56 protein-coding genes (2 of these 56 cut by a window edge) are annotated in these 56272 nt (G+C 71.9%); 31 read left to right on the top strand and 25 right to left on the bottom strand.

Going from position 1 to position 56272, the window contains the following annotated elements; genetic code table 11:
- On the top strand, positions 1–865 hold the 3' portion of the coding sequence (locus tag AB0K00_RS13185; RefSeq protein WP_363519618.1) for a GNAT family N-acetyltransferase. Its footprint begins 104 nt before the window's first position; 865 of the gene's 969 nt are visible here — the last part of the coding sequence; the start codon falls outside the window, past its left edge; its stop codon occupies positions 863–865.
- A gap of 53 nt (positions 866–918) precedes the next feature.
- Here AB0K00_RS13185 and AB0K00_RS13180 read toward each other — a convergent pair whose 3' ends face one another.
- Positions 919–1374, bottom strand: a complete 456-nt coding sequence (locus AB0K00_RS13180; RefSeq protein ID WP_363519616.1) for a gamma-glutamylcyclotransferase family protein — start codon at positions 1372–1374, stop codon at positions 919–921.
- Between the two features lie 164 nt (positions 1375–1538).
- Here AB0K00_RS13180 and AB0K00_RS13175 point away from each other — a divergent pair, with 164 nt between their 5' ends.
- Positions 1539–2942, top strand: coding sequence for an NAD(P)H-quinone dehydrogenase (locus AB0K00_RS13175; RefSeq protein WP_363519613.1), 1404 nt, complete (start codon positions 1539–1541; stop codon positions 2940–2942).
- On the opposite strand, the gene AB0K00_RS13170 is transcribed toward AB0K00_RS13175, so the two are convergent.
- Positions 2939–3481, bottom strand: a complete 543-nt coding sequence (locus AB0K00_RS13170) for a 2'-5' RNA ligase family protein (protein ID WP_363519610.1) — start codon at positions 3479–3481, stop codon at positions 2939–2941. The two genes, AB0K00_RS13175 and AB0K00_RS13170, sit on opposite strands and share 4 nt — an antisense overlap.
- Positions 3454–4269 (bottom strand): DNA-formamidopyrimidine glycosylase family protein, encoded by an 816-nt coding sequence (locus AB0K00_RS13165; RefSeq protein WP_363519607.1) that lies wholly within the window; start codon positions 4267–4269, stop codon positions 3454–3456. Before AB0K00_RS13165 ends, AB0K00_RS13170 begins: the two co-directional genes overlap by 28 nt.
- Before the next feature lie 196 nt (positions 4270–4465).
- Between AB0K00_RS13165 and thrS the strand changes: the two genes are divergently transcribed.
- From thrS to AB0K00_RS13140, 5 genes are all read left to right on the top strand, one after another.
- Positions 4466–5662, top strand: a complete 1197-nt coding sequence (thrS, locus tag AB0K00_RS13160; protein WP_363519604.1) for a threonine--tRNA ligase — start codon at positions 4466–4468, stop codon at positions 5660–5662.
- Positions 5663–5704: 42 nt separating this feature from the next.
- Complete coding sequence (locus tag AB0K00_RS13155; RefSeq protein ID WP_363519601.1) at positions 5705–6448, top strand: DUF3152 domain-containing protein; 744 nt, start codon at positions 5705–5707, stop codon at positions 6446–6448.
- A 45-nt stretch (positions 6449–6493) separates the two neighbouring features.
- On the top strand, positions 6494–7003 hold the full coding sequence (locus tag AB0K00_RS13150) for a SigE family RNA polymerase sigma factor (RefSeq protein ID WP_363519598.1): 510 nt from the start codon (positions 6494–6496) through the stop codon (positions 7001–7003).
- A 110-nt stretch (positions 7004–7113) separates the two neighbouring features.
- Positions 7114–8088, top strand: coding sequence for a hypothetical protein (locus AB0K00_RS13145; protein ID WP_363519596.1), 975 nt, complete (start codon positions 7114–7116; stop codon positions 8086–8088).
- Positions 8089–8153: 65 nt separating this feature from the next.
- Positions 8154–8516 carry a heavy metal-binding domain-containing protein gene (locus AB0K00_RS13140; protein WP_363519594.1) on the top strand — a complete coding sequence of 121 codons (363 nt, stop codon included), beginning with the start codon at positions 8154–8156 and terminating at the stop codon, positions 8514–8516.
- Here AB0K00_RS13140 and AB0K00_RS13135 read toward each other — a convergent pair.
- Positions 8497–10251 carry a biotin carboxylase N-terminal domain-containing protein gene (locus AB0K00_RS13135; RefSeq protein ID WP_363519591.1) on the bottom strand — a complete coding sequence of 585 codons (1755 nt, stop codon included), beginning with the start codon at positions 10249–10251 and terminating at the stop codon, positions 8497–8499. The genes AB0K00_RS13140 and AB0K00_RS13135 overlap by 20 nt on opposite strands.
- Positions 10252–10366: 115 nt before the next feature.
- Here AB0K00_RS13135 and AB0K00_RS13130 point away from each other — a divergent pair, with 115 nt between their 5' ends.
- The 4 genes from AB0K00_RS13130 to AB0K00_RS13115 all read left to right on the top strand — a co-directional run bounded on the left by AB0K00_RS13130 (position 10367) and on the right by AB0K00_RS13115 (position 14052).
- Complete coding sequence (locus AB0K00_RS13130) at positions 10367–10999, top strand: PadR family transcriptional regulator (protein WP_363519589.1); 633 nt, start codon at positions 10367–10369, stop codon at positions 10997–10999.
- 85 nt (positions 11000–11084) lie between these two features.
- Positions 11085–12041 (top strand): ATP-binding cassette domain-containing protein, encoded by a 957-nt coding sequence (locus tag AB0K00_RS13125; RefSeq protein WP_363519586.1) that lies wholly within the window; start codon positions 11085–11087, stop codon positions 12039–12041.
- Positions 12042–12047: 6 nt separating this feature from the next.
- The gene (locus AB0K00_RS13120; RefSeq protein WP_363519583.1) at positions 12048–12803 is read left to right on the top strand and encodes an ABC transporter permease; all 756 of its coding nucleotides are present in this window, start codon (positions 12048–12050) and stop codon (positions 12801–12803) included.
- A 70-nt stretch (positions 12804–12873) separates the two neighbouring features.
- Positions 12874–14052 carry an MFS transporter gene (locus AB0K00_RS13115; RefSeq protein ID WP_363519580.1) on the top strand — a complete coding sequence of 393 codons (1179 nt, stop codon included), beginning with the start codon at positions 12874–12876 and terminating at the stop codon, positions 14050–14052.
- On the opposite strand, the gene AB0K00_RS13110 is transcribed toward AB0K00_RS13115, so the two are convergent.
- Both AB0K00_RS13110 and AB0K00_RS13105 read right to left on the bottom strand, forming a co-directional pair.
- Complete coding sequence (locus AB0K00_RS13110) at positions 14030–14689, bottom strand: O-methyltransferase (protein ID WP_363519577.1); 660 nt, start codon at positions 14687–14689, stop codon at positions 14030–14032. The genes AB0K00_RS13115 and AB0K00_RS13110 overlap by 23 nt on opposite strands.
- Positions 14686–15300, bottom strand: a complete 615-nt coding sequence (locus AB0K00_RS13105) for a Maf family protein (RefSeq protein WP_363519574.1) — start codon at positions 15298–15300, stop codon at positions 14686–14688. Before AB0K00_RS13105 ends, AB0K00_RS13110 begins: the two co-directional genes overlap by 4 nt.
- A 27-nt stretch (positions 15301–15327) precedes the next feature.
- Between AB0K00_RS13105 and mscL the strand changes: the two genes are divergently transcribed.
- Complete coding sequence (gene mscL, locus AB0K00_RS13100) at positions 15328–15975, top strand: large conductance mechanosensitive channel protein MscL (protein WP_363519572.1); 648 nt, start codon at positions 15328–15330, stop codon at positions 15973–15975.
- On the opposite strand, the gene AB0K00_RS13095 is transcribed toward mscL, so the two are convergent.
- Positions 15884–16099, bottom strand: a complete 216-nt coding sequence (locus AB0K00_RS13095; protein WP_363519698.1) for an acyl-CoA carboxylase subunit epsilon — start codon at positions 16097–16099, stop codon at positions 15884–15886. The two genes, mscL and AB0K00_RS13095, sit on opposite strands and share 92 nt — an antisense overlap.
- Positions 16100–16192: 93 nt before the next feature.
- Here AB0K00_RS13095 and AB0K00_RS13090 point away from each other — a divergent pair, with 93 nt between their 5' ends.
- Positions 16193–18352 carry a hypothetical protein gene (locus AB0K00_RS13090; protein WP_363519569.1) on the top strand — a complete coding sequence of 720 codons (2160 nt, stop codon included), beginning with the start codon at positions 16193–16195 and terminating at the stop codon, positions 18350–18352.
- Positions 18353–18417: 65 nt separating this feature from the next.
- Complete coding sequence (locus AB0K00_RS13085) at positions 18418–20349, top strand: protein kinase (protein ID WP_363519567.1); 1932 nt, start codon at positions 18418–18420, stop codon at positions 20347–20349.
- A gap of 22 nt (positions 20350–20371) precedes the next feature.
- On the opposite strand, the gene AB0K00_RS13080 is transcribed toward AB0K00_RS13085, so the two are convergent.
- On the bottom strand, positions 20372–21952 hold the full coding sequence (locus tag AB0K00_RS13080) for an acyl-CoA carboxylase subunit beta (protein WP_363519696.1): 1581 nt from the start codon (positions 21950–21952) through the stop codon (positions 20372–20374).
- 49 nt (positions 21953–22001) lie between these two features.
- On the opposite strand from AB0K00_RS13080, the gene AB0K00_RS13075 reads away from it, so the two are divergent.
- A complete protein-coding gene (locus tag AB0K00_RS13075) occupies positions 22002–22823 on the top strand; it encodes a biotin--[acetyl-CoA-carboxylase] ligase (protein ID WP_363519694.1) in 822 nt (273 codons plus the stop codon).
- 76 nt (positions 22824–22899) lie between these two features.
- A complete protein-coding gene (locus AB0K00_RS13070; RefSeq protein ID WP_363519564.1) occupies positions 22900–23439 on the top strand; it encodes a PH domain-containing protein in 540 nt (179 codons plus the stop codon).
- Positions 23440–23524: 85 nt separating this feature from the next.
- Here the strand turns inward: AB0K00_RS13070 and AB0K00_RS13065 are convergent, their stop codons facing one another.
- Together AB0K00_RS13065 and AB0K00_RS13060 are read right to left on the bottom strand one after the other, a co-directional pair.
- Complete coding sequence (locus AB0K00_RS13065) at positions 23525–24142, bottom strand: GtrA family protein (protein ID WP_363519562.1); 618 nt, start codon at positions 24140–24142, stop codon at positions 23525–23527.
- A 112-nt stretch (positions 24143–24254) separates the two neighbouring features.
- The gene (locus AB0K00_RS13060; RefSeq protein WP_363519692.1) at positions 24255–24740 is read right to left on the bottom strand and encodes a GtrA family protein; all 486 of its coding nucleotides are present in this window, start codon (positions 24738–24740) and stop codon (positions 24255–24257) included.
- Positions 24741–25062: 322 nt separating this feature from the next.
- Between AB0K00_RS13060 and AB0K00_RS13055 the strand changes: the two genes are divergently transcribed.
- Both AB0K00_RS13055 and AB0K00_RS13050 read left to right on the top strand, forming a co-directional pair.
- The gene (locus tag AB0K00_RS13055; RefSeq protein ID WP_363519689.1) at positions 25063–26889 is read left to right on the top strand and encodes a phosphoenolpyruvate carboxykinase (GTP); all 1827 of its coding nucleotides are present in this window, start codon (positions 25063–25065) and stop codon (positions 26887–26889) included.
- 118 nt (positions 26890–27007) lie between these two features.
- A complete protein-coding gene (locus tag AB0K00_RS13050) occupies positions 27008–27778 on the top strand; it encodes an isoprenyl transferase (protein ID WP_363519559.1) in 771 nt (256 codons plus the stop codon).
- A gap of 526 nt (positions 27779–28304) precedes the next feature.
- On the opposite strand, the gene otsB is transcribed toward AB0K00_RS13050, so the two are convergent.
- Positions 28305–29108: a trehalose-phosphatase gene (gene otsB / locus AB0K00_RS13045; RefSeq protein WP_363519556.1), complete on the bottom strand. Its 804-nt coding sequence runs from the start codon at positions 29106–29108 to the stop codon at positions 28305–28307.
- Between the two features lie 373 nt (positions 29109–29481).
- On the opposite strand from otsB, the gene AB0K00_RS13040 reads away from it, so the two are divergent.
- The 8 genes from AB0K00_RS13040 to AB0K00_RS13005 all read left to right on the top strand — a co-directional run bounded on the left by AB0K00_RS13040 (position 29482) and on the right by AB0K00_RS13005 (position 38678).
- Positions 29482–30828 (top strand): PhoH family protein, encoded by a 1347-nt coding sequence (locus AB0K00_RS13040; RefSeq protein ID WP_363519554.1) that lies wholly within the window; start codon positions 29482–29484, stop codon positions 30826–30828.
- 239 nt (positions 30829–31067) lie between these two features.
- Positions 31068–31733, top strand: coding sequence for a lytic transglycosylase domain-containing protein (locus tag AB0K00_RS13035; protein ID WP_363519553.1), 666 nt, complete (start codon positions 31068–31070; stop codon positions 31731–31733).
- Positions 31734–31735: 2 nt separating this feature from the next.
- Positions 31736–32431: a lytic transglycosylase domain-containing protein gene (locus AB0K00_RS13030; RefSeq protein ID WP_363519550.1), complete on the top strand. Its 696-nt coding sequence runs from the start codon at positions 31736–31738 to the stop codon at positions 32429–32431.
- A gap of 81 nt (positions 32432–32512) precedes the next feature.
- The gene (locus tag AB0K00_RS13025; protein WP_363519547.1) at positions 32513–33166 is read left to right on the top strand and encodes a rhomboid family intramembrane serine protease; all 654 of its coding nucleotides are present in this window, start codon (positions 32513–32515) and stop codon (positions 33164–33166) included.
- A 9-nt stretch (positions 33167–33175) separates the two neighbouring features.
- A complete protein-coding gene (locus AB0K00_RS13020; RefSeq protein ID WP_363519544.1) occupies positions 33176–34144 on the top strand; it encodes an NAD(P)/FAD-dependent oxidoreductase in 969 nt (322 codons plus the stop codon).
- A 45-nt stretch (positions 34145–34189) separates the two neighbouring features.
- Complete coding sequence (locus AB0K00_RS13015) at positions 34190–36745, top strand: PAS domain S-box protein (protein ID WP_363519541.1); 2556 nt, start codon at positions 34190–34192, stop codon at positions 36743–36745.
- Positions 36742–37170 (top strand): response regulator, encoded by a 429-nt coding sequence (locus tag AB0K00_RS13010; protein ID WP_363519538.1) that lies wholly within the window; start codon positions 36742–36744, stop codon positions 37168–37170. Before AB0K00_RS13015 ends, AB0K00_RS13010 begins: the two co-directional genes overlap by 4 nt.
- Positions 37167–38678 carry an ATP-binding protein gene (locus AB0K00_RS13005; protein ID WP_363519535.1) on the top strand — a complete coding sequence of 504 codons (1512 nt, stop codon included), beginning with the start codon at positions 37167–37169 and terminating at the stop codon, positions 38676–38678. Before AB0K00_RS13010 ends, AB0K00_RS13005 begins: the two co-directional genes overlap by 4 nt.
- Before the next feature lie 7 nt (positions 38679–38685).
- Here the strand turns inward: AB0K00_RS13005 and AB0K00_RS13000 are convergent, their stop codons facing one another.
- The 4 genes from AB0K00_RS13000 to AB0K00_RS12985 form a co-directional block, all read right to left on the bottom strand.
- A complete protein-coding gene (locus AB0K00_RS13000; RefSeq protein ID WP_363519532.1) occupies positions 38686–39747 on the bottom strand; it encodes an ABC transporter permease in 1062 nt (353 codons plus the stop codon).
- On the bottom strand, positions 39744–40679 hold the full coding sequence (locus AB0K00_RS12995) for an ABC transporter ATP-binding protein (RefSeq protein ID WP_363519529.1): 936 nt from the start codon (positions 40677–40679) through the stop codon (positions 39744–39746). Before AB0K00_RS12995 ends, AB0K00_RS13000 begins: the two co-directional genes overlap by 4 nt.
- Complete coding sequence (locus tag AB0K00_RS12990) at positions 40676–41080, bottom strand: GntR family transcriptional regulator (protein ID WP_363519526.1); 405 nt, start codon at positions 41078–41080, stop codon at positions 40676–40678. Before AB0K00_RS12990 ends, AB0K00_RS12995 begins: the two co-directional genes overlap by 4 nt.
- 81 nt (positions 41081–41161) lie before the next feature.
- Positions 41162–41848, bottom strand: coding sequence for a TetR/AcrR family transcriptional regulator (locus AB0K00_RS12985; protein ID WP_363519523.1), 687 nt, complete (start codon positions 41846–41848; stop codon positions 41162–41164).
- A 110-nt stretch (positions 41849–41958) separates the two neighbouring features.
- On the opposite strand from AB0K00_RS12985, the gene AB0K00_RS12980 reads away from it, so the two are divergent.
- Entirely contained in the window at positions 41959–42915 is a 957-nt protein-coding gene (locus AB0K00_RS12980; protein ID WP_363519520.1) for an NAD-dependent epimerase, read from the top strand.
- Here AB0K00_RS12980 and glpX read toward each other — a convergent pair.
- A complete protein-coding gene (glpX, locus tag AB0K00_RS12975) occupies positions 42837–43877 on the bottom strand; it encodes a class II fructose-bisphosphatase (protein WP_363519517.1) in 1041 nt (346 codons plus the stop codon). The two genes, AB0K00_RS12980 and glpX, sit on opposite strands and share 79 nt — an antisense overlap.
- Before the next feature lie 128 nt (positions 43878–44005).
- Between glpX and AB0K00_RS12970 the strand changes: the two genes are divergently transcribed.
- Positions 44006–44545, top strand: a complete 540-nt coding sequence (locus AB0K00_RS12970; RefSeq protein ID WP_363519515.1) for a DUF4245 domain-containing protein — start codon at positions 44006–44008, stop codon at positions 44543–44545.
- Positions 44546–44751: 206 nt separating this feature from the next.
- On the opposite strand, the gene AB0K00_RS12965 is transcribed toward AB0K00_RS12970, so the two are convergent.
- Genes AB0K00_RS12965 through AB0K00_RS12945 form a run of 5 tightly spaced genes read right to left on the bottom strand, consistent with a single transcriptional unit; the run spans position 44752 to position 48909 of the window.
- Positions 44752–44934, bottom strand: a complete 183-nt coding sequence (locus tag AB0K00_RS12965; RefSeq protein WP_363519512.1) for an exodeoxyribonuclease VII small subunit — start codon at positions 44932–44934, stop codon at positions 44752–44754.
- The gene (locus tag AB0K00_RS12960) at positions 44931–45677 is read right to left on the bottom strand and encodes a GNAT family N-acetyltransferase (RefSeq protein ID WP_363519509.1); all 747 of its coding nucleotides are present in this window, start codon (positions 45675–45677) and stop codon (positions 44931–44933) included. The genes AB0K00_RS12965 and AB0K00_RS12960 overlap by 4 nt, the downstream gene beginning before the upstream one ends.
- Before the next feature lies 1 nt (position 45678).
- The gene (xseA, locus tag AB0K00_RS12955; protein ID WP_363519507.1) at positions 45679–47034 is read right to left on the bottom strand and encodes an exodeoxyribonuclease VII large subunit; all 1356 of its coding nucleotides are present in this window, start codon (positions 47032–47034) and stop codon (positions 45679–45681) included.
- Positions 47035–47044: 10 nt separating this feature from the next.
- Positions 47045–47686 (bottom strand): response regulator transcription factor, encoded by a 642-nt coding sequence (locus AB0K00_RS12950; RefSeq protein WP_363519504.1) that lies wholly within the window; start codon positions 47684–47686, stop codon positions 47045–47047.
- Positions 47674–48909, bottom strand: a complete 1236-nt coding sequence (locus AB0K00_RS12945; RefSeq protein ID WP_363519501.1) for a sensor domain-containing protein — start codon at positions 48907–48909, stop codon at positions 47674–47676. Before AB0K00_RS12945 ends, AB0K00_RS12950 begins: the two co-directional genes overlap by 13 nt.
- Positions 48910–49019: 110 nt before the next feature.
- Between AB0K00_RS12945 and AB0K00_RS12940 the strand changes: the two genes are divergently transcribed.
- Entirely contained in the window at positions 49020–49763 is a 744-nt protein-coding gene (locus tag AB0K00_RS12940; protein WP_363519498.1) for an ABC transporter ATP-binding protein, read from the top strand.
- Here AB0K00_RS12940 and AB0K00_RS12935 read toward each other — a convergent pair.
- Positions 49758–50102 carry a hypothetical protein gene (locus AB0K00_RS12935; RefSeq protein ID WP_363519495.1) on the bottom strand — a complete coding sequence of 115 codons (345 nt, stop codon included), beginning with the start codon at positions 50100–50102 and terminating at the stop codon, positions 49758–49760. The genes AB0K00_RS12940 and AB0K00_RS12935 overlap by 6 nt on opposite strands.
- A 36-nt stretch (positions 50103–50138) precedes the next feature.
- Positions 50139–50360, bottom strand: a complete 222-nt coding sequence (locus tag AB0K00_RS12930; protein WP_363519492.1) for a hypothetical protein — start codon at positions 50358–50360, stop codon at positions 50139–50141.
- Between the two features lie 146 nt (positions 50361–50506).
- Here AB0K00_RS12930 and AB0K00_RS12925 point away from each other — a divergent pair, with 146 nt between their 5' ends.
- Both AB0K00_RS12925 and AB0K00_RS12920 read left to right on the top strand, forming a co-directional pair.
- Positions 50507–52150, top strand: a complete 1644-nt coding sequence (locus tag AB0K00_RS12925) for an ABC transporter permease (protein ID WP_363519489.1) — start codon at positions 50507–50509, stop codon at positions 52148–52150.
- Positions 52147–53139 (top strand): 4-hydroxy-3-methylbut-2-enyl diphosphate reductase, encoded by a 993-nt coding sequence (locus AB0K00_RS12920; RefSeq protein ID WP_363519486.1) that lies wholly within the window; start codon positions 52147–52149, stop codon positions 53137–53139. Before AB0K00_RS12925 ends, AB0K00_RS12920 begins: the two co-directional genes overlap by 4 nt.
- Before the next feature lie 71 nt (positions 53140–53210).
- On the opposite strand, the gene AB0K00_RS12915 is transcribed toward AB0K00_RS12920, so the two are convergent.
- Together AB0K00_RS12915 and AB0K00_RS12910 are read right to left on the bottom strand one after the other, a co-directional pair.
- Complete coding sequence (locus tag AB0K00_RS12915; protein ID WP_363519483.1) at positions 53211–53600, bottom strand: hypothetical protein; 390 nt, start codon at positions 53598–53600, stop codon at positions 53211–53213.
- A 1571-nt stretch (positions 53601–55171) separates the two neighbouring features.
- On the bottom strand, positions 55172–56272 hold the 3' portion of the coding sequence (locus AB0K00_RS12910) for a DNA recombination protein RmuC (protein ID WP_363519481.1). 96 nt of this gene lie beyond the right edge of the window; only the last 1101 of its 1197 coding nucleotides appear in the window; its start codon lies beyond the right edge, outside the window; it ends in the stop codon at positions 55172–55174.

Here is a 56272-nt window from a genome sequence, read left to right as displayed (position 1 = left end):
CCTCGGTGAGCCCGACTGGTCCGTCGACGAGATCGTGGCCACGCTCACCGCGCCGGCCGAGGACCCCGCCGTGGACTCCTGGCTCGCCGCGGGTCCCGACGGCGAGCCGGTCGCCTGGGCGTATGTCGACAACCCGCAGCGCGGCGTCCGCGACAACGTCGAGGTCTACGGCTGGCCCGGCCGCGGCGAGCCGGCCTACGGCCCGCTGCTGGACCTCGCCATCGCCCGGGCGGGTGAACGCGCCCGCCGCAACGGCTTCGAGCGGGCCGTCCTGCGCGCCGGGACGCTCGCCTCGGAGACGGCGCTGGTGTCGGAGCTGGACCGGCGCGGCTTCTCCTTCGTCAAGCGGCACGCCCGGATGGGCCGCCCGCTGACCGGCGACGAGCGCGCCCCGGCCGGCTTCGACATCCGCCCGGTCCACCCCGACGAGCTGCCCCGCTTCCACGAGGTGCTCGAGTCCGCGTTCGCCGACACCCCGGACTTCCAGCCGACCGGGTATGACGACTGGCGGGCCGCGGTCGACGGGCTGCCGTCGGTCAGCTGGGACGAGTGGTTCGTGGCGCTCGCCGGCGGCGAGATCGTCGGCGTGCTGCAGTCCGCCGACCAGGCGGTCGAGCACGGCGAGGGCTGGATCAAGAACCTGGCCGTCCTGCGCGGGCACCGCAAGTCCGGCATCGGCGGGGCACTGCTGCGCACGGCCTTCGCGGCGTACGCGGCGAAGGGCCGGACCAGCGCCGGGCTCGGGGTCGACCTGACCAACCCGACGGGTGCCTACCGGCTGTACACCGGGGTCGGTATGTCGGTGACGTTCGCGGCGGACGTCTACGAGCGCCCGCTCGACGTGCCGGTCACCGGCGCGGGCTGAACCGGCACAAATCACCCATGCCGCCCCGCGCCTCGGCGAGGGGCCGACGGCGGCTAGGGCATCGCGGTCTTCGTGGGGTGGGCGCGCAGCGCGTCGAGGTAGTCGGCGGGGGCGCCGGCCTTCGCGGCGGCGTTGGCGATCTCGGCGAGATACCAGGCCGTCGGCAGGCCGCCCTCGTACCCGTTGAAGACGTAGACCCACGCGGTCGCGTCACCGTCGAGGGTGGCCACGCGCAGGTGCAGCTTCTGGTACGTGCCCGCGAGCGCGCCCTCGACCTCGTCGAGCTGCTTCTCGTCGTTGGGGTGGACGTCGTAGAGCGCGACGAAGACCCGGTCGCCGGGTGACTCGACGATCGTGGTGACCGAGCCCTCCCAGCCGAGGACATCCTCACCGGCGAACGTCAGCCGCCAACCTTCCAGCCAGCCGGTGCCGATCATCGGCGAATACGGACAGTAGGCCCGCATGCGGGCTGGGTCCAGGTTCGAGCCATACGCGGCGTAATGGCGCACGGCGATGACGATAAACCCGTCAGGGTGCGGGAGAGAATACTGCGGAGCGTGTCGGATTCGGATCCACTCGTCGGCGCGGCGCCGCCGTTCGGCTGGGTCGCTGCTCGGAGGCCCCCGCCGTAGGGGGACAATGAGGCGACAAGGGGCGAGAAGGGGTGGCGTTCGTGGGCCGGATCGTGATCATCGGAGGGGGCCCGGCGGGCTATGAGGCGGCCCTGGTCGCCGCGCAGCTCGGCGCCGAGGTCACCGTGATCGAGGCCGAAGGCGCTGGTGGCGCGTGCGTGCTGCACGACTGCGTGCCGTCCAAGACCTTCATCGCCAGCTCGAGCGTGGTCACCGCGCACCTGGACACCGAGGAGTTCGGGGTCATGGGGCCGCCCGGCGACGACGTGCGGGTCGACGGGCCGGCGGTGCACCGGCGGGTGAAGCGGCTGGCCGCGGCGCAGTCCAGCGACATCCACTCGAAGCTCCTCAAAGCTGGGGTCGAGTTCGTCGCGGGCACAGCCCGCCTCGGAGAGGACACGCTCGGTCACACCCATGCGGTGCAGATCACACCCGCCGGTGGTGACGCTCCGTATGTGATCGCGGCCTCAACGGTGTTGCTGGCCTCCGGCGCGACGCCCAGGGTGCTGCCGACCGCGGCGCCCGACGGCGAGCGGATCCTCGACTGGCGCCAGGTGTATGACCTGCCGCAGCTGCCCGAGCACCTGATCGTCGTCGGGTCCGGCGTGACCGGCGCCGAGTTCGCCTCGGCGTATCTGGCGATGGGCATCGACGTGACCCTCGTGTCCAGCCGCGACCGGGTCATGCCGCACGAGGACCCCGACGCCGCGATGGCGATCGAGCGGGTGTTCCGGGCGCGGGGCATGACGATCCTCAACAACTCCCGCGCCGCCGCCGCCCGCCGGGTCGACGGCGGTGTCGTGGTCGAGCTCGCCGACGGCCGCGCCGTGGAGGGTTCGCACGTGCTGATGGCGGTCGGTTCGGTGCCGCAGACGGCCACGCTGGGGCTCACCGAGTACGGCGTCGAGGTCGCCCCCGGTGGCTACGTCACCGTCGACCGGGTGTCGCGCACCAACGTCCCCGGCATCTACGCCGCGGGCGACTGCACCGGGCTGCTGCCCCTGGCCAGCGTCGCCGCCATGCAGGGCCGGATCGCGATGTGGCACGCGCTCGGCGAGGCCGTCGCGCCGCTGAAGCTGCGCACCGTCGCCGCGAACGTGTTCACCGACCCCGAGCTCGCCTCCGTCGGCATCACCCAGTCCGACATCGACAGCGGCAAGGTCCCGGCGCGGTCGGTCATGCTGCCGCTCGCCGGCAACGCCCGCGCGAAGATGGACGGGCTCGACGACGGGTTCGTGAAGATCTTCTGCCGGCCGGCGTCCGGGCTGGTCGTCGGCGGGGTCGTCGTCGCGCCGAAGGCGAGCGAGCTGATCATGCCGATCGCGATGGCGGTGGAGAACCACCTGAGCGTCGACCAGCTCGCCCACACGATCACGATCTACCCGTCGATCTCCGGCTCGATCGCGGAGGCGGCCCGGCAGCTGATGCTCCATGCTGAGGATTAGGGCAGCTCGCGGTAGATGTCGCGGGCGTAGTCGACGACCGCAGCCTTGGTGACCGTCGCCTCGATCGGCAGGACCTCCAGGCAGCGGCGCAGTGCGTCGGTGAGGATCGGGCGCGGCACCCGCATCGAGACGGTGCAGTGCGGCACCCACTCGCCGGGGTCGTAGAGGGGCAGGCTCTCGATGCCCGCGCCCGTGAGGTGCCGCCACACGTCGGCCTGGTGGCGCATCAGGTCCGGGGTCGGCGCCAGCCCGAGGAACACGACCCGGCCGACGAACACCCCGGCGAACTGGAAGTTGAGCCGCAGCGGCGTGGCGACCCGCACCGGGGCGAGGGCCTCGGCGACCGCGTCCGGGTCGAGGGCGCGGGCGCCGATCAGCGACACGTGCGGCCGGTGCTTGCCGTCGTGCGGGGTGCGCAGCGTCTGCACGCCGAGTTCTTCGAGCAGGTCCCACAGCACGCGGATCCGGCGGGTGGCACGCTCGTCGAGGTGCATCTCCAGGGCGGCGACCATCAGCGCGTCGCCTGGCAGGTCGGGCACCAGTACGCGTTGCGGGCGTTGAGCTCCGCCGTGCGCACCGTGGTGCCGCAGACGAGGCACGGGAGGTTCGCGCGGCGGTACACGTACACCTCGCCGCCGTGCCGGTCGACCCGCGGTGCGCGGCCCATCGCCTCGGGCAGGTGGACACTGTGGACGGTGTCGATGCGGCCGTCCTGCACCCCGGCGCGCATCAGGATCCGCAGGTCCTGCCAGATCCCGTTCCACCGGGGGCGGGTCAGCCGCCGGCCGGGGACCGTGGGGCGCAGCCCGGCCCGGAACAGGGCCTCCGTCACGTAGATCAGGCCGGCGCCGGCCACGATCGACTGGTCCATCAGCAGCGCCATGAGCGGCCGGTCCGACTTCTTGACCGCGGCGAACGCCTTGACGCCGCCGTCGTCCTCCTCGGCCAGGGGATCCGGGCCGAGCCGGGCGTGCAGCGCCTCGACCTGCAGCGGGTCGAGCAGCTCGCACGCCGTCGGGCCGCGCAGGTCGAGCCAGTGCGCGCCGTTGGCCATCCGCAGCCGGACCTCCCCGACGGCCGGCGGCGGGTCCGCGTCGCCGTCGGTGAACTTGCCGTACAGCCCGAGGTGGACGTGCAGCGCCACGTCGCCCTCGTAGTGGTGCAGCAGGTGCTTGCCGTGGGCGGACGTGCCCAGCAGCACCCGCCCGTTGACGCGGGCGGCGCCGTCGGCGAACCGGCCCTGCGGGCTGCTGACCGCGACGGCGCGGCCCGCGAAGAGCGCACGGTGCCGCCCGGCGAGGCGGTGGATGGTGTGACCTTCAGGCACCGAACGTTTATACCCGTCGTACCGCGGCCGTGGCGCGCTATTCTCAGGGGCATGAGTCGCAGCGCACTGTCCACGACGACGCCGGGTCCACCCCGGCGGCGCTGACACTCGCTGTCCAGCAAAGCTCCGGGGCGTGCGCTCCGGAGCTTTTTCGTGCGCGCGCCCCTTTCCATCACCGCGAAAGGGAGCCAGCGAAATGCAGGACCACCGCAAACTCGGCCGCGACCTCGAACTGTTCCACTCCGACCCGCTCGTCGGCGCCGGGCTGCCGCTGTGGCTGCCCGCCGGCGCCGCCGCCCGCCGCGCCGTCGAGGACTACCTTCACGCCCTCGAACGCCGCAGCGGCTACCAGCACGTCTACTCGCCACCCCTGGCCAAACAGGAGATGTACGTCAGGTCCGGGCACCTGCCGCACTTCGCCGACGACATGTTCCCGCCGATGGCCCTGAGCGAGCACGACGCGTTCGTGCTGCGCCCGAGCCTCTGCCCGCACCACGCGGCCGTGTTCAACGCGCGCGGCCGGTCCTACCGTGAGCTGCCGCTGCGCATCGGTGAGATCGGCGGGCAGTACCGCGCCGAACGCTCCGGTGTCCTCGGTGGACTGTCCCGGGTCCGGGCGATATCCCTCAACGACGGGCACGTCTTCTGCACCGAGGAGCAGGTGCACGACGAGGTCGTCGAGTCGCTGCGGCTCATGCGGGTGGCGCACGACGCGCTCGGCTTCAAGCCGTCGTCGTTCCGGCTGTCGCTGCGCGGAGAGGGCGGCAAGTACGTCGACGACCCCGCCATGTGGGACAAGGCGACCTCGGTGCTGCGCAACGCCCTGGACGACGCCGGCGTGTCCTATGTGGAGGCTCCCGGGGAGGCGGCCTTCTACGGCCCGAAGCTCGACGTGCAGCTGCTCGACCACGCCGGCCGGGAGAGCACCCTCGCCACCGTGCAGGTCGACTACTTCCAGCCGGCGCGGTTCGACCTGTCCTATGTGGACGCCGGCGGCGAGCGGCGCCGGCCGGTCATGGTGCACCGCAGCGCGGCCGGCAGCATGGAACGGCTCTTCGCGCACCTGATCGAGGTGCACGACGGGGCGTTCCCGGCCTGGTACGCGCCGCTGCAGGTGGCCGTGCTGCCCGTCTCCGACGCCTGCGCGGGCGGCGACTTCCTGCGCGCCTGCCGCGCCGCGGACCTGCGGGTCGAGGAGTGGCCCGCGGGCAGCCTCGGCGCCCGGATCCGCCAGGCCGCGGCGCGGAAGGTGCCGTTCGTCGCGGTCGTCGGGGAGCGGGAGGCCGCCGCCGGCGCGGTGTCGCTGCGCCCACGCGATGCCGGCGCGCTGTCGGGGGTGCTGCCGATCGGGTCGGCGGTCGCCGCGCTGTCGGAGGTGTGCTCGGCCCCATAAACAGCCGGCCGGTGCCGGCGCGTCAGTCCAGGTGTGCGGATCTTGCGGATCGTCGTGATGCTCGTCCTCGTGGCCGGCTGCTCCACCACACCCTCGTTCTCGGCTCCCGCCTCGCCGGCGCCCACCTCGGCGGCCCCGTCGTCGCCGGCGCCCTCGCGCGGGCCGGCGACGATCGACGTGCCGGTCATCCGGTACCCGGTGCAGGGCGGCGGCACGTTCGACTTCGCCCAGGCCGCCGGGGCCGTCGTCGGGGCCAAGGGCACGCTGCTGAGCTACCGGGTCGGCGTCGAGCGCGGCATCACCGGCGTCGATGCCGCCACGTTCGGCGACGCCGTCGAGCTGATCTACGCCGACCCGCGCAGCTGGCCCGGCACCGGCAACTGGCGGCTGCGCCGGGCCGGCCAGGGGGAGCGGTTCGACTACACCATCTACCTCGCCACCCCCGCGACCCGCGACGTCCTGTGCGGCAACGGCTACGACCGGTACACCTCGTGCAGGAACGGCAACACCGTCGTGGTCAACGTGGCACGCTGGGTGCGCGGCATCCCCGGCTACGGCGCCGACCTCACCGCATACCGGCAGTATGTGGTCAACCACGAGACCGGCCACCGCCTCGGCCGCGGCCACGAGCTGTGCCCCGGGCCCGGGCGCCCGGCGCCCGTCATGCAGCAGCAGACCCTCGGCCTGCACGGCTGCGTCGCCAACCCGTGGCCGATCGTCGACGGCCGGCCCTATGCGGGCCGTTCCGGGCAGTACAACGATCCGACTCCCGAGGACTCGCCATAAACGCCCGGGCACCCCGGCCCCGTCTAGGAGGTGAGGGGGTGCTGTGTGCAGGACTTCGACGACTTCGTGACGGTGCGCAGCGGGTCGCTGCTGCGGTTCGCGTATCTGCTGACCGGGGACCGGCATCTCGCCGAGGACCTGACCCAGGAGGCGCTCGTGCGGGCGCACCGCCGCTGGCACGCGATCACCGGCGAGGACGGTCCCGAGCCCTATGTCCGTCAGGTGATCCTGCGGCAGTACCTGTCGTGGCGGCGCCGGCGCGCGAGCACCGAACGGCCGATCGCGGAGCCACCCGACGGCCCCTCCGGTGCCGACCTCGCCGACCGGGTCGCCGACGCCGATGAGATGTGGACCGCGTTGCACACGCTGCCGCGCTCGCAGCGCGCCGTCGTCGTCCTGCGCTACTACGAGGACCTGCCCGACGCCGAGATCGCCAGGCTGCTCGGCTGCGCCCAGGCGACCGTCCGCGTCCACGCGTTCCACGCACTGCACCGGCTCCGGTCCGTGCTGACCCCCGTGCCGGCCACCGTCCCGTCCCGTGGGGGCACGTCATGAGCTCCCGTAGGGACCTGTCATGAGCTTCCGTGGGCCTGTCATGAGCTTCCGTGGGGACACCGTCATGAGCTTCCGTGTGGACCTGTCATGAGCTTCCGTGGAGACGAGTCATGAGCGACGTCGAGCGCCGCGTCCGCGACCTGCTGCAGCACCACGCCACCGACGCCCCGGCCGGCGCGGCACTGCTCACCGCCGTGCGCACGGAGAGCCGCCGCCGCACCCGCCGCACCCGCGTCCTGCTCGCCGCGGTCGTCACGGTGCTCGCCGGCGCGGGCGCGGCCCTGCCGCTGCGCCTGGCCGTCGCGCCCATGACGGTCGCCGCGCCGTCCACGCTGACCGAGCCGTCCAGCCCCGCGACGGTCACGTTCCCGCTCAGCCTGCCCGAAGACCCTGGCGCGGCACCGCTGGCCGGCCCGGCCGAGATCCGGCTGGCCGCTGGGCTGCCGACGCTCACCCTGCCGCTGCCGGGCGCCGACGGCGTGACCGCCACCGTGACCGCGAGCCCGACCCGCCCGGCGGTGTTCGCCGCCGCGACCCGCGCCACCCCCATGTCGGTGCGCGGCCACCCCGGCCACGCCGTGGAATGGAGCGACGCCGGCGAGCCGGAGCTCTCCCTCGTGTGGCAGGAGAGCGCCGAGCAGTGGTTCGAGGTGCGGGCATTTCCCCGGGTACCGGTGGACCGCCTGGCCGGGTTCGCCAAGATCCTCGTGCCCGTCCCGGTCACTGCGCCCGCGCCGTTCACGTTCGCCCTCGTCCCCGACGGCTACACGGTCGACAACGTCAGCCCCGCCGCGGTCACCTTCTGCCCCCCGGACGGCGCCTTCGACCAGTCCTTCGTCGGCAAGATCACCGTGATGCTGGGCGTCACCGGCGAGCAGTCCGACGGCCGCCGCGTCGACGTGGCCGGCCACCCCGGCACGCTGACCGACCCGGCGGACGGCTTCACCGCGCTGCAGGTCGACCTGGGCGACGGGCGGCTGTTGGTGGTGCAGTCCGCGGTGCGGGTACCCCTGCCGGAGCCCGACCTGATCCGCTTCGCCGCCGGCATCACCGTCAACCCCACCGCCACGCCGGGCCAAGGCTAGGGGAGCGATGGGGTGGTTCACAGTAGATGCACCCTAAACCGTACATATGTGCATACGATTCATTTGTGCTGGTTGTAACCACTGAAGGCTTACCGGGGTACGAGATCACCACCGTGCTCGGCGAGGTGCTGGGCGTGTGCCCGACGTCGCGGAACCCGTTCGCGGCGGGGCTGCGGTCCACCGAGGGTGGGCCGGGAATGGACATGTCGCAGTTCCTGGTGCAGACCAGGGCCAAGGCGGTGGGGCAGATGGTGCACGTGGCGGAGCAGCGCGGCGCGAACGCCGTGGTCGGGATGCGCTTCCACCACCGCGACTTCACCAACACCTGGGCGGAGATGTGCGCCTACGGCACGGCCGTGGTCGCCGTCCCGCTGCACGTCAGCTCGGGCGCCCACGCGGCGGAGAGGTCTACTTCAGGGTCGCGATGACCGCGCCGGCGGAGACGACCTCGCCGACGGTGGCCGACAGGTCGGTGACGACGCCGGACTTGTGTGCGTTGAGCGGCTGCTCCATCTTCATCGCCTCCAGCACGACGATCAGGTCGCCCTCGGCAACGGTGTCCCCCTCCGCGACCGCGATCTTGATGATGGTGCCCTGCATGGGGCTGGTGAGGGCGTCGCCGCCGGCCGGCCCGGACTGCTTCTTCGCCGCCGTTCGGCGGCGCGGCCCGGCAGCGGCGCCGGCATTGGCGGGAGCGGCACCGGCACCGAAGCCGGCCGGCAGCGAGACCTCCAGGCGCTTGCCGCCGACCTCGACGACGACCGTCGAGCGTTCCTCGGCGGCGGGCAGGTCCCCGGCGGGCGCGGTGAACGGCGGGACGGTGTTGACCCACTCGGTCTCGATCCAGCGGGTGTGCACCCGGAACGGTGCCGCGGTGAAGGCCTCGTCGCGCAGGACGGCGCGGTGGAAGGGCAGCGCGGTGGCCATGCCGTCGACGACCATCTCGTCGAGGGCCCGGCGGGCCCGGTCGATGGCCTGCTCGCGGGTCTCGCCGGTGATGATGACCTTGGCCAGCAGCGAGTCGAAGTTGCCGCCGATGACGCTGCCGGACTCGATGCCGGTGTCGACGCGGACGCCGGGGCCGGTCGGCAGCCGCAGCACGGTGACGGTGCCGGGGGCGGGCAGGAAGCCGCGGCCCGGGTCCTCGCCGTTGATGCGGAACTCGATGGAGTGCCCACGCGGCGCGGGGTCGGCGTCGAAGCGGAGCTTCTCGCCGTCGGCGACGCGGAACTGCTCGCGGACCAGGTCGATGCCGGCGGTCTCCTCGCTGACCGGGTGCTCGACCTGCAGGCGGGTGTTGACCTCGAGGAAGGAGATGGTGCCGTCGTTGCCGACCAGGTATTCCACCGTGCCGGCGCCGTGGTAGCCCGCCTCGCGGCAGATGGCCTTCGCCGACTCGTGGATCTGGGCGCGCTGGGCGTCGGTGAGGAACGGCGCGGGCGCCTCCTCGACCAGCTTCTGGTGGCGCCGCTGCAGGGAGCAGTCGCGGGTGCCCACGACGATCACGTTGCCGTGCTGGTCGGCGAGGACCTGGGCCTCGACGTGCCGGGGCCGGTCGAGATACCGCTCGACGAAGCACTCGCCCCGCCCGAACGCGGCGACGGCCTCGCGGGTCGCGGACTCGAACAGGCCCGGGATCTCCTCGATGGTGCGGGCGACCTTCAGGCCGCGGCCGCCACCGCCGAAGGCGGCCTTGATGGCGACGGGCAGGCCGTGCTCCCGCGCGAACGCGACGATCTCGTCGGCGTCCCGGGCGGGCTCCGCGGTGCCGGGGACGAGGGGCGCGCCGGCCCGCTGGGCGATGTGCCGGGCGGTCACCTTGTCGCCGAGGTCGCGGATCGCCTGCGGGGTGGGCCCGATCCAGGTCAGGCCGGCGTCCATGACCGCCTGGGCGAAGTCGGCGTTCTCGGACAGGAATCCGTAGCCGGGGTGCACCGCGTCGGCGCCGGCCGCGACGGCGACCTCGACGACCTTGTCGATGCGCAGGTAGGACGCCGCGGCGGTGTCGCCGCCGAGCGCGTAGGCCTCGTCGGCGAGTCGGGTGTGCAGCGCGTCGCGGTCCGAGTCGGCGTAGATCGCGACACTGGCCAGGCCGGCGTCGCGGCAGGCGCGGATGACGCGGACGGCGATCTCGCCCCGATTGGCGATGAGAACCTTGCGCACGCTGAACGCTCCCTCGGGTAACCCTCCAGCGCAGTCTAGGCGACCTGATGTGCCGCCACCGTTGCCAACAATGTCACTGAGTGCCGTAGTCAAAAAAACCCATTACGATAGTGTCGTGTCTACTACGCGTCTGATGATCATGGGGCTGATCTCCTATCTGCAGCCCGTCCACGGCTACGACATCCGCAAGGAGTTGACCAGCTGGAATGTGGAGAGCTGGGCCAACGTGCAGCCGGGGTCGATCTATCACGCGCTGCGCCGGATGACCGAGGAGGGCCTGCTCGAGGCGGTCGACACCGAGCAGGTGGACGGCCGCCCGGCCCGCACCCGATACCAGCTGACGAAGGCCGGCGAGGTCGAATACCAGTCGATGCTGCGGCGGTACTGGTGGGAGTACGCGGAGCCGGTCGACCCGTTCCTGGCCGCCTTCGCGTTCCTGCCGTCGCTGCCGCGGGCCGAGGCGGTCGGTGCGCTGCGGGCCCGGGCGAGGCTCCTGGAGAGCTGGGTGGCGACCTATCGCGATAGCGGCGAGGAGTGGGCCGCCGGGAAGCCGCCGCACGTGGGCTGGCAGTTCGAGCTGACCATGGTGCGCGCCGAGGCCGAGGCCCGCTGGTGCCACGACGTCGCCGCCCGGGTCGAGGCCGGCGAGGGGATGCACTTCTCCGAGGACTCCCCGGAATACGGCGCCGAGGCGTGGCGCAAGGGCATCCGGGAGCAGTTCGGCGAGCCCGTCGACGACGAAGACTAAAACGCGATATATAACGAGCTTGACCACAAGCACTATATCGCGTTAGGTTCCCCCTGCGAGACACGAGACGACAGGGGAGACCGTCATGATCGAGACGAAGGGTCTGCGGAAGTCGTACCGCTCAAGGGCCGGCCGCGAGACCAAGGTCGTCGAAGCGGTGCGGGGGGTCGACCTCTCCGTCAAGGAGGGGGAGATCTACGGCTTCCTCGGCCCCAACGGCGCCGGCAAGACCACGACGCTGCGGATGCTGGCCACACTCATCACGCCCGACGGCGGCGAGGCGGTCATCGCCGGCGCCGACCTGCTGAAGGACCCCGGCGAGGTGCGCCGCCGGATCGGCTACGTCGCCCAGGGCGGCAGCACCTGGGACGAGAGCACCGCCCGCGAGGAGCTGGTGCTGCAGGCCCGCTTCTACGGCATCCACAAGGCCGAGGCGCAGCAGCGGGCGACGAAGGCCCTGGAGGCCTTCCAGCTCACCGAATACGCGGACCGCAAGACGAAGACCTACTCCGGCGGCCAGCGCCGGCGGGTCGACATCGCGCTCGGCATCATCCACGGGCCGAAGGTGGTGTTCCTCGACGAGCCGACCACCGGGCTCGACCCGCAGAGCCGCGCCCACATGTGGGTCGAGGTGCGCCGCCTGCGCGACGAGGGCATGACGGTCTTCATCACCACGCACTACCTCGACGAGGCCGACGCCCTCTGCGACCGGATCGCGATCATGGACCACGGTGAGATCGTCACCGAGGGCACGGTCGACGACCTCAAGCGCGAGGTCGCCGGCGACGTGGTCACCGTCGGCGTCAACGGCGCTGCGAAGGTCGCCACCGACCTGCTCAAGAGCCAGGACTACGTGCGCAAGATCGAGGAGAACGACGACCACTCGCTGCGGCTGTATGTCGACGAGGGCGCCGTCGCGATCCCGCACATCCTGCGCGTCCTGGACACCGCGGGCGTCGAGCTGAAGCAGATGGAGCTGCACCGCCCCAGCCTCGACGACGTCTTCCTCACCAAGACCGGCCGTTCACTTCGGGAAAGCTGAGTAGCGATGAAATTCCTCCGCGACACCTGGCTCGTCTTCAGCCGCCAGATGCAGCTCATGCTCCGCCAGCCGGTGTGGCTGATCGTCGGGGTCGTCCAGCCGCTGTTCTACCTGTTGCTGTTCGCCCCGCTGCTCAAGCCGGCCCTCGGCGTGCAGACCAACGCCGAGGCGTACAAGCTGTTCGTTCCCGGCCTGCTGGTGCTGCTGGCGATGTTCGGCTCGCTGTTCACCGGCTTCGGCTTGATCGCCGAGCTGCGCGCCGGCGTCATCGAGCGCAGCCGGGTCACCCCGGTCAGCCGCCTGGCCCTGTTGATCGGCCGCTCGCTGCGCGACGTCGTGTCGCTGCTGTTCCAGGCGGCGCTCATCGTCATCATCGCGGTCGGGTTCGGCCTGAGCGTCAACGTGCTCGACGTGCTCGCCGCCTTCGCGCTGATGGCGGTCATCTCGCTGATGCTGTCGGCGTTCTCCTACGCGATCTCGTTGAAGCTGCGCAGCGAGGACGCCCTCGCGCCGCTGCTCAACACGATCTCGCAGCCGCTGCTGCTGACCGCGGGCATCCTGCTGCCGCTCACGTTCGCCCCGACCTGGCTCAAGCGCGTCGCCGACTGGAACCCGTTCTCGTGGGCCACCGACGGCGTCCGGGCACTGTTCGCCGGCGACGCGGGCGCCGACTCGGTCTGGCAGGCCGCCATCGTCATCGGTGGCCTGACGCTGATCACCGTCGTGTGGGCATCCCGGGCCTTCGCCAGGGGTGTGCGGTAGCTATACCGGTAACGACCGTCACCGTCTCGGCCCCTTCCAACCTTGGGAGGGGCCGTGACACCGTCAGGTGGTGCCGCGACTCGTCCGTGACCGCCTCACCTGGGTCATCTATGTGCAGCTGTCCCTGTGGTGCTACTTCCTCTACGGGTTCGGGCCGGTGGCCCCGCTGCTGCGCGACGAGCTGCACATCAGCCGCACCCTCGCCAGCCTGCACGGCACCGGCTTCGCGGTCGGCGGCATCATCGGCGGCGCGGTCATCCCGGCCCTGACCCGAAAGTACGGCCGCAACCGTCTCATCTGGGGCGGCTTGACGCTGGTCAGCGCCGCCGCCGTGGGCATGTTCGCCGCGCACCACCTGGCGCTGACCCTCACCTTCGCGACGCTCGCGAGCTTCGGCGGGTCGCTGCTGGTCAACGGCGTCGTCGCGGCCCTCACTGAGCACCACGGCACCGCCGGCCCGGCCGCGATCAGCGAGGCCAACGCCGCGGCGGCCGCGGTCGGCCTGGTCGCCCCGCTCGTCGTCGGCCTGGCCTACGGCATCGGACTCGGGTGGCGGGTCGGCCTGGTCCTCGTGGTCATCCCCACCGTTGTGGTGGCGGTGTTCGCGGGGGTACGAACACCCGAACCCCTCCAGCGCGACACCACCGGCGGCCCGCGCGTCCGCAAGCTTCCTGCCACCTACTGGCTGGCCGCGACGAGCCTGTTCGCGACGGGCTCGGTCGAGGTCTGCCTGACCCTGTGGGGCAGCGACGTGCTGCGCAACCACGCCGGCGTGTCGACCGGGGTGGCCACCGCGGCGGTGTCGACGATGATCGCCGGGATGCTGATCGGGCGGCTGGTCGGCGGCCGGCTGCTGCTGCGGTACCGCCCGACCCGCATGCTCCTGGCGGCCCTCGGCGTGTCGGCGGCCGGCTTCGCGCTGTTCTGGTCGGCGACGGTGCCATGGCTGGCGGTGTCCGGGCTGTTCGTCTGCGGCCTCGGCGTCGGCCTGCACTACCCGCTCGGGATCGGGCTCGCCCTCGCGCACTCCGACGGCCAGCCGGACCTCGCCGCGGCGCGGGCATCCTTCGCCGTCGGGATCTCCTTCGCGGTCGCCCCGTTCGCGCTGGGGTCGATCGCCGACGCGGTCGGCACGCACACCGCGTTCCTGCTCGTGCCCGCGTTCCTGCTGCTCAGCGCGGTGGTGGTGGCACGGTTGGAACGCGCCACCCTGCCACCGGTGCCGGTCAGAGCCGTCGAGCCAGTGTGAGCCCGTCGGCGATCGGCAGGATCATCGACTCCACCCGGTCGTCGGCCAGCACGTGCCGGTTGAACTCGACCATCGCGACGGTGCCCACGTCGGCCGGGTCCGGGTCGATGATGTGGCCGTGCCGCAGCACGTTGTCGACCAGGATCAGGCCGCCGGGCCGCATCCGGGGCACGACCGCCTCCCAGTAGCCGAGGTAGCCGGTCTTGTCCGCGTCGATGAAGACCAGGTCCAGGTGCGGCTCGGCGGGCAGCGCGGCGACGGTCTGCGCGGCCGGGCCGATCCGCAGCTCGACGCGGTCGTCGAGGCCGGCGCGCCGCCAATACCGCCGGGCCATCGACGTGAACTCCTCCGACACGTCCAGGCAGGTCAGCCGCCCGCCGTCGGCGAGCCCGCGGGCGATGGCGATCGACGACAGCCCGGTGAACGTGCCGATCTCGAGGGCCCGCCGCGCGCCGGTGACCCGGGTCAGGAACGTCAGGAACGCCGCCTGCTCCGGCGCGACCTGCATGCCGGCGTCGTCGGGCAGCGCCGCCGCGGTCTCCGCGATCAGGTCCCGCACCAGGTCGTCGGGCTCGCTGCCGTTGGCCACGACGTAGGCGTGCAGCGCGTCGGTGAGGGGAAGTGTCTGTCTCGTCATGGTTCGATCCTGCCCGACCAGTAGTCGGTCAACCGAACTCCGAGGATCGCCATCAGCACCCGCAGCGTCGGCAGCGACAGCCCGACGACGTTGCCGTGGTCGCCCTCGATCCGCTCGATGAACACGCCGCCGAGCCCGTCGATGGTGAACGCGCCCGCCACGTGCAGCGGCTCGCCGGTTGCCACGTAGGCGTCCACCTCCTCGTCGCTGGGCTCGGCGAAGTGCACGACCGTCTCGACGGTCTTCGCGGTGGTGTTCCCGCTCGCCGTGTCGATCAGGCAGTGCCCGGTCTGCAGGACCCCGGTGCGCCCCCGCATCGCCTTCCAGCGGGCCACCGCGTCGGCGGCGTCGACGGGCTTGCCGAGCGCCTCGCCGTCGAAGGCCAGCATCGAGTCGCAGCCGAGCACGAGTGCGCCTTTGAGGGACGGGTCCAGCGACTCGGCGACCGCCTGGGCCTTGAGCTCGGCGAGGGTGCCGGCCAGGGCGGTGCCCCCGGAGGCCTCGACCGCGGCCTCGTCGACGCCGCTGACGATGACCCGCGGGTGGATGCCCACGGACTGCAGCAGCTTGCGGCGGGCGGGACTGGCCGAGGCGAGGATGAAGGTCTTCACGCGACGGACGTTAGTACCATCGCGGCCATGCGGAAGCTCTGGGCGGAGTTCAAGGCGATCGCGATCGGCGGCACGGTGCTGGACCTGGCACTGGGCTTCATCATCGGCTCGGCGTTCGCCACGCTCGTCCAGTCGTTCGTGACCAACCTGTTCCTGCAGGCGGTCGCGTCCGTCGTCGGCGAGCCCGACTTCCAGAAGCTGGAGGTCACGCTGCACCGCACCCCGATCAGGTACGGCGTGTTCCTCAACGACCTGCTGCAGTTCATGCTGCTGGCGGTCGCCCTGTTCGTGATCATCAAGTTCATGACCTGGATCGGCGTGGAGCGCGGCCGGCCCCTCGACCAGCGGCAGTGCCCGTTCTGCTTCGACCGGGTCCCGGGCGCCGCGCTCATCTGCCGGTCCTGCGGGCAGCAGCTCGTGGCGGAGCTGCCGACGCTCGCGGAGGCCGAGCACCTGCTCGACGAGCGCGAGGCGCGGCGCTGGCCGACCCTGCCGGCGCTGCCGCCGATCGCGATCCCCCGCAGAAGACCCCCGGCGGCGGCCGACCCGGTGCCGGGGCAGGACGGGCCGCCGGCCGCGGACCCTACCGCCAGCGGGGACGAGACCCCGGCCGGGCGCTCTGCCGCCAGCGGGACACCGGACCCGGCGCCGGAGCGGCGGGGGCCGGCCGGCTGAGCAACACCCCGACGATCGCCGCCACCTCTTCGGCGGTCGGTGTGCCGCGAACGACCTTGAACAGCGGTTCCTCGGCCACCGTGACTCCCTGAAAGTGTGCGAAACGTTGCCGTCCTGCGAGCATACGCACGCATCGGCGGCGCATACTCAAGCGGAACGGGAGTCGATGGCGAGTTTGGGGGGCGCATTGACAAACGTCCCATTTCGGGCCGCATCGATGCTCTTCATCGGCGTGCTCCTCGCTACGCTGCTGCCCGCGGCGCCGGCCGGGGCCCGTGAGGGCGAGCAGCCGGCCTCGATCTCCGCGTCGCTGCGCTACCAGATCACGTTCGTGGCGCGGTCCTGCGACTCCTACGCCGACGTCATGGCCAACCGCGTCCGCGACGACCGGATCGAGGCGGCGTCCGCGCCGGGCCGCGGCAGCGCCTACGAGGACGGCCAGGCGGTCGACCCGGCCGTCGAGGCGGCCAACGGCACCGGCTGCGCCCCGCTGCCCGGCTGGCACTTCTCCCTCGGCCCCGGCCAGGAGAAGAAGGGCGCGCTGTCGACGGTGACCACGCCCGCCGTGGACTCCGGCGAGACCGTCGCCCAGGTGCCGCTGCTGGACGCCGCCGGGCACAAGACCGACAAGGTCATCGCCGGCGCGGTGACCATGCAGCTGTCGCCGGAGCAGGCGAGCGCGTCCACACACCGGCAGCTCTGGGTGCAGGGCGGCACGCCCGCCGACCCGCTGCTCGCCGCCACGCGGCCCGGCTACGGGTTCGGCGCGCTGCGCTGCGCCGCCGACGGGCACGCCGGCGGCAACGTGCAGTGGCTCGGCTTCCCGGCCGGGACGCGGCACGTGTTCTGCTTCGCCTACTACGTGAAGTCCGCGCAGCCGCCGGGCACGCTCGTGGTGAAGGCCCGCACCGCCACGCCGGTCGGCCACCCGCAGCGCTTCACCTTCGACGCCACCGCCAGCTACACCGCCGACAAGCAGATCCACGCCGACGCGACCACCGACGCGACCCTGGTGCGCAGCTCCGGCGGATCGCCCGGCACGGTCGTGTCGCGGACCCCGGCCGGCTGGACGCTCACCGACCTGAGCTGCGCGAAGAGCGGCGCCGGTCGGAGCCTCACCGCGACCGACGTGCCGACCGGGACCGCCACCGTGACCCTCGCCGCCGGTGAGATCGTCACCTGCGTGTTCACCTACACCCCGCCGGTCGCGCCGGCCGGGCTGACCCTGCGGCTGTTCGGCGACGCGCCCGGCGGCGCGTTCAACGTGTCCGTCGCCTCGGGCGGCGGCGCCGACCCGCCGCGCCTGCTGCAGGCCGCGCCGACCGGTGACGGCTCCGCCACCGTCGCGACCGGCGCCGACCTGTCCACGCTGCTGCCGGGCGCGTATCCGGTGACGCTCACCGCCCCCGCCGGCGAGGCCGCCGCGTGGACCCTCGCCGGGGTCGGGTGCGGCGGGACGGAGCTCAAGCCCGAAGGGCTGTCGGTCACGGTCATGGTGGCCGCCGGCACCCCCACCGACTGCACGCTGCGGGTCACCCGCAAGGGCGGCGCCATCCAGCTGCGGTCCGTGACCGTCGGCGGCGTCGGCGCGGCGTCGTTCATGGTCGCGCCGCGCACCCAGGGCTCGCCCGGCTGGGCCGGCGTGGCGACCACCACCGCCTTCGGCGAGGCCGCGATCGCCCAGGGCATGCCCGGCGCGCTGCCGCTCGGCGAATACCTGGTGACGCCGCTGCCACCGCTCGCCACCGTCGAGGGCAGCTGGCGGCTCAGCTCGTTCGCCTGCGACCCGGGCGAGTCGCAGGACGTGCCCAACGTCGGCGCCGACGTCGTGCCGCTCACCGCCGCCGAGTCGGCCGCGAAGTGCACCGCGACCTACCTGTTCACTGAGGCGCACCAGCTGCAGGTCATGGTCCGCTTCGCGGGCAGCACCAGCGGCCGCGGCGGGCCCGTCGTGCTCGACCTGGAGTGCCTGGACGGCTCGACCGGCCGGGTCGTGCTCGCCGAGGACGACAACAGCGAGGCCACGCTGCCCGTGCCGCTGGGCTTCCTCGACCCGACGAAGTGCACGCTGCAGCGCCCGTCGACCCCGACGGCGGCCGGCGCCACGGTGAGCATCGGCGCGACGCTCGACCCCGCGCCGGGCAACGCACCGCTGTCGATCCCGGGCACCGTCGCCATCGGCGAGGACGCGGGCAAGGACGTCGACCTGTACACCGTGACCGTGACGGTGACCTTCACCGCGGACGACGCGGCGCCGACCCAGCAGAAGGTGCTGGACACGTTCCGCATCCTGCCGGTGGCCCTGATCGGCGCCGGACTGGTCGGTATCGGGCTCGTCATCCTATTGGTCATGGTCCTGCGGTCCCGCACCGACTGAATAGAGTGATCTGAGCAGGATCCGGGCTGTCTGGAACCGGTGCTCGTTGGGTAGCGTTTGCAGTGATGATGCAGTCCAGATCCCTGATCGCCGAGCGTTACCGACTGATCGAGTCGCTCGGTGCCGGTGGCATGGGCCGCGTGTGGCTCGCCCGCGACGAGATGCTGCGCCGGGACGTCGCGATCAAGGAGGTCATCCCGCCCGAGGGGCTGACCGCCGAGGAGCGCGAGGAGCTGCGGCTGCGCACCCTGCGTGAGGCCCGCGCCGCGGCCCGGCTCAACGACGCCAACGTGGTGCGGATCTATGACGTCGTGCAGTCCGAGCAGGCACCGTGGATCGTGATGGAATACGTCCCGTCGCGCTCGCTGCACCAGGTGATCACCGACGACGGGCCGCTGCCGCCGGAGCGGGCCGCACAGATCGGCCTCGCCGTGCTCAACGCGTTGAAGGCCGCGCACGCCGCCGGGGTGCTGCACCGCGACGTCAAGCCCGGCAACGTGCTGCTCGCCGACACCGGCCGGGTCGTGCTCACCGACTTCGGCCTCGCCGTCTTCGAGGGCGGCGACGGCGCGGTCACCCGCCCCGGGCTGATCCTCGGATCCCCGCAGTACATCTCGCCGGAGCGGGCCCGGGAAGGCATCTCCGGCCCGGAGTCCGACCTGTGGTCGCTCGGCGCCACGCTCTACGCGGCCGTCGAGGGCCGCTCACCGTATGCGCGCTCCACCACGTATGCGACGCTGACCGCGCTGGCAACCGAGGACCCCGACCCGGCGACCCGCGCGGGCGTGCTCAAGCCCGTCCTGAACGCGTTGCTGCGCAAGGACCCCAAGGCGCGCGCCGGAGTGGCCGAGACCGAGCGGCTGCTGCAGCGCGCCATGTCCGGTGAGGGCCGGGCCTGGTCGTGGACGCTGCCGCGGCCGCGCCGGTCGCGGGAGGGCCACCCGACCGGGCTGCGCAGCATCTCCGGTGGCTCCTCGCGCGGCTCGTCGCAGCCGCTCGGCAGTTCGGCGTCGCAGGCCGACGCGCCGGTCAGCTCGCCGCCGGCGGGCCTGGAGCAGGCGAGTCCCGCGCCGTCCGGCGCCGGGGTGGCCGCCCAGTGGAACCAGGGGCCCTTCGCCGACGCGCCCGTCCCGGCGCAGATCGAGTTCCCCGGCAAGGCGCGCGGCAGCGCGACCGTGCCCGAGGCGGCGCCGCCGGTCGGCGCCGGTCTCTACTCACGCAACGCGCGGCCGGCGATCCCTCCCCAGGTGATCGGGGCCAGCGACGACAGCGGCGCCTTCGACACCGTCCCGCGCGGGCGGCACCGGGGCCGCTGGATCGGGGCGATCCTCGGCGCGACCGTCCTGCTCGTCGCCGGCGTCATCGTGTTCACCGACTCCGGCGGCGACGGCGAGCGGCAGACCCAGCCGACGGGGGCGCAGGCCACCAACCTGCCGGCCGGGCCGGCGACGCCCGGCGCGGCCAGCCCGACCCCGAGCGTGTCGCCGCAGGTCCGCGGGAGCATCGGGGCGACGGTGATGGACCTGCCGCCCGGCTTCCACTACGAGACCGACGACAAGTACGGCTGGGCGGTCGCCGTGCCGAACGGCTGGGTGCGCTCGGTCAAGAAACCCAGCTACCCGTCGATGATCTCCTTCACCGACCCGCTCGACTCGCGGTGGGAGATGGCGATCGACACGTCGTTCAAGCCGCCGCAAGGGGACCCGGTCGCCGACTGGAAAGACCAGGAAGCGGCGCGGCTCAGGGACGGGCTCTACGCCGACTACGAGCAGGTCCACATCCAGCCGTTCACCTTCCGCGACGGCTGGACCTGCGCGGACTGGCAGTGGCGCTACACGGCACCGAGCGGGCGCCTGCGCATCTCCAACATCGGCTGCCGGGTCAACCCCGGCCGGGGCCACGCCATCTACTGGCAGACCCCGGACGGGCAGTGGGACGACTTCGCCACCACGAACAAGTTCAACATCATCCAGGCGTCGTTCCGGGTCACGGCCTGACGCGGCTTCACCGCGTAGGTAGTCAGAGCGGGATGTTGCCGTGCTTCTTCGGGGGCAGGGTCTCCCGCTTGGTGCGCAGCAGCCGCAGCGCCCGCACGATCTCCACTCGCGTGGTCGACGGCGGGATGACTCGGTCGATGTAGCCGCGCTCCGCCGCCACGTACGGGTTGGCGAGGGTGTCCTCGTACGCCCCGATCAGCTCGGCGCGCAGCCCCGCCGGGTCCTTCGCGTCGCGCAGCTCCTGGCGGTACAGGATGTTGACCGCGCCCTGCGCGCCCATGACCGCGATCTGCGCCGTCGGCCAGGCGAAGTTGAGGTCGGCGCCGAGGTGCTTGGAGCCCATGACGTCATACGCGCCGCCGTACGCCTTGCGGGTGATGACGGTGACCTTGGGGACGGTGGCCTCGGCGTAGGCGTAGATGAGCTTCGCGCCGCGCCGGATGATGCCGTCCCACTCCTGGCTGGCGCCCGGCAGGAAGCCCGGCACGTCGACGAAGGTGATGATCGGGATGTTGAACGCGTCGCAGGTCCGCACGAACCGCGCCGCCTTCTCCGACGCGTCGATGTCCAGGCAGCCGGCGAAGTGCATCGGCTGGTTGGCCACGACGCCGACCGGGTGGCCCTCGACCCGGCCGAAGCCGATCAGGATGTTCTGCGCGAACAGCGGCTGCACCTCGAGGAAGTCCTCGACCACCGACTCGATGACGGTGTGCATGTCGTACGGCTGGTTCGCCGAGTCCGGGATGACCGTGTCCAGCGCCAGGTCGTCCTCGGAGACCTCCAGGGACGCCGGCAGCGGCACGACCGGCACGTCGTCCATGTTGTTGGACGGCAGGTAGGACAGCAGCGCCTGCACGTATTCGATCGCGTCGTCCTCGTCGGAGGCCAGGTAGTGCGCGTTGCCGGACTTCGTGTTGTGCGTCCGCGCCCCGCCCAGCTCCTCGAACTCGACGTCCTCGCCGGTCACCGTCTTGATCACGTCGGGGCCGGTGATGAACATGTGCGAGGTCTGGTCGACCATCACGGTGAAGTCGGTGACGGCGGGGGAGTACACCGCGCCGCCCGCGCACGGGCCCATGATCAGCGAGATCTGCGGGATCACGCCGGACGCCCGCACGTTGCGGAAGAAGATCTCCCCGTACAGGCCGAGCGAGACGACGCCCTCCTGGATGCGGGCGCCACCGGAGTCGTTGATCCCCACCACCGGGCAGCCGATCTTCATCGCCAGGTCCATGACCTTCACGATCTTCTCGCCGAAGACCTCACCGAGGCTGCCGCCGAAGATCGTGAAGTCCTGCGCGAACACGCAGATCTGGCGCCCGTCGACGGTGCCGTAGCCGGTGACCACCCCGTCGCCGTAGGGCCGGGACTGCTCCATGCCGAAGTTGGTCGACCGGTGCCGGGCCAGCTCGTCGAGCTCCACGAACGAGCCCGGGTCGAGCAGCAGCTCGATCCGCTCACGGGCGGTCTTCTTGCCCCTGGCGTGCTGTTTCTCCACCGCCCGGGCCGAGCCCGCGTGGACCGCCTCGTCGGTGCGCCGGCCCAGGTCGGCCAGCTTCCCGGCGGTCGTGTGGATGTCCGCGCCGACACCAACCTGCTCAATGGTCACGTCCGGCATCGTAATCGCGCGGGGATACGGTCGACCTGTGAACATTTACACCGGCTACAGCGACCTTGAGCGCCCACCGCTGCACACGAACGCGCTCCGGCGTGCGCTGGTCGTCCCGGGAGGGTTCTGGACGGACCTGCGGGTGGTCGAGGAGACCGGCTCGACCAACGCCGATGTGGCCGCCGCCGCCCGGGACGGCGCCGCCGAGGGGCTGGTGATCGTCGCCGAGCGGCAGACCGCGGGCCGTGGCCGGCTGGGCCGGCAGTGGCAGTCGCCGCCGCGCGCCGGGCTGGCGCTGAGCATCCTGCTGCGCCCGGCGGTGCCGGTGGCCCGGTGGGGCTGGCTGCCGTTGCTCACCGGGGTGGCCCTCGCCGAGGCGGTGCGCCGGGTGGCCCGCCTCGACGCATACCTGAAGTGGCCCAACGACCTGCTGCTGCAGGGTGACCGCAAGACCGCCGGCATCCTCGCCGAGGGCGTCGGCGACGGTGCCGTGGTGGTGGGCATCGGGCTCAACACCACGCTGCGTGAGCACGAGCTGCCCCGCCCCGACGCGACGTCGCTGGCCCTCGCGGGTGCCACCAGCGCCGACCGCGACCCGCTGCTGCGCGCCCTGCTGCGCGCCTTCGAGGACGTGTACGCGCGGTGGCAGGCCGGCGACGACGAGGGGCTCCGGGAGGCGTACCTCTTCCACTGCGGCACGATCGGCCGCCGGATCCGGGTCGAACTGCCCGGCGGGACGGCGCTGACCGGCGTCGCCACCGGCGTCGACACCGACGGCCGGCTGCAGGTCACGGACCATTCGGGCGAGGTGCACACGGTCGCCGCCGGCGACGTGGTGCACGTCCGCCCAGAGATGACCGGATGACGACCGGGTAGGCCAATGTCGGGCGCGCCGTGAAGGGTCTAGCCTCACCTCGACATTCATGAACGAGGAGGTTGGCGTGGGGTTCCCGGAAAGCGTCCTGACCAAGGACGAGCAGGTGGTGCTGCACCTGCACCCCCACTGGAAGGCACTGTTCCTGCCGGTGCTCTGGTTCGTCCTCACCGCCGCCGCGGTCGTGGCCATTTCCCTGTTCACGGGTGTGGGCACGATCGGCACGCTGATCGCCGCCGGCGTCGGCCTGGTGGTGGTGCTCGTGGTCACCGTGTGGCCATGGATCAAGTGGAAGACCACGCACTACGTCTTCACCAACGAGCGGGTGATCATGCGCAGCGGCGTGTTCTCACGCAGCGGCCGGGACATCCCGCTGGGCCGGGTCAACGACGTGTCGTTCTCCCACTCGCTGTTCGAGCGGATGCTCGGCTGCGGCACGCTGACCATCGAGTCGGCCGGCGAGCGGGGCCAGGTCCAGCTCACCGACATCCCGCAGGTGGAGAAGACCCAGAGCATGCTCTACGAGCTGGTCGACGCGGACCGGCAGAAGCACACCTTCGGCGACGACGACCGTCAGGCCCTCGTCGACGAGATCAAGAACGACTGACGGCGCGCCCGTGATCGCTGCGCCGGCTCGGGCAGAGCCGGCGTGGCGATGGCCCGACAGGGCTCAGCGGTGGCTCAGCGAGGGCTCAGCGGTGGCCGGCGGGTGATTCCAGCTCGTCGAGGGTCAGCTCGTCGTCGTCGTGCGAGTGGCGCGGCCCGGGCGCGACCGCGACCTCGGTCAGCGCGACCTCGAGCGCCTCCACTTCGGCCTCCAGTTCGGCGTCCGCGATCGCCTGCGGGTCGTCCGAGACGACCGGCGTGTGGAACACGAACGTCCGGTATGCCCAGAAGCGGAACACCATCGCGATGGCGATGCCGACCGCGCTGGCGATGTTGAACGCGAGCCGGTCGTCGCTGTTGGTCTCGCTGAAGCCCAGCCCGTACTTGGCGACGGCGAGGACCGCGCTCTGGATCAGCAGGCCGACGCCGTTGAGTGCGAAGAACAGGGTGTATTCCCGGCGCAGGCTCTTGCGGTCGCTGCGCTGGTAGGTCCACTGCCGGTTCAGGATGTAGGACGCGGTCGTCGCGACCACCGCCGCGACGATCTTCGCCTTGAGCGGGCCGATCGACAGCAGCAGGTTGAGCACTGCGAAGTCGATGATCGTGTTGATCCCGCCGACCGCCAGGAACTTGAACAGTTCGGTGGCGAGCGAGCGGTGCCGCTCGGGGACGAACCGGTCGCGGAGGTTGCTGGCTAGGCGCACCGTGCAACCTTACGGTAGGTCGCCAAGCATCGCCCCGGTTACACCGCAGACTGCGGGGCAGCTCACCCGCATCTTGACCACTGTGCAACCGGGCTGTTACCTGCTGCCGAGTTTAGACCGCGTCCGGAGTCTTCCGGAACACAATGTTGCGATACGACCAGAACCTGAACAGCGTCCCGAATGCCATGCCGACGATGTTGGCGGCGATGTTGTCGGCGAGCTTGCCCTGGAAGAACGGCCAGATCGAGCCGAGCCCGTAGTGGCTCGCCCACAGGCAGGCCAGGCCGATGATCAACCCGACCAGGTTGAACAGGAAGTACAGGCTGTATTCGCGGCGCAGGTTGGTCCGCTCCCGGTCGCGCCAGGTCCAGAACCGGTTGCCGATGAACGCGACCGTCGCGGCGACCACGGTGGAGATCGTCTTCGCGACCAGCGTCGGCGTGCCGCTGAAGAGCAGCACGTTGAAGATGGCCACGTCCACCACGAACGCCACGATGCCGACCGTGCCGAACTTGCCCAGCTCGCGGACCAGGTGCTCGAAGCGGGCGAACAGTCCGCGCAGGCCGCCCGGGCCCGGCTCGGTCGCCACCGACTGCAGTTCCGTCACGTCGCAGAGGGTACGGCACCGCTGACCTCAGCGGGCGCATCGGCCGCAGACCGCATGCTTTGCGCGTTGGTGCGCGGTTGACGAAAAGTTCACGCGTGATTCTGCGAACGGGTGCGAGATTCTCCTGCCCTTGTGCAGCTTTTCACAAGCTCTCACACTGCCCGGCCGGGGTAGCCGGTTTACGCTGAGGGAAATCAGACGAACGTTTCCACGGCCGCTCGCAGTATCGCGCGCCGTGCTTTGGCGTATGCCCGTTGCTTCCTTACGCCGCTTGAAAGTCCAGGTCAACGCCGACCACGAGGAGATCTTGAACATGTCCGCACCGGTCACCGTCCCCGGCCTCGACCAGGCACCCACCGCCCATTCCAAGCTGCTCGCGTGGGTCCGCGAGGTCGCCGAGCTCACCGGCCCCGACCGGGTCGTCTGGTGTGACGGCTCCGAGGGGGAGTGGCGCCGCATCACCGACGAGCTGGTCGACAAACAGGTGCTGGTGCGGCTGCGGCAGAAGCCGAACTCGTTCTGGGCCCGCACCGACCCGTCGGACGTGGCCCGGGTGGAGGAGCGCACATTCATCTGCTCCGCCGACGAGGCCGACGCCGGCCCGACGAACAACTGGATGGCGCCCGCGGAGATGAAGCGGGTCATGACGGAGCTCTACGACGGCTCGATGCGCGGCCGCACGATGTACGTCGTGCCGTTCTGCATGGGCCCGCTGACCGCCGAGCAGCCGATGTTCGGGGTCGAGCTGACCGACTCGCCGTACGTGGTCGCCTCCATGCGGATCATGACCCGGATGGGCGCCGACGTGCTCGACCGGATGGGCGACGACGCCCCCTTCGTGCCGTGCCTGCACTCGGTGGGTGCACCGCTCGCGCCTGGGCAGGACGACGTCGCCTGGCCGTGCAGCGACACCAAGTACATCTCCCACTTCCCGGAGAGCCGCGAGATCTGGAGCTACGGCTCCGGCTACGGCGGCAATTCCCTGCTGGGCAAGAAGTGCTTCTCGCTGCGCATCGCCAGCGTCATGGGCCGCGACGAGGGCTGGCTCGCCGAGCACATGCTGATCCTGAAGCTGACCGGGCCGACCGGGCAGGTCAAGTACGTCGCGGCCGCGTTCCCCAGCGCCTGCGGCAAGACCAACCTGGCGATGCTGGAGCCGACCATCCCCGGCTGGAAGGTCGAGACGCTCGGCGACGACATCGCCTGGATGCGCTTCGGCGAGGACGGCCGCCTCTACGCGGTCAACCCGGAGTTCGGCCTGTTCGGCGTCGCTCCGGGCACCGACTGGAAGACCAACCCGAACGCGATGCGGACCCTCGCCAAGGGCAACTCGGTCTTCACCAACGTGGCGATGACCGACGACGGCGACATCTGGTGGGAAGGCATGGGCGAGCCGCCCGCGCACCTCACCGACTGGAAGGGCCAGGACTGGACACCTTCGATGGACGAGCCGTCCTCGCACCCGAACTCGCGCTTCTGCACCCCGATCGAGCAGTGCCCGATCCTCGCCGACGAGTACGCCGACCCGCGCGGCGTGCCGATCGACGCGATCCTCTTCGGCGGCCGGCGCAAGACCACGATCCCGCTGGTGACGGAGGCCCGCGACTGGGTGCACGGCGTCTACCTGGGCGCGACCCTGTCCAGCGAGACCACCGCCGCGGCCGCCGGCAAGGTCGGCGTGGTGCGCCGCGACCCGATGGCCATGCTGCCCTTCATCGGCTACCACGCCGGCGACTACTTCGCGCACTGGATCGCGATGGGCAAGGGCGCCGACGGCGACGCCACGAAGCTGCCCCGGATCTTCTACGTCAACTGGTTCCGCCGCGGCGACGACGGCCGCTTCCTGTGGCCCGGCTTCGGGGAGAACGCCCGCGTGCTGAAGTGGGTCGTCGAGCGCATCGAGGGCACCGCCGCGGCGGTGGAGACCCCCATCGGCCGGGTGCCGGCGCCCGGCTCGCTCGACGTCACGGGCCTGGACCTGACGGCCGAGGACCTGGCGCTGGTCCTGCGGGTGGACGCCGACGAATGGCGCGCCGAGGTCCCCCAGGTGGCCGAATGGTTCGAGCGATTCGGTGACAAACTGCCCGGCGTGCTCTGGGCCGAGCTGGACGCGCTGAAGGCCCGCCTCGAAGCCGCATAGCCGCTGGTGGGCGGCCGGTCAGTCGGGAGATCGGCCGCCCACGCACCCGCCGTTCAGTACTGTCTGGTGCACGGCTGACGGTGTCGCTTTGCCCGGTAGGTCGCTACTCTTCTCGACCGTGGGCCTGCGTGACGTGGTGTATTCGTTGTACGAGAAGCGTCTCGCCCGACGGCTGCACGGCAAACCTCAGCCGCGACACGTCGGGGTGATTGTCGACGGCAATCGGCGCTGGGCGCGCGAGATGGGCTACGTCGACCCCAACGACGGCCACCGCGTCGGCGCCGAGCGGATCAAGGAGCTGCTGCGCTGGTGCGACGGGGCGACCGTCTCGCACGTCACGCTGTGGCTGCTGTCGACCGACAACCTCTCCCGGCCGTCCGCCGAGCTCGACCCGCTGCTGCAGATCATCGAGAACCTCGCCGCCGAGCTCGCCGCCGACGGCAACCCCTGGCAGCTGCGCATGGTCGGCGCCCTCGACCTGCTCCCCACCGCCAGCGCACAGTCGCTGAAGGCGGCCGAGGAGCGCACCGTCAACCGCACCGGCGGGGCGCAGGTCAGCCTCGCCGTCGGCTACGGCGGCCGCCGCGAGATCGCCGACGCGGTCCGCTCCCTGCTGCACGAGCACGCGAAGGCCGGCACGTCCATCGAAGAGCTCGCCGAGATCCTCGACGTGGACCACATCTCCGACCACCTCTACACCCGCGGCCTGCCCGACCCCGACCTGGTGATCAGGACCAGCGGCGAGCAGCGGCTGTCAGGCTTCCTGCTGTGGCAGAGCGCCCACTCGGAGTTCTACTTCTGCGACGTGCACTGGCCCAGCTTCCGCCGGGTCGACTTCCTGCGCGCCCTGCGCTCCTACGCCAACCGCCAACGCCGCTACGGCGCGTAGCACGGTTGCCGTCCGTGCATAGATGGTGTGCGATCCACCCGCGAGTTGATCTTTGGAGTGCGGGTAGATCGCACACCGTCGATGGCACAAAAGCCACAAATACGGGCATTGACCAACGTCTGTTCGGGGGCGATGGTGGCACCGCGCTCCGGACGGCGATCTTCCTGCCTGGCGCATGATCGAAGGGCGGCCGTGGCCGCGCGGACGGCCACCCGGATCCTTCGATCAGGACGGGAGTGGGGTTGGATCTTGGCGCACACGTTGGGCGCCGCGGTCGCGGTATGGGTGATTTGTTCGTGTTTGAAGCCGGCGACGGTGTGGCACCACCGAATGACGACCTCGACGGCGCTGGATCATGCGAGTGCGGACCTGGCTTGGCATCACCGCAAGACGGCACGGACGGCAACCGCGCCACCCCTTCGCGCGGCCGGAGGCTGCGCGGAACCACAAAGGCCGCCGCCGTGCTGGATTTTCTATTACGGGGATGACGATCACGCACGCGAACCTGGACGCAACGTGGCGAATGCTACGTCAGCTGGTCCAGCAGGGATCTCAGGAGGGCAGGGACGTCCTCGGGGGCGTCGACGTGGATGTCGGCGGCCTCGATGAGGGCGTGGCCGCTCTCGGCGTTGGCGACGGCCACCCGGACCCCCACGAAGTCCGGATCGACCTCCTCGCGGGCCGCCAGGGCGTCGAACGCGCGCAGGTCGGCGACGTCGTCGCCGAAATACCAGGCGCAGCTGTGGCCCTCGGTCTCCTCGCGCAGGACGCTGCCCTTGTCGCGCTGGCCGGGAGGCTTGAGCTCCAGGACCATGCGGCCCGCCTGCACGCGCAGGCCCAGCTCGCTGGCCCGCTCCTTGCCCCACTGCTCGACCTCGGGGCCGAGGTGCGGCGCGTTGCGGTAGTGCACCGCGACGGACAGCCGCTTGTATTCCACCCGGGTGCCCGCCGGCAGTTCGGCCCGTGCGCGGTCGGCAAGGTCGCTCATGACCTGCACGAACGGCGCGGCGCTCGGGTCGGTCTCGACCAGGCCGCCGGGGCGCTGGACCTCCAGGCCGTAGAGGCCGAAGACGGCCACGTCGGGCAGGGCCGCGAAGCGCTGGCGCAGGAATTCCGCGGGCCGGGCGGAGACGATGACGACCTTGCCGAGGCGCCGGTTGACTTCGGCGAGAATCTCGACGATGCCGTCGGCGGGGTGGACCGTGTCCGGATCTTCCTGGATCGGTGCGAGGGTGCCGTCGAAGTCGAAGAAGAAGGCGCAGTGCCCGGCTCGCTCCGCGGTCAGCTGGAGGATGGCCGCGCGGGAGCGTGCTGTGTCAGGAGCCGCCATATCCACAGCGTACTGAACATTTCGCGGTCCGTGTGGGTGGCGGGGCGTACCTCACAAGGCGGGCGTTCGCCGGCAATCAACGACTCGATCTAGTGGATTTTGCTTGCAGCGGTTAGCGTCTGTGCTGTGGCTAGGGGTTTTCCCGGCCATCCGAGGCCCGGACCGAGCGATCCATGTGAAGCCACGGGGCCAAGCACCCGACCCCGTGCGGGCGTCGGAGGACGCGAGTGCGGGCGGCGAGGTGCCCGTCCCCGGAGATCCCGTGACCGTTCGCCGCAGTCCCTCTGATTCCAGTCCCGCTCCTCGCAGCCGTGCCACCAAGGCCCAGCCGGCGAGCGCCGCCCCGGTGGGCGCCGCCCCTGCGGAGGCCGCCGTGCCGGAAAAGCCGGCCCGGCGCACCCGCAAGAAGGCCGAGCCGGTGGTCGCGCGCCGCACCTTCGTGCTGGACACCTCGGTGCTGCTGGCCGACCCGGGCGCGTTCCTGCGCTTCGGGGAGCACGACGTGGTTCTGCCCCTGGTCGTCATCTCCGAATTGGAGGGCAAGCGGCACCATCCCGAGCTCGGTTATTTCGCGCGGCGTTCGCTGCGGTTCCTGGACGACCTGCGGGCCAAGCACGGCCGGCTCGACCTGCCGCTGCCCCTGACCGACGCGGGCGGCACCCTGTGGGTGGAGCTCAACCACGCCAATCAGAACGTGCTGCCGGCCGGGTTCCGGGCCGACACCGACGACGCCCGCATCCTCGCCGTGGCCCTTGCGCTGGCCGCCGAGGGCAAGGACGTCCTGCTGGTCACCAAGGACATGCCGCTGCGGGTCAAGGCCGGCTCGGTGGGCCTGGCCGCGGACGAGTACCAGCCGGGTCCGGCGACCAACCAGAGCTACACGGGCATGGTCGAGCTCGGCATCGCCGAGGACGACGTGAAGCGGCTCTATGCGGGCGAGGCGATCGACCTCGACGGCGCCGGTGACCTGCCCGTGCACACCGGCCTGGTGCTCACCTCGCAGAACGGCTCGGCCCTGGGCCGGGTCTGCTCCGACAAGTCGGTGCGGCTGGTCCGCGGCGACCGGGAGGCGTTCGGCGTGCGGGGCCGCTCCGCGGAGCAGCGCATCGCGCTGGACCTGCTGCTGGACGAGTCGATCGGCATCGTGTCGATGGGCGGGCGGGCCGGCACCGGCAAGTCCGCGCTGGCCCTCTGCGCGGGCCTGGAGCAGGTCATGGAGCGGCGCAAGCACAAGAAGGTCATCGTCTTCCGCCCGCTGTATGCGGTCGGCGGCCAGGAGCTGGGCTACCTGCCCGGGGACGCCGCCGAGAAGATGTCGCCCTGGGCGCAGGCGGTCTTCGACACGCTCGGCTCGCTGGTGCACGACAACGTGATGGAGGAGGTGGCGGCCCGCGGCATGCTCGAGGTCCTGCCGCTGACCCACATCCGGGGCCGCAGCCTGCACGACGCGTTCGTGATCGTGGACGAGGCCCAGTCGCTGGAGCGCGGTGTCCTGCTCACCGTGCTGTCCCGCATCGGCAGCAACTCGCGGGTCGTGCTGACCCACGACGTCGCTCAGCGTGACAACCTGCGGGTCGGCCGGCACGACGGCATCGCCGCGGTGATCGAGGCCCTCAAGGGTCATCCGATCTTCGCGCACGTGACCTTGACCCGCTCGGAGCGTTCTCCTATTGCCGAGGTCGTGACGGACCTGCTGGAGGACCTCCCGTTCGAGCGGTAACTTAAGCAAAAGAGTCCCAATTGTCACGTGATTAGAATCACAGAAGGTACCGTTTGGGTTCTCACCCGCGAATGCACTAGGCGATGGTGGGGATCGAGCGCGTGACGCCGACCAGCTTCCAAGCATCTCGGCATCAGGCGCTCACGGTGCGTCACTGGCCCGGACGGGTGCCCCGCTCAGCGCAGCGGGCGCCCGTCCGGGCCGTGCACCGACCATGTCCCCGACGAATGGATACCTTCGTGATCCGGCTGTGGCAGCGGGTCGGCAAGGTCAGAGCCATCGCGGTTCTCGTGCTGGTTGCGGGACTCGCCGGTGGCCTGCTCATTGCCAACCGACAGACCCAGCACAACGCGACGGCAGAGCCGGTCAAGGCCGCCGACGCCGCTTCGCTTCCACGGGCGTCCGCCAGCCCTTCCGCCGCGCCCGCCTCGTCTGATCAGGCCTCCGCGCAGAGCAAGGCGCAGGATGCCGCCGCGGCCGCCGCAGCGCAGGCCAAGGCCGCCGAGGACGCCGCTCGCAAGAAGAAGGAAGAGGAGGCGAGCCGCTCCAACACGCGCAGCGCGGCCCCGCCGGCCTACCCGGCTCCCGCCTCCTGCGACGTGTACAGCGGCAACAAGAAGACCGGCTGCACCCTCATGGTGGCCGCCGGCTTCGGCCTGGACCAGATGCCCTGCCTGGAGAAGCTCTGGAACAAGGAGAGCGGGTGGAACCCCCTCGCTCACAACAAGAGCAGCGGGGCGCACGGCATCCCCCAGGCGGTGCCCGGCGACAAGATGGCCGCGTACGGTCCGAACTGGTACAACGACGCGGCGACCCAGATCAAGTGGGGCCTGAACTACATCAAGGGCCGCTACAAGACGCCGTGCGGCGCGTGGTCCCACAGCCAGAACACGGGTTGGTACTAGCCATGGACGTCGTGACGCTGCTGTGGCGCCGGATCGGCAAGGTGCGGGCCATCGCGGCCCTCGCGCTGGTCGCGGCGCTCGTGGGCGGCCTGGTCGTGGCCAACTGGGACAGCGGCAAGCCGGCCGAGCCGGTCAACGCCGCCGCCGACGCCACGCTCCCGCGTGCCTCCGACGGCTCGCCGGGCAGCCCGAGCGCCGCCGCCGGGCAGGCCTCTGAGCAGGCATCCGCACAGAGCAAGGCGCAGGACGCCGCGGCGGCCGCCGCCGCGCAGGCCAAGGCCGCCGAGGACGCCGCACGCAAGAAGAAGGAAGAGGAGGCGAGCCGGTCCGTCGTACGCACGCTGGGCCCGCCGACCTACCCGATCCCCGCCGAGTGCGACGTGTACAAGGGCAAGAGCGACAACAAGTGGCGCGGCTGCGGGCTGCTGCACGTCGCCGGCTTCGGGATGGACCAGATGGGTCCGTGCCTGGAGAAGCTCTGGGACAAGGAAAGCCACTGGACCACGACGGCGAAGAACAAGAGCTCCGGGGCGTACGGCATCGCCCAGGCGCTCCCGGGGTCGAAGATGGCCTCGGTCGCCAGCGACTGGTCGTGGAACCCGGAGACCCAGATCAAGTGGGGCCTTGGCTACATCAAGGGCCGCTACAAGACGCCGTGCGCCGCCTGGGCACAGAGCCAGTCCAGCGGCTGGTACTAAAAGAACGGCATACCCGGAGGAAACCCGCCACCCCGATGAACACGGGTGGCGGGTTTTCCCCGGACCTGTTACCACAGTGGCGTGACTCTCGACGAGACCCGCCAGTCCGACCCCTCGCGCTTCGGCACGGAGGCGTTCTATGCCGCCGTGGGCAGGGCCTTCGTCGCGATGTGCGCGTTCGTGCCGGTGCTGTTCGCGATCGAGTTCCTCGACCGGCTGACCGGTGAGCGCCTCGACCAGGACGGCGGCATCCGGCCGCACCACCTCGACGGGCTCGACGGCATCGTCTTCTCGCCGTTCCTGCACGCCGGCTTCGCCCACGTGCTGGCCAACAGCATCCCGCTGATCCTGCTCGGCACGTTCGTCCTCGCCGCCGGGACCACCCGGTTCCTGCTCACCACCGTCTTCATCGCGCTGGTCGCCGGGGTCGGGGTGTGGTTCATCGGTGACCCGGACACCGTGGTCGTCGGCGCCAGCGGGGTCATCTTCGGCTACCTCGGCGTGATCCTGATGCGGGGCGTCGTCGAGCACAGCTGGTGGCACATCGCCGTCGGGGTGCTCATCGGCCTGTTGTACGGCTGGCAGCTCTTCGGTGTCCTTCCCGGCGAGGAGGGTGTCTCCTGGCAGGGGCACCTGTGCGGGTTCATCGGCGGTCTCGTCGCAGCGGTGGTGTTCCGGCGGCGCCGCCCGCGACGCACCGACGACCCCCTGGCGATCGGCACCGATGCCGCATAGCGTTCGCTTATGCGGGAAGTCGATCTGGCCATCGTCGGCGCGGGACCGGCCGGCCTCTTCGGTGCGTACTACGCCGGTTTCCGGGGGCTCACCACGGCGGTGATCGACGCCCTGCCGGAGCCCGGCGGGCAGGTCACGGCCATGTACCCCGAGAAAATGATCTTCGATGTCGCGGGCTTCCCGGGCATCCGCGGCCGGGACCTGGTCGCCAACCTGGTGGAGCAGGCCGACCAGTTCCACCCCCAGTACCTGCTCGGCGTGCGGGCCGACGGCCTCGCCTACTCCGAGGACCGGCCCGTGCTGACCCTGTCCGACGGCACCGTCCTGCACTGCGGGGCCATCCTCATCACCGGCGGCCTGGGCAGCTTCACGGCCCGCCCGCTGCCCGCCGCCGCGGGGTTCACCGGCAGCGGCCTGGTCTTCTTCGTGCCGCACCTGGCCGACCTCGCCGGGCACGACGTGGTCATCGTCGGCGGCGGCGACTCCGCCTTCGACTGGGCCCTCGCCCTGGAGCCCCTCGCGAAGTCGGTGACCCTCGTGCACCGCCGGGAGAAGTTCCGGGCGCACGCCTCCACCGTCGCCCGCGCGCAGGCCCTGCCGATCGAGATCATCGTCAACGCCGAGGTCACCCGGATCCACGGCGACGGGCACTGCACCGGTGTCGACGTCACCGTCCGCGGCGCCGGGCCGCGCACCCTGCCCGCCGACTCGATCGTGGCCGCGCTCGGCTTCACCGCCGACCTCGGCCCCCTCGCGGACTGGGGCCTCGAACTGGACAAGCGCCACATCAAGGTCGACTCGACCACCGCGACGAACCTGCCCCGGGTGTTCGCCGCCGGCGACATCAGCGAATACCCGGGCAAGGTCCGGCTGATCGCGGTCGGTTTCGGGGAGGCCGCGACCGCCGTCAACAACGCCGCCGTGATCATCGACCCGGCCGCCCATCTCTTCCCCGGGCACTCGTCGGACAACGGATGAGCAACTCCTCAAAAACCTGAGCGCACCGCCGATCTGAGATGCGTGGTGGGCGTCCGTCTCCAGGTGTTCGGGGTGGTGCTCCTCGGCCTGCTGGTCTCCGGCGGCGCGGGGCTGCTGATGCACCGTGTCGAGCTGGACAACGCCGGGCAGGCCCTGGACCGGCGGGTCGCCGCGGCGCAGGAGGCGGTGGCGTCCACCGCCCAGCGCTACGTCGACGCGGTGCAGCTGACCGCCGGCGGCCTGGAGGCCCTGCCGGAGCTCGACGCCGTCTCGTTCACCACGGCCACCGCCCCGCTCGGCCAGCTCTGGCTGCCGGGCGCCACCTCCATCGACTTCATCGTCGCGGTGCAGGACTCCGCCGTGGCGGCCGCGCAGGCCGACTGGCGGGCGCGCGGCGCGACCGGCCTGACGCTGCACGCCACCACCGGCGCCGGCCGGCGCTACTTCACCGTGCTGCAGCGCACCCTTGACGAGGGCGGCGCCGGCACCGGCGTCGGGCAGGACCTGACCACGTCCGCGGAGGCGGCCTCGGCGCTGGAACGGGCCCAGCGCGTCGGCCTGCCCGCCATCTCGGACCCGTACGTGCTGCCGCGCGACGCCGGCCTGCCCGCGCCGCGCCAGCAGCAGTCGGTGGTGCTCCTGCAGCGGGTCCTCGACCGGGACACCGGCGAGGTGCTCGGCTTCGTCGAGATGGCGGTGCGGATGCAGGACTTCTTCACCGGCACGATGCTCCAGCCGTCCCGCGAGCTGCTGGACGTGACGCTGTCCGCGATCGAGGACAACGGATGGCGCTCGATCGCCCACATCGAGCGGCAGGACGTCGGCGCCGGCGACCTGCGCCGCAGCGTCATCGTGCAGGTCGCCGACCAGCAGTGGCAGCTGACGGTCGGCACCGACGGCACGGCCCTGATCGGCGCCGACGGCCACCTCGACGACGGCATGGTGTTCAGCGGCCTGGCGCTCACGCTGGTCACCGCCGCGCTGGTCTACACTCTCGCCACGTCCCGCCGCCGGGCCGAGGACCGGGTCGTCCAGGCCACCGTCGACCTGCGGCACCAGGCGACCCTGCTGTCCGCGGTGATGAACACGATCGGCGACGGCGTGGTGGTCTTCGCCGCGGACGGCGCCGCGCTGTGGGTCAACCCGACCGCCCGGGAGCTGCTCGGCCGTGACATCGACCGCCACCCGCCGGCCGAGTGGCCCGAGCTGCTGGAGGCGTACGAGGCGGACGGCACCACCCCGTACCGGTTCCGCGACCTGGTCCGCAACCGCCTGGAGTCGCAGGTCGAGCTGATCGTGCGGGGACGCCGGCTGGACGTGCGGCTGCGGGCCCTGGTCCGGCAGGACGGCGCCGGCGCCGGCGCCGACGCCGGCGGCGCGGTCGCGGTGCTGCGCGACATCACCGACCTGCACGACGCCGACGAGAAGGTCCGCGCCTCGGAGGAGCTGCTCCAGCTGCTGCTGGACGGCGCCCGCGACTACGCCATCTACATGCTCGACCGGCAGGGTGTCGTGGTGAGCTGGTCGGCCAACGCCGAACGGCTCAAGGGGTACCGCACCGACGAGGTCGTCGGCCGCTCCTACGCGATGTTCTTCACCGCGGAGGAGGCCGCCGCGGGAGTGCCGGAACGCATCCTGGACCAGGCGGCGGAGCACGGCCAGGTCGAGATCGACGGCCCGCGGGTGCGCCGCAACGGCAGCCGCTTCTGGGCGCACGGCCTGCTCACCGCCGTGCGCGACCCCGACGGGTCGATCCGCGGCTTCGTCAAGGTCAGCCAGGACGTCACCGACCGCAAGACCGCCGAGCGGGCGGTCGAGCAGCTCAACGCCGAGCTGGAGGCGCGCGTCGCGGAGCGCACCGCCGACCTGCGGGAGGCCAACGCGGAGCTGGAGTCCTTCTCCTACAGCGTCTCGCACGACCTGCGGGCGCCGCTGCGGGCCGTCGACGGCTTCGCCAAGATGCTCGCCCTGGACCACGGCGACGCGCTCGACGAGCAGGGCCGGCGGTACCTCGGCCGCATCCGCGCCGGCGCGCAGCACATGGGTGACCTGATCGACGGGCTGCTGGCCTTCTCCCGGCTCCAGCGGCAGGAGATGGCGAGCCTGCGCGTCCACGTCGACCAGCTGGTCGCCGACGTCTGGGACGAGCTGAGCGTCGAGCGCGGCAGCCGCGACATCGTCCTCACCGTCGCGGACCTGCCCGACGCTCAGGGCGACCCGCGGCTCGTCCGGCACGTGGTGGCCAACCTCGTCGGCAACGCGGTGAAGTACACCCGCGACGTCTCCCCGGCCCGCATCGAGATCGGGCACCGGGTGGGGCCGCTCAGCGGCGAGGTCATGTACTACGTCAAGGACAACGGCGCCGGCTTCGACATGCGTTACGCCGACAAGCTGTTCAAGGTCTTCCAGCGGCTGCACCGGGCCGAGGACTACGAGGGCACCGGCATCGGGCTCGCCCTCACCCACCGCATCGTGCTGCGGCACGGCGGCCAGATCTGGGCCGACGCGGTCCCCGGCGAGGGCGCCACGTTCTACTTCACCCTTCCGGCCCTCGACCACGCTGGACACACCGGACACACGTTGTTGGAGGTGGGCGGGTGAAACCGCTGTCCAATCGGGTCCTGCTCGTCGAGGACAACCCCGACGACCTGGAGCTCGCCCGGCTCGCGTTCGAGCGGGGCAGGTTCGCCCGCAACGTCGACGTCGCCCGCGACGGCGCCGAGGCCCTCGACCACCTGTTCGGCCCGGCCGCCGCCGACCCGCCGCAGGTGGTGCTGCTGGACATCAAGCTCCCGCTGGTCGACGGCATCGACGTGCTGCGCCGGGTCAAGGCCGACCGGCGCACCCGGCACATCCCGGTCGTCATGCTCACCTCGTCCGCGCAGGACCGCGACCTGCACGCCTGCTACGAGCTCGGCGCCAACAGCTACATCGTCAAACCGGTCGACATGGAGCAGTTCATGTCCGCCGTCAACAGCATCGGCCTGTACTGGCTGGGCCTGAACCTGACCGATGCGCACTCATGAGGATCCTGCTCCTCGAGGACAACCCCGACGACGCCGAGGTGCTCGTGTTCGAGCTGCGGCGGGCCGGGTTCGCACCCGTGTGGCGGCGGGTCGAGTCCCGCGCGGACTTCCAGGCCGCGCTCGAGGACCCCGGCGGCCCGCCCGAGGTGATCCTCGCCGACTACTCGCTGCCGCAGTTCAACGCCCTGGAGGCGCTGCACATGCTGCGCGCCGGCGGTTACGACATCCCGGCGATCGTGGTCAGCGGCGCGATGAGCGAGGAGTCGTGCGTCGACGCGCTGCGCCACGGCGCGGTGGACTACCTGCTCAAGGACCGGCTGAGCCGGCTCGGCTCGGCGGTGCAGCACGCCCTGTCGCAGCAGCGCCTCGCCGCCGACCAGCGCCGCGCGGAGGAGACGTTCCGGGCCGCGTTCGACCACGCCCCGGTCGGCATGGCCGTCACCGACCTCGACGGCCACGTGCTGGAGGTCAACCAGGAGCTGGCCCGCATGACCGGCCTGCAACCCGCGCAGCTGCTGCTCGACATGGTCCTCGAGGAGGACCGGCCGATCGTTGCGGACAAGATGCAGCGCCTCGTCGCCGGCGAGGCCGAGAAGGTCAGCAAGGAGCTGCGGCTGTGCCGCTCCGACGGCGCGCCGCTGTGGGGGCAGTACTCGGCGTCGCTCATCGGCGCGGGCGGCAGCGCGCACCCCGGGGCCAACCACGGGGCGCACCACGTCGTGCACCAGATCGCCGACGTCACCGACCGCCGGCGCGCCGAGGAGGCCCTCCAGCGGCAGGCGGCCAAGCTCGCCCGCACCAACAGCGACCTGCAGGAGCTCGACCGGCTCAAGAGCGAGTTCGTCGCCACCGTCTCCCACGAGCTGCGGACCCCGCTGACCAGCATCCGCGGCTACACCGAGATCCTCGCCGACGCGCACGCCAGCTCCCTCGGCGCCACCGAACGCAAGATCGTCGGCATCATCGACCGTAACGGCCGCCGGCTGCTCGACCTCATCGAGGACCTGCTGACGTTCTCCCGGATCGAGTCGGGCACCCTGACGCTCACCGTCGGCCCGGTGAAGGTCAAGCACGTCATCGACGCCGCGTGCGAGGCGATCCGCCCGTCGGTCGAGACGGCCGGGCTGACCGTCACCACCGACATCGACGAGCACATCCCGGTCGTGCAGGGCGACAGCGACCAGCTCGAACGGGTCGTGCTCAACCTGCTGACCAACGCCGTCAAGTTCTCCGACCCGGGCGGCTCGATCACCGTCACCGGCCGGGAACGCGACGGCGAGGTGGTCGTGTGGATCCGCGACACCGGGGTCGGCATCCCGGAGCATGAGCAGGGCATGCTGTTCACCCGCTTCTTCCGCACCGCCGACGCCCAGAAACGGGCGATCAAGGGTAGCGGCCTGGGCCTGGCGATCAGCAAGGCGATCGTGGAGGCGCACGGTGGCTGGATCGCCCTGGAGTCGATCGAGGGCAGCGGCACCACCGTCGGCTTCGGTGTGCCGACGCCATAGTGCTGTGCTATCCGGCGCTCAGGTTGGTACGGCGCACGACCAGCCAGACCGTGAGCAGCGCTACCGCGGCGAGGGTCAGGTAGCCGGTGCCGACGATCAGGTGGAACTCGGGGATCCGGTCGGCCGGCTGATACTCCACGTAGCTGGTGAAATGGTTGTCACCGAGGCAGGTGAACAGGGTGTCGGGGTCGGTGCCGCAGACGCGGCGCAGTTCGGCGTAGTCGAGCTCGTGCCCGGACGGGTCGATCACGTTCGTGCGCTGGCCGGGGCCGAAGTTGACGCGGTCGCCGTTGACGGCCAGGAAGTTCGGGCCCCAGACCCGGTCGTCCGCGAGCTTGAAGGGCCGGTGGTAGGACAGGGGCTTCATGAGGGTCGGGTACCGGAACTGCAGGTACACCAGCAGGCCGACGAAGCCGGCGATGACGCCGAACACGGCGGGGAGCGTGCGCCGGAGGGCGGCCCCGAGCGCGACGCCGACCGCGAACCAGCAGAGGCTGATCGCGACCGGGAGCATCCCGGTGTTCAGGAACGGCTCGTAGTGGAACAGGTTCCCGGGGCTGACGTTGGTCTCGACGTGCTCCAGGTGGTCGATGGCGCCGGCGACGGCCGCGGTCACGGCGGTCACGAACAGCCCGAGCAGGCCGAGCCTGGTCCACAGCCAGCGCGCCGGGGAGACGTCCTGGCTCCAGGCCAGCAGCAGGGTCCGCTGCTCGTGCTCCCGGGACAGCACCGGGACACCGAGGAACATGCCGACCAGCAGCGGCATGTACTGCACCAGCCGCTCCACGTAGCTGGACTGCTGGAACAGGCCGAAGGGTCGGGCGCCGAGCCGCAGGTCCTGTGGGGAGTTGTCCGGGCACGGCATGTTGTGGCACTGGTGCCACAGGTCCGTCATCTCGGTGGACAGGTACGTCATCCAGCCGACCAGGACGGCGGCCAGGAGGAGCGTGCCGACGAGGGCCCAGCGGTGCTGGCGCCAGGTCAGCCAGAGCCGGCTGGAGAAGCCCCCGCCGGGGCGCGGGCCGTCCGGCCGGTCCGCGGTGGCCGGTGCGTCGATGGCCAGGCTCATGCTGCCGCCTCCAGGTCCCGGTGGGTCTCGGCCGACGCCTTGCGCGCCGACGCCTTGAGGTAGGTCAGGATCAGTTCGTCCAGGGTGAGGGGCTGGGCCGTCCATCCGGGCGCGACGATCGCCGGCGCGGCCGGTCCGGCGGGCTGCCGGACGACGAACGTGGACTGCCGGTCGGTGTGCTGCGCCTGGACGATCGTGCCCGGGCCCGGCGGCAGGTCCGCGCGCGGCCCGGTGAGCCGCAGGTGGCTGTCGAGCAGCTCGTCGACGTCGCCGGTCAGCACGGGGCGGCCCGCGTCGAGCAGCAGCAGGTGGTCGCCGACGCCGCTGAGCTCGGCCACGATGTGGGTCGACAGCATCACGGTCATGTCGCCGTCGGCGGCCTCGGCCATGAGCTCGCCGGTCACCTCGGTGCGGGCCACCGGGTCGAGATTGGCGAGGGGCTCGTCCAGCAGCAGCACCGCCGGGCGGGAGCCCAGGGCGACCGCGAGCGCGACCTGGGCCCGCTGCCCGCCGGACAGCCGGCCGCAGCGGCGGTCCAGCGGGATGTCGAAGCGCTCCAGCCAGGACAGCGCCCGCCGCTGGTCCCACACCCGGTTGGTGGCGTGCCCGAAGCGCAGCATGTCGGTGACGCTGAAGTCCCGGTACAGCGGCTTGTCCTGGGCCAGGATCGCGACCCGGCTCCCGGCCGGCCCGCCCCCGTTCGCGGACCTGCCCTTCACCACCGGGTGGCCGTTGACCAGCAGCGTGCCGGCGCTGGCCGGCAGCATGCCGCTGATGATGCTCATCAGCGTCGACTTGCCCGCGCCGTTGGCCCCGACCAGCGCGATGATGCGGTTGGCGGGTAGCTGGAAGTCGCAGTCGCGCAGCGCCCACACGGACCCGTAGCGCCGGCTCACGGACCGGGCCTCGATCGCGATCGCCTCGTCGGTCATGCCGCACCTTCCTGCGCCCGGCGGGCCGAGTTCTCCACGATCACGGAGGCGAACAGCGCCTCGACGTCCTCGGTCTCCAGACCTGCCTCGCGGGCCTGGTCGAGCCACCGGGCCAGGCCGTGGCGGAGGCGGGCCATGACGTGCGGGTCGGCGCCGCCGAGTGTGCCGCTGACGAACGTGCCCGCCCCCTGCCGCGCCTCCACCAGGCCGGACAGCTCCAGCTCCCGGTAGGCCTTCAGCACCGTGCTCGGGTTGACCGTGCACGAGGTCACGACGCTGCGCACTGTGGGCAACTGGTCCCCGGGGTGCAGCAGGCCCATCCGCAGCCCTTCGCGCACCTGCCGGATCAGCTGTGCGTACGCCGGCACGCTGCTGGACTTGTCGACATGGAAGTTGATCACGCCCGGTGTCCTCCGCTCCCCGTCACCAGATTGTGTTGGTAGAGTAGAACACCAGTCAACCAGCATGACAAGGGGTGGGCGTCAGATGCCCACGAACCTGGCCTGGGCCCGCATCTGGTAGGCGAAGAACTCGTCGCGGTGCTCCACGACGGCGTTGAGCTGCCCGAACAGCTCGAAGCTCACCATGCCGAACAGCGTGACCCAGGCCGACAGTGCGCGGGCGGTCACGGCGTCGGGCACGTCCGGCGCGATCACGGCGCCGGCCCGCCGCACGTCCTCGACCACCTCGGCGGGCGGCACCTCCGCCGGGTCGTGCCGGACCCGCCGGGTCACGGCCGCGTCCTGGATGATCGTGCCCAGCACGGTGACCGCCCTGGTCGCCGCGGCCACGGTGTCCGGCGGTGCCTTGTAGCCGGGGACCGGGCTGCCGTAGATCAGCGCGTACTCGTGCGGCCGCTGCAGGGCCCACCCCCGCACCGCATCGCAGACCGCCATCCAGCGGCCGGTGAGGTCGTCCCGGCCGACCGCGCGCTCCCGGTCCTCGACCGTCTGGCCGAGGGAGTTGTACGCATCGAGGATCAGCGCCGTCAGCAGCTCGTCCCGGCTGGCGAAGTACCGGTAGATCGCCGACGAGACGACCCCGAGGTCGCGGGCCACCGCCCGCAGCGACAGGTTGGCCCCGTCGGTGGCCAGGTGCTGCCGGGCGATCGTCTTGATCTCTTCGGTCATCTCCGCGCGGACGCGGGCCCGGATGTTGGTCGCCTTCATGCCGTACATGGTCGCATGCTCACATGCGAGAGCACTGCTCTTGAATTGCCGCACGACTCATGCTCTACTGAGAGAGCAGTGCTCTCGCATTCGTCGCTCAGGAGGCAGTCATGCAGGTCATCGTCGGCGCCGGCTCGGTCGGCACCATCATCGCTGGACGGCTCGCGGCGGCCGGTGAGCCCGTCAAGCTCGTCAGCCGCTCCGGCGGCGGGCCGGTCCACCCGCTGATCGAGCGGGTCTCCGCCGACGCCTCCGACGCGGCCGCGCTGCGCCGCGTCGCGGCCGGTGCGAGCGTCATCTACAACTGCGTCAACCCGCAGTACTACGCCTGGGAGACCGACTGGCCGCCGATCAACCGGGCGCTGATCGGCGCCGCCGCCGCGAACGACGCAGTCCTCGCCATCACCGGCAACCTGTACGGCTACGGCCACGGTCCCTTCGGCCCGGACCGGCCGATGACCGAGGACACGCCCCTGGCCGCGACCAGCCGCAAGGGGCGCGTCCGGGTCGCGATGTGGCGGGAGGCCCTCGCCGCCGGCATCCGCACCTTCGAGGCCCGCGCGTCGGACTACATCAGCCCGACGTCGTCGATCATCGAGATGGCGCTGCCGTCGCTGCGGGCCGGCCGGACCGCCTGGCTGCCCGGTGCCCTGGACACGCCGCACAGCTACACGTACATCGGCGACGTCGCGCAGACCCTGATCACCCTGGCGGGTGACGAGCGGGCGTGGGGCAAGGCGTGGCACGTGCCCTCGCCGCCGCCGATGACGGGCCGGTCACTGCTGCACACCGTGGCCCGCGTTGGCGGCCTGCCCGCCCCGCGCCTGCGCTCCTATCCGCTGCCCGCGGTGTGGGCCGCCGGGCTCTTCGACAAGTTCGCCAAGGAGTTCCGCGAGGTCCGCTACCAGCACGTCAAGCCGTTCGTGCTGGACTCCTCGCGGGTCACCGCGACGTTCGGGCTGACCCACACGCCGGTCGACGAGGCCGTTCAGGCGGTGCTCGGCAGCGCCCCCTCGGGCTCGATGGCCAGCGGCGGCAGGGTGCCGTCGAAGTCGACCAGCGAGTAGGCGCGCAGCTTCTCCAGGCGGTGGAACGAGTCGATCACCCGGATCGTGCCCGAGCGGGACCGCATCACGATCGACTGCGTCTCCGCCCCGCCCCTGCGGTAACGGACGCCCTTCAACAGGTCGCCGCTGGTCACGCCGGTCGCGCAGAAGAACATGTTGTCACCGCTGACCAGGTCGTCGGTGTGCAGCACGCGACCGAGATCGTGGCCGGCGGCGATCGCCTTGGCCCGCTCGGCGTCGTCCTGCGGCCACAGCTTCGCCTGGATCGCGCCACCCATGCATTTCAACGCCACCGCGGCGACGATGCCCTCCGGCGTGCCGCCGACGCCCATCAGCACGTCGGTCTCCGAGCCTTCCCGGGCGGCGCTGATCGCCCCGGCGATGTCGCCGTCGGAGATGAACCGGATCCGTGCCCCGGTCCCTCGGACCTGCTGGATGAGCTGCTTGTGCCGGGGCCGGTCCAGGATGCAGACCGTGACGTCGGACACGCTGGACCGCTTCACCCGAGCGATCCGCCGCAGGTTCTCCTCCACGCCGGCGTTGATGTCGATCACGTCCGCGTAGTCCGGCCCGACGGCCAGTTTCTCCATGTAGAACACAGCGCTCGGGTCGAACATCGCCCCGCGCTCGGCGACGGCGAGCACCGCGACGGCGTTGGGCATCCCCTTGCTCATCAGCGTGGTGCCGTCGACCGGGTCGACGGCCACGTCGACCGCCGGGCCGGTGCCGTCGCCGACCAGCTCGCCGTTGTACAGCATCGGCGCGTTGTCCTTCTCACCCTCGCCGATCACCACGACGCCCTGCATCGGCACCGAGTTGATCAGCAGGCGCATCGCGTCGACGGCCGCACCGTCGCCGCCGTTCTTGTCGCCCCGGCCGACCCACCGCCCGGCGGCCATCGCCGCCGCCTCCGTGACTCGTACCAGGTCGAGGGCCAGGTTCCGATCCATCTCACGACTCATGTGTGCTCTCCTCGCGCGGCGTTGCGTGGGCGGGCGGGCCACCTGTCATCGTGGCAGGCCGGCGTGTTCCGCGTCGCTACGGTCCGGGCGGTTGTGGCATCTTCCATCCGATGGTTCACGATGGTGGGGTGGAAACCGCCGCACCTGCTCCTGCTCCCACGCCTGCCGCCGAGCGTGCCGGCCGGCGTCCCCGCGACATGGCGCTGTCGATGCTGGTGCTGCTGGTGCCGGTGTTCCTGCTCGTCGGCTTCTACCGGTTCCTCGGCCACGAGGACCCGCCGGCCGTCGACACCACCGAGGTGTACGGGTCGGTCCAGCGGGCCGGCCAGTTCACCCCGCTCACGCCGACCGACCTGCCGCAGGGCTGGCGGATCGCCTCCGCGACCTTCACCGACGGTGTCCTGCGCTTGGGCGTGACCGCCCCTTCCGACGGCGCGATGCAGGTCGTCCAGAGCGCCCAGCCCGCGGCCACGCTGGTCCCGTCGATCGTCGGCACGGGCGGCGCACCCGGCGCGCCGGTCTCCGTCAACGGCGCCGAGTGGCAGCGCCACGACGACGGCCGGCCGGGCGAGCGTGCCCTGATCCAGTCCACCACCGGCCGCACCGTGATCATCTTCGGCCGTGCGACGGACTCCCAGCTGCAGCGGCTGGCCAGCTCCCTGCGCTGAGCACCCCGCCCGTCGCGGGTCTGTCGCGGCCGCAGGTCGCGTCGCGGCCGTTCACGGCCGCGGGCTTGTCGCGGCCGTCAGGTCGCGGCCGCGCAACTGTCCGCGGCGGTGGCAGGGAGGCCGTTCACGGCCGACCGGTGGCTGACGGGAGCGGCGGGCCGCGCCCACGGCGGACCGGAGCAGGAACCAGCGGTGCGGTCCGGGCGTCAGGCGCGGTCGGCGGTGAGGCGGGCGCGGGCGTTGTCGAGCCACTGCTGGCAGATGACGGCGAGCTGCTCGCCACGTTCCCATAGGGCCAGGGACTCCTCCAGCGTGGTGCCGCCGGACTCGAGCTTCTCCACGACCGTGGCGAGCTCGGCTCGGGCCTGCTCGTAGGACAGGTCGGTCACGAGGTCTCCTTCGTCAGGAAGAGCACGGAGTCGGTGCGCCGATAGCCGACCCGGGCGTAGACGCGTTCCTGGGCGTCGCCGGCGGGGGTCAGGTAGACGAGGCCGGCGCCGGCGGCGTGGGCGGCCCGGGTCAGGTGCAGGGTGATGGCGCCACCGATGCCGCGCCGTTCGAACGTGGGGCGCACGGCGATGCCGGCCACCTCGCTGATGCCGTCCTTGACCGCGATGGCGGCACCGCCGCCGACGGGCTCGCCGTCGAAGGTGCGGGCGAAGACCTGGATGTTGTCCCCGCCGCGGGCCTTGGCGAGGTGCTCCTCGGAGGGCGGCGGCTCGCCGAACGCCTCGTGCTGCGCGGACAGCAGGCCGAGCAGGTCGTCGTCGCCGGCGGGGGTGACGAGCTCGATGCCGTCGGGGAGGGGCTGGTCGATGTCGGCGCCGGGCGGGCACTCCATCAGCGGGAGCCGGTCGGTGACGGTGAAGCCGGCCGCGACGAGCGCGGGTTCGACGAGCGGGGCGAGGCCGGGCAGGTACTCCAGCCGTGGCGTCCGCGACCGGCTGGTGAACGCGGCCTCCAGCGCGGCGATGTCGTCGGGGGTCGGGTCGGCGCCGGCGGCAGGGATCGCGTAGTTGATGTAGACGAGGGGGTCGTGGGCGCTGATGGTCACCGTGAACGGGCCGGCCTGCACCACCTCCCGGCCCCTGCTGGCGCTGGCGAGCATGTAGTCCTGAATGCGCTGGGTCACGTCACTCCTGGGAGACGGCGGCTGGGTCGGCGGATCGCTTGGGGGCGGCCCGCTTGGCGGCCCGCTTGGGGGTCGCGGGAGCCGGGCCATCGGCGGCGGCCGGTGGCGCGGCTGGGTCGGGGTCGACGGCGGGGTCGACGGTGGGGTCGGGGTCGACGGTGGCGGTGAGGTCGCCCTCGGCGAGCCGGATGCGGACCGGGTCGCCGGCGGTGACGTCGCCGGCGGCGCGGACCACGGCGCCGTCGGCACGCTGGACGATCGCGTAGCCGCGCTGGAGGGTGGCCGCGGGGGAGAGGGTCCGCAGCCGGGCGAGGGTGTGCGCGAGCTCGGTGCCGGCCCGGTCGAGGCGGTGGCTCAGGTTGCGGGCGGCCCGGTCGCGCAGCTGGGTCACGTCCGCCGCCCGGTTGTCGATCATGCTCAGCGGTCGGGCGATCGACGGGCGGGAGCGGATCGCGTCGAGGCGGTGCTGCTCGCGGTCCAGCAGCGTGCGCAGCGCGCGGTCGAGGCGCTGCTTGGCCTGGCCGATGAGGCGGAACTCGTCGGCGAGGTCCGGCACGATGCGCTTCGCGGCGTCGGTGGGGGTGGAGGCGCGCACGTCGGCGACGAAGTCGACCAGCGGGATGTCGGTCTCGTGGCCGACGGCGGACACGACCGGGGTCCGGCACGCGAACACGGCCCGGCACAGCGCCTCGTCGGAGAACGGCAGCAGGTCCTCGGTCGAGCCGCCGCCACGGGCCAGGACGATGACGTCGACGGTCTCGTCGCGGTCGAGGACGGCCAGGGCGTCGATGATCTGCGGGACCGCCGACGTGCCCTGCACGGCGACGTTGATGACCCGGAACTCGACGGTCGGCCAGCGGCGCCGGGCGTTGGTCAGTACGTCCCGCTCGGCGGCGCTGGCCCGGCCGGTGATCAGGCCCACCTTGCTCGGCAGGAACGGCAGCCGCCGCTTGCGGGCCCGGTCGAACAAGCCCTCGGCGGCGAGGAGCTTCTTGAGCTGTTCCAGGCGGGCGAGCAGCTCGCCGAGGCCGACCTGGCGGATCTCGTCGGCGCGCAGGCTCAGCGAGCCGCGGGCGGCGTAGAACTCGGGTTTCGCGTGCACGACGATGCGGGCGCCGTCGTTGAGGTTGGGCGCGCCGAGGTCGACGACGTCACGGCTGGTGGTGACGGTCAGGCTCAGGTCGGCGGACGGGTCGCGCAGCGTCAGGAAGACGGTGTTGGTGCCGGGGCGGCGGGTGATCTGCGCGACCTGGCCGTCGACCCAGATCCAGCCGAGCTTGCCGATCCAGGCGCCGATCTTCTGCGAGACCACCCGGACGGGCCACGGTTCGTCCGACGAAGAACTGGGAGTGGTCACCCGCAACACCTTAACCGCGCAGGTACGCCAGAACCGCCCGCACCCTGCGGTGGTCGTCCTCGTCGGGTGGCAGGTCGAGCTTCGCCAGCAGACTGTTGATGTGCTTGGACACCGCCGCCTCCGACACGACGAGCGCCCGGGCGATCGCGGCGTTGGAGCGACCCTCGGCCATCAGGGCCAGCACGTCACGCTCCCGGGGGGTGAGCCGCTGCAGCGGGTCGCGGCGGCGGCCCAGCAGCTGCATCACCACCTCCGGGTCGACGACGGTGTGCCCGGCCGCGACCCGGTCGACGGCGTCGACGAACTCGGTCACGTCACCGATGCGATCCTTCAGCAGGTAACCGACGTATCCGTTCCGCCCGCAGTCGAGCAGCTCGGCGGCGTACGTCTGCTCCACGTACTGGCTGAGCACCAGCACCGGCAGCAGCGGGTCTTCGGCCCGCAACGCGATCGCCGCCTGCAACCCCTCGTCGGTGAACGCCGGCGGCATTCGCACGTCGGTGACGACCAGGTCGGGGCGCGCGGTCCGGACCGCGTCGACGAGCTCGCCGGCCGTGCCGACGGCGGCGACCACCTCATGGCCGAAGCGTCGCAGCAGGCCGGCGATCCCTTCCCGGATGAGAATCCCGTCCTCGGCGATCACGACCCGCACGGCAGCTCCACGTGGACCACCGTAGGCCCCCCACGCGGGCTCGCGAGCGCCACGGTCCCGCCGACCGCGGCGACCCGGTCGACCAGCCCCGCGAGGCCGGTGCCGCGGGCCGGGTCGGCGCCGCCCTGCCCGTCGTCGCGGACCTGCACGGTGAGCCGGTCGAACGCGACCGACGCGACGACCCTGGCCCGCCCCGCGCCGCTGTGCTTGGCGACGTTGGCGAGGGCCTCGACGACGACGAAGTACGCGGTCACCTCCACCGCCGGCGGCAGCCGGGCCGGCAGGGCGATGTCGACGTCGACGGCCAGCGGCGCCCGGTCCGACACCTCCCTGACCGCCGCGGCGAGTCCCCGGTCCGTCAGGATTTTCGGGTGTACGCCCCGGATCAGCTCCCGAAGCTCCGCGAGCGCCTCCTTGGCCAGCTCGTGCGCGCGGCGCACTGGGTCGGCGGCGGGCGACCCGTCCGGCAGCTCCAGCCGGGCCAGGCCCAGCTGCATGCTCAGCGCGACCAGGCGCTGCTGCGCGCCGTCGTGCAGGTCGCGCTCGATCCGGCGGCGCTCGACCTCGAACGCGTCGACGAGCCGGGCCCGGGACCGGGTCAGCTCGACCAGCTGCGGGTCGTCGTCGGCCCGGGGCGCGAGGATCGACCGGGTCATCGCCGCGCGGGCCGCCGCCCATGCCGTCACCGGGTACAGCGCGACCACCCCGAGGATGGCCCCGGCGGCGCTGCCGGTCAGCGTGAGCGACAGCGACTCGTCCTGGATGTAGAGCGGGCCGCACAGCAGCGCCGTCACGGCCCAGACCGTGACGGCGACCACCATCAGGTCCAGCCACGCCAGGATCGACGTGAGCACGATCGTGTAGCCCAGCTCCCGCCAGGTCGCCTGCTCCCGCAGCCGGGTCCGCACCCAGGCCCGCAGCCCGGGGACGGGCACGGGACGGTGCTGGTCGGGCAGCGCGACGGTGTCGACGAGGCGCAGCCGCCACCGCTCGATCCGCGCGACCGCGATCCCGGACAGCGCGAACGCCAGCAGCGCCGCGATACCGACCACGGCCAGGGCGAACACCACGCCGAACAGCATCAGGCCGACCAGCGCCGCCCCGGTGCCGATGCCCAGGACCGCGCCGCTGCCCAGGTACAGCAGCGACCGCCACGGCCACGACGAGGTCAGGAACTTCGCCGGTGGCAGCGTCAGCGACTCCAACGCGGATCGGACCTGCATCACGGTGACGCTACCGACCCGTCGGCCCGGGCACGGTAAGGCTGGCGTTACCTTCGACTGTCGGCGCAGCGCGACTGTGCCGGGCGCCGCGAACCGGTTGGCTCGACGCCGTGACGACGACATTGCACACCCGCCAGGCCGTCGAGCTGCACGGGGTGACCCGCCGGTACGGCACCGGCGAGCAGACCGTGACCGCGCTCGACCGGGTCTCCGTCGGGTTCGCGCCCGCCAGCTTCACCGCCGTGATGGGGCCGTCCGGCTCCGGCAAGTCCACCCTGCTGCACTGCGCCGCCGGCCTCGACCGGGTCAGCGAGGGCCGCGTCCTCATCGACGGGGTCGAGCTCGGCCCGCTGCGGGAGAAGGCCCGCACCCGGCTGCGGCGCGACCGGATCGGCTTCGTGTTCCAGGCGTTCAACCTCGTCGGCGCGCTCACCGCGGCGCAGAACGTGGAGCTGCCGCTGCGCCTCGCCGGCCGCCGGGCCGCGGCCGGGCAGGTCGACGCGATGCTCGCCGAGGTCGGCCTGGCCGACCGGGCCGGGCACCGGCCGAGCGAGCTGTCCGGCGGCCAGCAGCAGCGGGTCGCGATCGCCCGGGCCCTCGCGACCAGGCCCGTGGTGGTGTTCGCCGACGAGCCGACCGGCGCGCTGGACGCGTCCGCGTCGCGGGAGGTGCTGCGGCTGCTGCGGGCCGCCGTCGACCGGCACGCCCAGACCGTCGTCATGGTCACCCACGATCCCCTCGCCGCCGCGTACGCCGACCGGGTCCTCTTCCTGGCCGACGGCGCGATCGTCGAGGATCTGCACGAGCCGCGCGGCGCCGAGCAGATCGCGACCCGGATGGCGGTGCTGTCATGAGCGGTCCGGAGCGCAGCGGGGGAGCCGCTCATCATGGGCGCGGTCCGGGGTCAGGCCGGCGCCGGAGCGCAGCGGAGGTGGCGGCATGACCTTCGCCTCCATCCGGCACCGGTGGGCCGGGTTCCTGGGCACGTTCGCGGCGCTGCTGCTCGGCGTCGCCGTCATCTCCGGCAGCCTCACCCTGTGGGCCGCCGCGCAGCCGCGCGTCCCCGACGCCCTCGCCGCGACCGACGCGGTGATCGCCTCGCCCGCGTTCCAGCCCGCCGACGGCGGCTTCCCGGTGTACCGGCCGTGGTCGCCGGACGAGGTCGCCTCGCTCCTCGCCCGGATCTCGGCCACGCCCGGCGTGCGGTCCGCGGTCCCGGTGCGGACGTTCTACGTGCAGCGCCTGGTCGACGGGCAGCCGGTCGGTGACCCCTCCGACGCGGTCCACAGTGGATCGGCGTGGTCGTCGGCCGGGCTCGGGGGGTACACCATCCGCGACGGGAACCCGCCCAGCGGTCCGGGCCAGGTCGTGGTGCCGTCCTCGGCCGGCGTCCCGGTCGGCGCCGCGCTGCCCGTGCTCACCGCCGCCGGCCCCACGAGCTGGACGGTCACCGGGGTGTCCGACAGCGCCGGCTTCTATGTCGACGACGCCACTGCCGTTTCGCTGGCGGGTGGTGTACGGGTGATCGGCGTCCTTGGGGACCGTGCCGCGCTGTCCCGCCTCGACGTCGGACCGCTGGGATCGGTGCTCACCGGCGATGCGCGGTCGGCGGTCGAGCCGGGAACAGGACACCCGGACCCGGTGGATCGGCGCGCAGCTCATCATCGCCACGGTCTTCGTCGGCGGGTTCGTCGCGGTGTTCGTGGTGTCCTCGACGTGCGCGTTCGCCGTCACGTCCCGCCGGCGCGAGCTCGGCCTGCTGCGCGCCGTCGGCGCCACCCCCGGGCAGGTGCGCCGGCTGCTGCTCACCGAGATCGCGCTGGTCGCCCTGCTCGCCGGCGTCCCGGGTGCCGCGCTCGGCGCGCTCGCCGCGCCGCTGCTGGCCGGGCCGTTCGTGGCCGTCGGCCTGGAGCCGGCCGGGTTCACCGTCGGCGTGTCCTGGTGGGCGCTCGGCGTCTCGGTCCTGGCCGGCCTCGTCGTCGGCGCGGCCGGGGTGTGGCTGTCCGCGCGCCGCGCCGGCCGGGTGTCCCCTCTCGACGCGCTGCGCGACGCGGCCGTCGAGCGGCGCCCCATGACCCGCACCCGGTGGTGCTTCGGTGTGCTCGGCGTCCTCGCCGGCGGCGGCCTCGCGCTGCTCCTGCCCGGCGCGACGGCCGAGGACAAGCCGACGATCGTCCTGCTCTCGGCGATGATCCTGCTCGTCGCGGCGGCGCTGCTCGCGCCGGTCCTGGTCGCGCCCCTGGTCCGCCTGGTGCCGGCTGGCCGGGGCGCCACCGGCCTGCTGGTGCGCGGCGCGGCGGCGGTCGCGGCGCGGCGGCTCGCGTCGATCGCGGCGCCGGTGCTCGCCGCGGTCGGCTTCGCGGTCCTGCTGGTCGGCACGTTCCAGACCGGTTCGGAGGCAGTCAACATCGAGGACACGGCGGCGATCCCGGCGGTGTCCGTGGCGGCCGGTTCCGCCTCGGTACCGGGACTGTCCGAGGCCGCCGTGCAGGCGCAGCAGGGCTCGTCGTCGCTGCCGACCGTGGTGTACCTGCCGTCCGGTGAACCCTTGGACGCGGTCAGTGGCCCTTCGTTCTCCGTGCCTGCCACGCTCGGGTTCCAGGTGGGTGAGGTGGTGCCGCTGCGGTTCGCCGACGGCACCGTGGTTTCGCTGACCGTTGCCTCGGTTTCTCCGGTTTCCTCCGATTTGACCCTTCCGCGCGACCTGGTGCGCCGCCACGACCCCACCGCGTTGACGCCGGTCGTGCACCTTTCGGGGGCGTTCGTGCCGTCGCCGGGTGCTGCCTCGATGAACGCTCGCGCCTACGTCGAACGGGAGGCCGCCGCCGAGAACGACCTGGTCGACCTGTTCCTGGCGGTGCTGCTCGGCATCTCCGTCGGGTACACCGCCCTGGCGGTGGCCAACACGGTGCTCATGGCCACGTACGCCCGCCGCCAGGAGCTGATCACCCTGCACCGCACCGGCGCGACCGCCGCGCAGACCATGCGTGTGGTGGTCGTCGAGTCACTCCTCGCGGTCGCGCTCGGCGTGCTGCTGGGGCTGGCGGTGGCCGTGCCCGCGCTGTTCGAGGCAAGGGCCGGCCTGCAGGACGAGATCGGCGCCCCTGTGACCCTTGTCATGCCCTGGTCGACCCTGGCGTTCGTGGCGGGCGGTTGCGCGCTGCTCGCGGCGTTTGCCTCGTCGCTGCCGTTTCTGCGGCGGGGGATGTTGTCAGGGGGTGCACGTACCATGGCGGGGTGACTGGTTCGAAGCGCGTCCTGCTTGCCAAGCCCCGCGGCTACTGCGCCGGCGTCGACCGTGCGGTCCAGACGGTCGAGGAGGCGCTGAAGCTCTACGGCGCACCGATCTATGTCCGCAAGGAGATCGTGCACAACAAGCACGTCGTCGGCACGCTGCAGTCGAAGGGCGCGATCTTCGTCGAGGAGAACGAGGAGGTGCCCGAGGGCGCCACCGTCGTCTTCTCCGCCCACGGCGTCGCCCCCGAGGTCCACGAGCAGGCCGCCGCCCGCTCGCTCAGGGCCATCGACGCGACCTGCCCACTGGTCACCAAGGTCCACCAGGAGGCCCGCCGGTTCGCCGCCGAGGACTATGACATCCTGCTCATCGGTCACGAAGGGCACGAAGAGGTCATCGGCACGGCCGGCGAGGCCCCCGCCCACATCCAGCTGGTCGACGGCCCCGCCGGCGTCGACAAGGTCACCGTCCGCGACCCGTCCAAGGTGGTCTGGCTCTCCCAGACCACGCTCTCGGTCGACGAGACCCTGGAGACGGTCGCCCGCCTCAAGACCAAGCTGCCCCTGCTGATGTCCCCGCCCAGCGACGACATCTGCTATGCCACGTCCAACCGCCAGGACGCCGTCAAGGCCATGGCCCCCGAGTGCGACGTCGTCCTGGTCGTCGGCTCGCAGAATTCATCCAACTCGCAGCGCCTCCGCGAGGTCGCCGTCGACGCGGGCGCAAAGGCCGGCTATCTCATCGACTACGCCAGCGAGATCCAGGACGAGTGGCTCGCCGGCGCCACCACCGTCGGCGTCACCTCCGGCGCCTCGGTCCCGGAGGAGCTGGTCATGGAGGTCCTCGACTTCCTGGCCGCCCGTGACTTCACCGACGTCGCCGAGATCACCACGGCCCAGGAGAAGCTCGTGTTCTCCCTGCCCCAGGAGCTCAAGCGCGACATGAAGGCCAGCGCCGCCGCCCGCGCCGCCGAGGTCGCCAAGTCCCTGTCGTAGCGCTTTCCGGGCCTGTTCGGGTTCGTTCGGTTCGTCCTGGTTCGTTCGGGTTCGTTTGGGTTCGTTTGGTCTCAGCGGGCGGTTGCGATCACGCTGACCGGCGGGTCGCCGTGCGTGTAGAGCGTGTCCACGACGATCTTCAGGCCCGGGTTTGCTCTGACCCGGTCATAGGCCCGGACCCTGATCCGGTCCCGGTCGAAGTCGATGCGCGCCCTGTCGTTCGGCTGGTACCGCACCCAGGTCTCCTCCCCGATCATCGGCCCCGCCGTCCCGCGCAACTTGACCTTGATCGACGCCAGAAACGGCGCCGCCCCATCGGGAAACACCTGAACCCCCACCGTGTAGTTCGCCGCCCGCGTCTGCCCGTGCTTGTCGACGTTCTGCAGGCCGAAGTCGACGTGGGCGATCTCCCCGCGAGCGGTGACCGCGTTGGCGCCGGGCTTCCGGCCGAATCCGAACATGCCCGGGACGCTAGCCCCCTACCCACCACTCCGCGATCATCTGCCCGACACTGCCCCCAACCTCCCGCTGCCAGGGGTTCGGATGGCGATCTTCGCCGCCGGTTGGGTCGGAGCCTGAGAATGCCGTCCTAGGGCCGAGTGCGCGAAAGTACGAAAGTCGAGACCCGAGAGTGACCGAATAGGTCAAGACTGAATTCGCTTCGCACCCAAACGCAGCGCCTGAGTCGAGCGCTGGGGTGGTGTCGGTGCTCGTCGCTGTGATCGCGGGTCGGTGGGCCTCGCACCCGGTGAAGTTCCGTGATGACAGTGAAGTAATCAGCATCGGTGATGGACCGGGGCGTAGCGCACGCCAGACGCCCGATCTCTCGACGCAAGATCGCGTCCGCCACGCAACCTGGATGCCGGACGCCCTGCGACCAGACCGCGCCGTGCAGGGCGCTGCCTATGCGAGCGGCGCGCCTACTCGGTCGCTCCAGGTTCCGTGATCATGGCCGGGGCGGCACGGCGGCAGGGCGGCAGGGCGGCAGGGCGGCAGGGCGGCAGGGCGGCAGGGCGGCAGGGCGGGGGATGCGGGTCCCGGGCGAGTGCCGGCCCTGGATCGGCAGAGTGCGATTGTCAGGGCGGTCGCGCTGATTCGGTGCCACTGCATTGGTGTTGAGCTGTGGCGGGGGGCGGTTCGGGAGCTTGATGGTCCGGGAGGTCGAGCCACCTGAATGCTCAAGAGCCGGTTGTCGGGTGTTCGCGATCAGGGCAGTCTCTCGGTGTGGGCGCGAACAGCGTCGTGGCCAGGGACGCTGGCGCCGGATGTCGCATTGCCGTCGACGGCAATGGGGCGGGGATTGATCCTGCCGTGCTGCTGGGGGCGGGAGCGGGTCAGTGGAATGGGTCCGGGGTGGGTTGCGCGGTGGGTGGGTCTTCGTGGAGGGCGGCGAGTAGCACCTCGTATTCGGACTTGAGAGGCCGCTGTCTGGCGCATTGCGCTCGCCGTGCGCGGCTTGCCGTGCGGGGCTTGCCGTGCAGGGCTTGCCGTGCGGGCGGGGCCGGTTGCTTGCGGTGGTTGGGTTGCGGGGTGGGTGGTCAGGTGGGTGGGTTGCGCGGTGGGTGAGTCTTCGCGGAGGGCGGCGAGCAGCACCTCGTATTCGGACTCGAGAGGCCGCTGTCTGGCGCATTGCGCTTGCCGTGCCGCGCCGGCCCGCCGTGCCGTGCCGGCCCGCCGTGCCATGCCGAGCTCGCCGTGCCGTGTCGGGCTCTGCCGGTCGGGGCGGGGTCGGTTGGTTGCGGCGAGTGGGTTGTGGGGTGGGTGGTTAGGTGGTGGGTCTTCGTGGAGGGCGGCGAGCAGCACCTCGTATTCGGACTCGAGAGGCCGCTGTCTGGCGCATTGCGCTTGCCGTGCCGGGCTTGCCGTGCCGGGCTTGCCGTGTCGGGCCGCCGTGCCGTGCCGGGCTCGCTGTGCCGTGTCGGGCCGCCGTGTCGGCCCGCTGTGCCGTGTGCCGGGCTTGCCGTGCTGTGTCGGGCTCTGCCGGTCGGGGCGGGGTCGGTTGGTTGCGGCGGGTGGGTTGTGGGGTGGGCGGTCAGGTGGGTGGGTCTTCGCGGAGGGCGGCGAGCAGCACCTCGTATTCGGACTCGAGGGGTTCCTGGGACTGCAGGTGGCGCGGGGTCAGCTCGACCTGGGGTGGGGTCGGGAGGGCGTCGGCACTGATGCCGAGTTCGGCTAGGCGGCGGGCGCTGACCAGGACGCGGGCCTCGAGGGAGCCGACGGCCTTGTTGTACGACGAGACCGCCGTGCCCAGGGCGGTGCCGACCTTCGCGAAGTGGTCGCCCATGGTGGTGAGGCGGGCGTAGAGCTCGCGGCCGGTCTGGTGGACGGCAAGGGCGTTGTGGGCGAGGGACTCCTGTCGCCAGGCGTAGGCGATGGTCCGCAGCAGGGCGACCAGGGTGGCCGGGGTGGCGAGGACGACGTTGCGGGTGAAGGCGTGCTCGAGCAGGGTCGGGTCGTGCTGGAGGGCGGCGTCCAGGAACGTGTCGGCGGGCATGAAGAGCACGACGAACTCCGGCGTGGGCTCGAACGCGGCCCAGTAGGACTTGGCGGCGAGGGCGTCGACGTGGCCGCGGAGGTGTTTCGCGTGCTGGGTCAGGTGGGCGGTGCGGCCGGCCTCGTCGCGGGCCTCCATCGCGCTGAGATAACCCTCGAACGGGGCCTTCGCGTCGACGACCACCTGGCGGCCGCCGTGCAGGCGCACGACGAGGTCGGGGCGCACGATGCCGCTGTCGGTGGTGGCGGTGACCTGCTCGTCGAAGTCGCAGTGCTCCAGCATGCCGGCGGCCTCGACGATGCGGCGCAGCTGGTGCTCGCCCCAGCGGCCGCGGATCTGTGGGGCGCGCAGGGCGGAGACGAGCTGGCGGGTCTCGGTGCGCAGCTCGCCGGAGACGTCGTGCATGGCGCGGACCTGTTCGCGGAGCGACTCATAGGCGCCGACCCGGTCGCGCTCCAGGTCGGCGACGCGTCGCTCATAGCGCAGCAGCGCGTCGTGCAGCGGGGAGACGGCGTCGGCGACGGCGTCCTGGGTCTGGGCGCGGGCCTCGTAGGTGAGGGAGCGCAGGGACGACTCGAGCCGGGCCTCACCGTCGCGGGTCGCCTGCAGGGTCGCCTCCAGCTTGGCCACATCGACGGC

The sequence above is a fragment of the Dactylosporangium sp. NPDC049525 genome, assembly GCF_040676755.1.
In the GTDB taxonomy this organism is placed as follows: Bacteria; Actinomycetota; Actinomycetes; order Mycobacteriales; family Micromonosporaceae; genus Dactylosporangium.
The sequence above is the reverse complement of the archived record's forward strand: the minus strand, read 5'-3'. Positions and strand labels throughout refer to the sequence as shown.

Excerpts from the sequence above, each read along its gene's own strand:
- thrS (WP_363519604.1), top strand. The coding sequence starts at position 4,466 with ATGCAGGACCACCGCAAACTCGGCCGCGACCTCGAACTGTTCCACTCC.
- AB0K00_RS13145 (WP_363519596.1), top strand. The coding sequence starts at position 7,114 with ATGAGCGACGTCGAGCGCCGCGTCCGCGACCTGCTGCAGCACCACGCC.
- AB0K00_RS13125 (WP_363519586.1), top strand. The coding sequence starts at position 11,085 with ATGATCGAGACGAAGGGTCTGCGGAAGTCGTACCGCTCAAGGGCCGGC.
- AB0K00_RS13120 (WP_363519583.1), top strand. The coding sequence starts at position 12,048 with ATGAAATTCCTCCGCGACACCTGGCTCGTCTTCAGCCGCCAGATGCAG.
- AB0K00_RS13110 (WP_363519577.1), bottom strand. The coding sequence starts at position 14,689 with ATGACGAGACAGACACTTCCCCTCACCGACGCGCTGCACGCCTACGTC.
- mscL (WP_363519572.1), top strand. The coding sequence starts at position 15,328 with ATGCGGAAGCTCTGGGCGGAGTTCAAGGCGATCGCGATCGGCGGCACG.
- AB0K00_RS13095 (WP_363519698.1), bottom strand. The coding sequence starts at position 16,099 with ATGCTCGCAGGACGGCAACGTTTCGCACACTTTCAGGGAGTCACGGTG.
- AB0K00_RS13090 (WP_363519569.1), top strand. The coding sequence starts at position 16,193 with ATGCTCTTCATCGGCGTGCTCCTCGCTACGCTGCTGCCCGCGGCGCCG.
- AB0K00_RS13085 (WP_363519567.1), top strand. The coding sequence starts at position 18,418 with ATGATGCAGTCCAGATCCCTGATCGCCGAGCGTTACCGACTGATCGAG.
- AB0K00_RS13055 (WP_363519689.1), top strand. The coding sequence starts at position 25,063 with ATGTCCGCACCGGTCACCGTCCCCGGCCTCGACCAGGCACCCACCGCC.
- otsB (WP_363519556.1), bottom strand. The coding sequence starts at position 29,108 with ATGGCGGCTCCTGACACAGCACGCTCCCGCGCGGCCATCCTCCAGCTG.
- AB0K00_RS13030 (WP_363519550.1), top strand. The coding sequence starts at position 31,736 with ATGGACGTCGTGACGCTGCTGTGGCGCCGGATCGGCAAGGTGCGGGCC.
- AB0K00_RS13020 (WP_363519544.1), top strand. The coding sequence starts at position 33,176 with ATGCGGGAAGTCGATCTGGCCATCGTCGGCGCGGGACCGGCCGGCCTC.
- AB0K00_RS13005 (WP_363519535.1), top strand. The coding sequence starts at position 37,167 with ATGAGGATCCTGCTCCTCGAGGACAACCCCGACGACGCCGAGGTGCTC.
- AB0K00_RS13000 (WP_363519532.1), bottom strand. The coding sequence starts at position 39,747 with ATGAGCCTGGCCATCGACGCACCGGCCACCGCGGACCGGCCGGACGGC.
- AB0K00_RS12995 (WP_363519529.1), bottom strand. The coding sequence starts at position 40,679 with ATGACCGACGAGGCGATCGCGATCGAGGCCCGGTCCGTGAGCCGGCGC.
- AB0K00_RS12985 (WP_363519523.1), bottom strand. The coding sequence starts at position 41,848 with ATGAAGGCGACCAACATCCGGGCCCGCGTCCGCGCGGAGATGACCGAA.
- AB0K00_RS12980 (WP_363519520.1), top strand. The coding sequence starts at position 41,959 with ATGCAGGTCATCGTCGGCGCCGGCTCGGTCGGCACCATCATCGCTGGA.
- glpX (WP_363519517.1), bottom strand. The coding sequence starts at position 43,877 with ATGAGTCGTGAGATGGATCGGAACCTGGCCCTCGACCTGGTACGAGTC.
- AB0K00_RS12945 (WP_363519501.1), bottom strand. The coding sequence starts at position 48,909 with ATGCAGGTCCGATCCGCGTTGGAGTCGCTGACGCTGCCACCGGCGAAG.
- AB0K00_RS12925 (WP_363519489.1), top strand. The coding sequence starts at position 50,507 with ATGCGCGGTCGGCGGTCGAGCCGGGAACAGGACACCCGGACCCGGTGG.
- AB0K00_RS12915 (WP_363519483.1), bottom strand. The coding sequence starts at position 53,600 with ATGTTCGGATTCGGCCGGAAGCCCGGCGCCAACGCGGTCACCGCTCGC.